The organism is Streptomyces sp. WZ.A104 (assembly GCF_002382885.1).
GTDB lineage: Bacteria > Actinomycetota > Actinomycetes > Streptomycetales > Streptomycetaceae > Streptomyces.
In genome coordinates, this window is sequence record NZ_NWVL01000058.1 from 1 (window position 1) to 52,538 (window position 52,538).

48 protein-coding genes are annotated in these 52,538 nt (G+C 72.5%); 22 read left to right on the top strand and 26 right to left on the bottom strand.

Translation table 11 applies throughout. The annotated features are described in order from the left end of the window. Positions 1-150: 150 nt before the first annotated feature. Entirely contained in the window at positions 151-1,029 is an 879-nt protein-coding gene (locus CIB93_RS26590) for an endo alpha-1,4 polygalactosaminidase (RefSeq protein ID WP_096630467.1), read from the top strand. A gap of 43 nt (positions 1,030-1,072) precedes the next feature. Here CIB93_RS26590 and CIB93_RS26595 read toward each other — a convergent pair whose 3' ends face one another. From CIB93_RS26595 to CIB93_RS37525, 3 genes are all read right to left on the bottom strand, one after another. Further along, the gene (locus tag CIB93_RS26595) at positions 1,073-1,885 is read right to left on the bottom strand and encodes a VOC family protein (RefSeq protein WP_096630469.1); all 813 of its coding nucleotides are present in this window, start codon (positions 1,883-1,885) and stop codon (positions 1,073-1,075) included. A 141-nt stretch (positions 1,886-2,026) separates the two neighbouring features. Beyond that, on the bottom strand, positions 2,027-2,701 hold the full coding sequence (locus CIB93_RS26600; protein WP_096630471.1) for a lysophospholipid acyltransferase family protein: 675 nt from the start codon (positions 2,699-2,701) through the stop codon (positions 2,027-2,029). Positions 2,702-2,841: 140 nt separating this feature from the next. Further along, positions 2,842-3,177 (bottom strand): hypothetical protein, encoded by a 336-nt coding sequence (locus CIB93_RS37525; RefSeq protein ID WP_143660091.1) that lies wholly within the window; start codon positions 3,175-3,177, stop codon positions 2,842-2,844. A gap of 113 nt (positions 3,178-3,290) precedes the next feature. Here CIB93_RS37525 and tsaD point away from each other — a divergent pair, with 113 nt between their 5' ends. After that, on the top strand, positions 3,291-4,361 hold the full coding sequence (gene tsaD, locus CIB93_RS26605) for a tRNA (adenosine(37)-N6)-threonylcarbamoyltransferase complex transferase subunit TsaD (protein ID WP_096630472.1): 1,071 nt from the start codon (positions 3,291-3,293) through the stop codon (positions 4,359-4,361). A 928-nt stretch (positions 4,362-5,289) separates the two neighbouring features. On the opposite strand, the gene CIB93_RS38135 is transcribed toward tsaD, so the two are convergent. Both CIB93_RS38135 and CIB93_RS26615 read right to left on the bottom strand, forming a co-directional pair. Then, positions 5,290-5,451 carry a hypothetical protein gene (locus CIB93_RS38135; RefSeq protein ID WP_179500259.1) on the bottom strand — a complete coding sequence of 54 codons (162 nt, stop codon included), beginning with the start codon at positions 5,449-5,451 and terminating at the stop codon, positions 5,290-5,292. A gap of 169 nt (positions 5,452-5,620) precedes the next feature. Further along, positions 5,621-5,836: a hypothetical protein gene (locus CIB93_RS26615; RefSeq protein ID WP_096630474.1), complete on the bottom strand. Its 216-nt coding sequence runs from the start codon at positions 5,834-5,836 to the stop codon at positions 5,621-5,623. A gap of 186 nt (positions 5,837-6,022) precedes the next feature. Between CIB93_RS26615 and CIB93_RS26620 the strand changes: the two genes are divergently transcribed. The 3 genes from CIB93_RS26620 (at position 6,023) to CIB93_RS26630 (ending at position 10,020) form a co-directional block, all read left to right on the top strand. Beyond that, positions 6,023-8,053, top strand: a complete 2,031-nt coding sequence (locus CIB93_RS26620; RefSeq protein ID WP_096630476.1) for an NB-ARC domain-containing protein — start codon at positions 6,023-6,025, stop codon at positions 8,051-8,053. Positions 8,054-8,133: 80 nt separating this feature from the next. After that, entirely contained in the window at positions 8,134-8,637 is a 504-nt protein-coding gene (locus CIB93_RS26625; RefSeq protein WP_096630478.1) for a GNAT family N-acetyltransferase, read from the top strand. A gap of 60 nt (positions 8,638-8,697) precedes the next feature. After that, complete coding sequence (locus CIB93_RS26630; RefSeq protein ID WP_096630480.1) at positions 8,698-10,020, top strand: serine hydrolase; 1,323 nt, start codon at positions 8,698-8,700, stop codon at positions 10,018-10,020. A 64-nt stretch (positions 10,021-10,084) separates the two neighbouring features. On the opposite strand, the gene CIB93_RS26635 is transcribed toward CIB93_RS26630, so the two are convergent. Further along, complete coding sequence (locus CIB93_RS26635; RefSeq protein ID WP_096630482.1) at positions 10,085-10,879, bottom strand: PepSY domain-containing protein; 795 nt, start codon at positions 10,877-10,879, stop codon at positions 10,085-10,087. Between the two features lie 181 nt (positions 10,880-11,060). Between CIB93_RS26635 and CIB93_RS26640 the strand changes: the two genes are divergently transcribed. From CIB93_RS26640 to CIB93_RS26660, 5 genes are all read left to right on the top strand, one after another. After that, entirely contained in the window at positions 11,061-11,309 is a 249-nt protein-coding gene (locus CIB93_RS26640) for a DUF6296 family protein (RefSeq protein ID WP_096630539.1), read from the top strand. 159 nt (positions 11,310-11,468) lie between these two features. Further along, the gene (locus tag CIB93_RS26645; RefSeq protein WP_096630484.1) at positions 11,469-12,230 is read left to right on the top strand and encodes a DeoR/GlpR family DNA-binding transcription regulator; all 762 of its coding nucleotides are present in this window, start codon (positions 11,469-11,471) and stop codon (positions 12,228-12,230) included. Further along, the gene (pfkB, locus tag CIB93_RS26650) at positions 12,227-13,174 is read left to right on the top strand and encodes a 1-phosphofructokinase (RefSeq protein ID WP_096630485.1); all 948 of its coding nucleotides are present in this window, start codon (positions 12,227-12,229) and stop codon (positions 13,172-13,174) included. Before CIB93_RS26645 ends, pfkB begins: the two co-directional genes overlap by 4 nt. A 123-nt stretch (positions 13,175-13,297) precedes the next feature. Then, on the top strand, positions 13,298-15,283 hold the full coding sequence (locus tag CIB93_RS26655; RefSeq protein WP_096630487.1) for a fructose-specific PTS transporter subunit EIIC: 1,986 nt from the start codon (positions 13,298-13,300) through the stop codon (positions 15,281-15,283). 63 nt (positions 15,284-15,346) lie between these two features. Next, complete coding sequence (locus tag CIB93_RS26660) at positions 15,347-15,781, top strand: protein-tyrosine phosphatase family protein (protein ID WP_096630540.1); 435 nt, start codon at positions 15,347-15,349, stop codon at positions 15,779-15,781. Positions 15,782-15,819: 38 nt separating this feature from the next. Here CIB93_RS26660 and CIB93_RS26665 read toward each other — a convergent pair whose 3' ends face one another. The 4 genes from CIB93_RS26665 to CIB93_RS26680 form a co-directional block, all read right to left on the bottom strand. Next, complete coding sequence (locus CIB93_RS26665) at positions 15,820-16,506, bottom strand: bifunctional 2-polyprenyl-6-hydroxyphenol methylase/3-demethylubiquinol 3-O-methyltransferase UbiG (RefSeq protein ID WP_096630489.1); 687 nt, start codon at positions 16,504-16,506, stop codon at positions 15,820-15,822. Positions 16,507-16,573: 67 nt separating this feature from the next. After that, the gene (gene lepB / locus CIB93_RS26670; RefSeq protein ID WP_096630490.1) at positions 16,574-17,374 is read right to left on the bottom strand and encodes a signal peptidase I; all 801 of its coding nucleotides are present in this window, start codon (positions 17,372-17,374) and stop codon (positions 16,574-16,576) included. 97 nt (positions 17,375-17,471) lie between these two features. After that, positions 17,472-17,786 (bottom strand): hypothetical protein, encoded by a 315-nt coding sequence (locus tag CIB93_RS26675; protein ID WP_096630492.1) that lies wholly within the window; start codon positions 17,784-17,786, stop codon positions 17,472-17,474. Between the two features lie 112 nt (positions 17,787-17,898). Further along, complete coding sequence (locus CIB93_RS26680; protein ID WP_096630494.1) at positions 17,899-18,408, bottom strand: DUF664 domain-containing protein; 510 nt, start codon at positions 18,406-18,408, stop codon at positions 17,899-17,901. Here CIB93_RS26680 and CIB93_RS39170 point away from each other — a divergent pair. Beyond that, entirely contained in the window at positions 18,392-18,682 is a 291-nt protein-coding gene (locus CIB93_RS39170; RefSeq protein WP_257002392.1) for a hypothetical protein, read from the top strand. The two genes, CIB93_RS26680 and CIB93_RS39170, sit on opposite strands and share 17 nt — an antisense overlap. A 21-nt stretch (positions 18,683-18,703) precedes the next feature. On the opposite strand, the gene CIB93_RS26690 is transcribed toward CIB93_RS39170, so the two are convergent. From CIB93_RS26690 to CIB93_RS26710, 5 genes are all read right to left on the bottom strand, one after another. Beyond that, the gene (locus CIB93_RS26690) at positions 18,704-19,732 is read right to left on the bottom strand and encodes an alpha/beta fold hydrolase (RefSeq protein WP_096630497.1); all 1,029 of its coding nucleotides are present in this window, start codon (positions 19,730-19,732) and stop codon (positions 18,704-18,706) included. Positions 19,733-19,881: 149 nt separating this feature from the next. Continuing rightward, entirely contained in the window at positions 19,882-20,115 is a 234-nt protein-coding gene (locus CIB93_RS26695; RefSeq protein ID WP_096630499.1) for a hypothetical protein, read from the bottom strand. Positions 20,116-20,118: 3 nt separating this feature from the next. Then, positions 20,119-20,793, bottom strand: coding sequence for a TNT domain-containing protein (locus tag CIB93_RS26700; protein ID WP_096630500.1), 675 nt, complete (start codon positions 20,791-20,793; stop codon positions 20,119-20,121). Between the two features lie 296 nt (positions 20,794-21,089). Further along, entirely contained in the window at positions 21,090-22,193 is a 1,104-nt protein-coding gene (locus CIB93_RS26705) for a winged helix DNA-binding domain-containing protein (protein ID WP_096630502.1), read from the bottom strand. An 18-nt stretch (positions 22,194-22,211) separates the two neighbouring features. Beyond that, entirely contained in the window at positions 22,212-22,790 is a 579-nt protein-coding gene (locus CIB93_RS26710) for a DinB family protein (protein WP_096630542.1), read from the bottom strand. Positions 22,791-22,892: 102 nt separating this feature from the next. On the opposite strand from CIB93_RS26710, the gene CIB93_RS26715 reads away from it, so the two are divergent. Continuing rightward, positions 22,893-23,909 (top strand): YafY family protein, encoded by a 1,017-nt coding sequence (locus CIB93_RS26715; RefSeq protein WP_096630504.1) that lies wholly within the window; start codon positions 22,893-22,895, stop codon positions 23,907-23,909. A gap of 32 nt (positions 23,910-23,941) precedes the next feature. On the opposite strand, the gene CIB93_RS26720 is transcribed toward CIB93_RS26715, so the two are convergent. Then, a complete protein-coding gene (locus CIB93_RS26720) occupies positions 23,942-24,733 on the bottom strand; it encodes a DUF4389 domain-containing protein (RefSeq protein WP_096630505.1) in 792 nt (263 codons plus the stop codon). A gap of 281 nt (positions 24,734-25,014) precedes the next feature. On the opposite strand from CIB93_RS26720, the gene CIB93_RS26725 reads away from it, so the two are divergent. Together CIB93_RS26725 and CIB93_RS26735 are read left to right on the top strand one after the other, a co-directional pair. Next, on the top strand, positions 25,015-25,515 hold the full coding sequence (locus CIB93_RS26725) for a tetratricopeptide repeat protein (RefSeq protein WP_096630507.1): 501 nt from the start codon (positions 25,015-25,017) through the stop codon (positions 25,513-25,515). Between the two features lie 713 nt (positions 25,516-26,228). Beyond that, positions 26,229-27,659, top strand: coding sequence for a PP2C family protein-serine/threonine phosphatase (locus tag CIB93_RS26735; protein ID WP_096630508.1), 1,431 nt, complete (start codon positions 26,229-26,231; stop codon positions 27,657-27,659). Positions 27,660-27,755: 96 nt separating this feature from the next. Here CIB93_RS26735 and CIB93_RS26740 read toward each other — a convergent pair whose 3' ends face one another. Then, positions 27,756-29,246 (bottom strand): hypothetical protein, encoded by a 1,491-nt coding sequence (locus CIB93_RS26740; RefSeq protein ID WP_096630510.1) that lies wholly within the window; start codon positions 29,244-29,246, stop codon positions 27,756-27,758. 231 nt (positions 29,247-29,477) lie between these two features. Here CIB93_RS26740 and CIB93_RS26745 point away from each other — a divergent pair, with 231 nt between their 5' ends. The 3 genes from CIB93_RS26745 (at position 29,478) to CIB93_RS26755 (ending at position 34,184) form a co-directional block, all read left to right on the top strand. Beyond that, positions 29,478-30,614: an aminoglycoside phosphotransferase family protein gene (locus CIB93_RS26745; RefSeq protein WP_096630511.1), complete on the top strand. Its 1,137-nt coding sequence runs from the start codon at positions 29,478-29,480 to the stop codon at positions 30,612-30,614. 530 nt (positions 30,615-31,144) lie between these two features. Then, entirely contained in the window at positions 31,145-31,819 is a 675-nt protein-coding gene (locus CIB93_RS26750; protein ID WP_096630513.1) for a transglycosylase SLT domain-containing protein, read from the top strand. Between the two features lie 151 nt (positions 31,820-31,970). After that, the gene (locus tag CIB93_RS26755) at positions 31,971-34,184 is read left to right on the top strand and encodes a Geosmin synthase (protein ID WP_096630515.1); all 2,214 of its coding nucleotides are present in this window, start codon (positions 31,971-31,973) and stop codon (positions 34,182-34,184) included. 119 nt (positions 34,185-34,303) lie between these two features. Here CIB93_RS26755 and CIB93_RS26760 read toward each other — a convergent pair whose 3' ends face one another. The 5 genes from CIB93_RS26760 to CIB93_RS26780 form a co-directional block, all read right to left on the bottom strand. Next, positions 34,304-34,804, bottom strand: a complete 501-nt coding sequence (locus CIB93_RS26760; RefSeq protein ID WP_096630517.1) for a hypothetical protein — start codon at positions 34,802-34,804, stop codon at positions 34,304-34,306. 133 nt (positions 34,805-34,937) lie between these two features. Further along, complete coding sequence (locus CIB93_RS26765) at positions 34,938-36,104, bottom strand: thiolase domain-containing protein (RefSeq protein ID WP_096630518.1); 1,167 nt, start codon at positions 36,102-36,104, stop codon at positions 34,938-34,940. After that, a complete protein-coding gene (locus tag CIB93_RS26770; protein ID WP_096630520.1) occupies positions 36,097-37,149 on the bottom strand; it encodes a thiolase domain-containing protein in 1,053 nt (350 codons plus the stop codon). Before CIB93_RS26770 ends, CIB93_RS26765 begins: the two co-directional genes overlap by 8 nt. Next, a complete protein-coding gene (locus CIB93_RS26775) occupies positions 37,150-38,106 on the bottom strand; it encodes a Zn-ribbon domain-containing OB-fold protein (RefSeq protein ID WP_096630522.1) in 957 nt (318 codons plus the stop codon). Positions 38,107-38,129: 23 nt separating this feature from the next. Then, the gene (locus CIB93_RS26780) at positions 38,130-38,930 is read right to left on the bottom strand and encodes a crotonase/enoyl-CoA hydratase family protein (protein WP_096630524.1); all 801 of its coding nucleotides are present in this window, start codon (positions 38,928-38,930) and stop codon (positions 38,130-38,132) included. Between the two features lie 167 nt (positions 38,931-39,097). On the opposite strand from CIB93_RS26780, the gene CIB93_RS26785 reads away from it, so the two are divergent. Then, on the top strand, positions 39,098-40,711 hold the full coding sequence (locus tag CIB93_RS26785) for an acyl-CoA synthetase (RefSeq protein WP_096630526.1): 1,614 nt from the start codon (positions 39,098-39,100) through the stop codon (positions 40,709-40,711). 62 nt (positions 40,712-40,773) lie between these two features. Here the strand turns inward: CIB93_RS26785 and CIB93_RS26790 are convergent, their stop codons facing one another. After that, positions 40,774-42,297, bottom strand: a complete 1,524-nt coding sequence (locus CIB93_RS26790; RefSeq protein WP_096630527.1) for an alpha/beta fold hydrolase — start codon at positions 42,295-42,297, stop codon at positions 40,774-40,776. A gap of 168 nt (positions 42,298-42,465) precedes the next feature. Here CIB93_RS26790 and paaK point away from each other — a divergent pair, with 168 nt between their 5' ends. Beyond that, on the top strand, positions 42,466-43,761 hold the full coding sequence (gene paaK, locus CIB93_RS26795; protein WP_096630529.1) for a phenylacetate--CoA ligase PaaK: 1,296 nt from the start codon (positions 42,466-42,468) through the stop codon (positions 43,759-43,761). Between the two features lie 130 nt (positions 43,762-43,891). On the opposite strand, the gene CIB93_RS26800 is transcribed toward paaK, so the two are convergent. Beyond that, positions 43,892-45,391 (bottom strand): acyl-CoA synthetase, encoded by a 1,500-nt coding sequence (locus CIB93_RS26800; RefSeq protein ID WP_096630531.1) that lies wholly within the window; start codon positions 45,389-45,391, stop codon positions 43,892-43,894. Between the two features lie 558 nt (positions 45,392-45,949). Between CIB93_RS26800 and CIB93_RS26805 the strand changes: the two genes are divergently transcribed. Together CIB93_RS26805 and CIB93_RS26810 are read left to right on the top strand one after the other, a co-directional pair. Then, complete coding sequence (locus CIB93_RS26805) at positions 45,950-46,333, top strand: tyrosinase cofactor (RefSeq protein WP_096630533.1); 384 nt, start codon at positions 45,950-45,952, stop codon at positions 46,331-46,333. 16 nt (positions 46,334-46,349) lie between these two features. Further along, the gene (locus tag CIB93_RS26810) at positions 46,350-47,177 is read left to right on the top strand and encodes a tyrosinase family protein (protein WP_096630534.1); all 828 of its coding nucleotides are present in this window, start codon (positions 46,350-46,352) and stop codon (positions 47,175-47,177) included. A 470-nt stretch (positions 47,178-47,647) separates the two neighbouring features. Here CIB93_RS26810 and CIB93_RS26815 read toward each other — a convergent pair whose 3' ends face one another. Then, positions 47,648-49,198: an acyl-CoA synthetase gene (locus CIB93_RS26815; protein WP_096630535.1), complete on the bottom strand. Its 1,551-nt coding sequence runs from the start codon at positions 49,196-49,198 to the stop codon at positions 47,648-47,650. After that, the gene (locus CIB93_RS26820; RefSeq protein WP_096630536.1) at positions 49,195-50,304 is read right to left on the bottom strand and encodes a nitronate monooxygenase family protein; all 1,110 of its coding nucleotides are present in this window, start codon (positions 50,302-50,304) and stop codon (positions 49,195-49,197) included. The genes CIB93_RS26815 and CIB93_RS26820 overlap by 4 nt, the downstream gene beginning before the upstream one ends. Before the next feature lie 229 nt (positions 50,305-50,533). Here CIB93_RS26820 and CIB93_RS26825 point away from each other — a divergent pair, with 229 nt between their 5' ends. Continuing rightward, positions 50,534-52,432 carry a serine hydrolase domain-containing protein gene (locus tag CIB93_RS26825; protein ID WP_096630538.1) on the top strand — a complete coding sequence of 633 codons (1,899 nt, stop codon included), beginning with the start codon at positions 50,534-50,536 and terminating at the stop codon, positions 52,430-52,432. Positions 52,433-52,538 lie beyond the last annotated feature (106 nt).

The window sequence follows — 52,538 nt, forward strand, 5'->3', positions numbered from 1 at the left end:
GGGCGGCCAGGTGAGGGGAACCATCGAGGGCAACCGCCTGAAAGCCATACCCGGTGTCTCTGGGCCTCTGGACCTTACGACGGCCCGTCCAACCCACGAACAACGTAGGACCGCCTGACGCCAATCGGGCGCCCACGCACCGGAGTACGCATGTCCCCGCAGGTCCCCGTCCCCCTTCTCCGCCGCAGGGGCAGGCTCTTCGCACTCGTCGGCGGTGCCGCGGTCGCGACGGGAGCGGGGCTGCTCCTGTCCGGCGTCCTCGCCACCGGCTCTCCCGCGCCTCCCACACCTCACGCGCCTCCCGCGCCGAAGGTCGTGCCGCCCACGGCGAACGCGACGTTCGACTACCAGATCGGCGGTGCGTACCCCCCGCCTGCCGGGGTGGAGGCGGTCGCCCGCGACCGTGGCGACCAGCCCGCCGAAGGGCTGTACAACGTCTGTTATGTCAACGCCTTCCAGGCCCAGCCGGACGCACTTGCCTGGTGGCGGAAGAACGACCCCGATCTGCTGCTGCGCGACAGCGACGGCGACCTGGTCAACGACGAGGCGTGGGGCGAGGCGCTGCTCGACACCTCGACCGCGGCCAAGCGCAGTCGGCTGGCGGTGATCGTGGGGGACTGGATCGACGGCTGCGCGAAGGCGGGGTTCCAGGCGGTGGAGCCGGACAACCTGGACTCGTACGAGCGCTCCGGCGGCCTGCTGACCCCGGCGCACAACGCCGCGTTCGCCGAGCTCCTGGCCACCCGGGCGCACGCGGCCGGGCTGGCGATCGGCCAGAAGAACAGCACCGATCTGCTGGAGCGGCGCGAGGCGATCGGGTTCGACTTCGCGGTCAGCGAGGAGTGCGGCCGGTACGACGAGTGCGCCGACTACGCCTCCGCGTACGACGACCGGGTCTTCGTCGTCGAGTACACCGCGCGCGACTTCGCCCGGGCCTGCTCGTCCGTGGGAGCGCGGCTGTCGGTGGTGCGCCGGGACCTGGACGTCAGGCCGGCCGGACGAGCGGGGTATGTGTTCCGTACCTGCTGACGCCTCAGGCCGAAGGAGCAGGCGTCCGGCCCTGCTGACGGACTCAGGCCGAAGGGCCGGGCGCGTCCGGCGCGGGGTGGGTGCAGACGGTGAAGATGCCGCCGTATGGGTCGCTGATCACCGACTCGGTTCCGTCGGCCGGGCGGTCCACGGGCGGCGAGACCGTGCCGCCCGCCCTGTGGGCCGCCTCGGTGACCGCTTCCAGATCCTCGACCAGGAAGCGGACGTGCCAGCGCGGGCGCAACCGGGGGTCGGGGGACGCGCCGTCCCCGCCGCCGCGCAGGGTGGCCACGGTCCGGCCGCCCTGGCGTACGACGACGGCGTCCTGCGCGTAGGCGTAACCGACCTCGCAGCCACCGGGCTCCTCGGAGGCCCAGCCGAAGATCTCGGCGTAGAAGATCGCGGCGTCGAAGGCGTGGCTGGTGCGCAGTTCGAGGGAGGCCGGTGCGTTGTCGCGGCCGAGCAACCACGGAGGGGTCCGGCCCTCCCAGAAGCCGAATCCGGCCCCCTCCCGGTCCGCGGCGACGGCTCCCCTGCCGGGGCCCAGCCGGATCGGGCCGACGGCGATCGTGCCACCGCGCTCCCGGACCCGGCCCGCGGCGGCGTCCACGTCGTCGACGGCGAAGTACGGGGTCCAGTTCACGGACGCGGGCAGGCCCGGGGCGATCTGTCCGATCCCGGCGACGGGCACGGTCCCGACGTGGGCGACGGAGAAGCCCTTGCCGAGGGTGCCGGAGCGGAAGGTCCAGCCGAGAACGGCCGTGTAGAAGTCCTCGGTGGCCCGCAGGTCCGGGGTCATGAGACTGACCCAGCACGGAACGCCGTGCACGGGAGTGGTCTGCTCTGCCGCCGTCATCGGGATCCGTCTCCTCGCCCCCGGTCCTGGGCCGCCGGCCGCTGACGCCGGTCCGACGGGTGAGTCTGTTGGTCATCGGCCGCTTCCAGGCCGATGCGCTCCGCGGCCTCACGCCTCCTCGGAGCAGCATGCCCTCCATACCTACGCCGCCCGCGTCGCCGCCGCCACCCGGGCCGCGGGTTCGCCCAGGTGTCCGGCCGCCGTGCGCCAGGCGGACGTGACGGCATCGCGGGCCCTGGCGGTGGCCGCCTCGACGTCCGGGGGAAGGTGCAGCGAGGCGCCGACGTGGAGGCGGGGGCGGCGGGCCGGAGCGGTGAGCAGCCCGGAGATCTGCTTGACGCACCGGCCTGAGGTCACGCGGCGGGCGCCCGCCTGGCCGAGCGGCACGACCGGAGCCCCGGACGCGTGGGCGAGGCGGGCGAGGCCGCTGCGGAAGCTCTCCGGCGGGGCCTCGGCGGCGTCGGTGCGGCCGGGCAGCCGACCCTCCCCGTAGATCAGGACATGCCGCCCGTCCCCGAGCGCGGCGGCCGCCTCGTCGAGGGCGTCGGCCGCCCGGTGGGTGTGGCGGTGCACGGGCACATGGCCGCCGTGCTCCAGCAGCCGGCCGAGGACCGGGATCCGCCAGAGCCCCGCGGTGGCGAGGACGACGGGTTCGACGCCGAGGCGGAGCAGAGCGGCGAGGACGATGCCCGGGTCGGCGAGGGATGTGTGGTTGGCGACGATGATGCTGCCCGCGGCCGGGGCTGAGGCGTGGTCGGACGTCACGGTGAGGCGTCCGAAGGAGGGGACGACGACGGCGGCGATGCGGCTGAGCACGGGTCTCGGTTCTCCAGTGGTCCGGTGGGCGGGGCGGCCTTCCGCGGTGCGACGCGGCCGGGCCGGGCCCGCCCGGCGCTCGCCCCGGCTGTCGTCCTCATCCTCGCGGCGGCCCGGGTGGTGGACCTGAGCGTTCGTACTCAGGCGTACCGGGTCAGGTGCTCGGCTCCGGTCTGCTCGGCGGCCCTGCCGTGCCGCGTCGACATGCGGTGCGGGCGCGCGCCGTGGCTGCGATCGGCCCACAGCCGCCGGCGGGCGACCCTGGTTCGAGCTGCCGCCCGCGCTGGGCATCCGCTGGGAGAGCGCGGTGAGGGGCGGGGTTGGGGGGCGGGGTGACGGATGCCGTGCTGTACCCGCTCGACCTGCTCACCGCGGCGCTGGGGCTGGGCCGTCGGCCGGACGCCGGGGCGGGTGCTGCGGAGCACGCTGCGGTACGCCGAGGTCTTGACCGCGCTCGAACCCGCGCGGGTCGTCATCGCGGCGACTCTGCTGGAGCACCGGGGCTCCCCCGCGCGGTGCGGGGCCCGCCCGCGGTGGACTACCTTATTGCACATTGGTTGCACTTACTTAATGTGGCAAGGAGGCTCCAGTGGGCTCTCCCGTGGTACTCGGGATCGAATCGTCCTGCGACGAGACCGGGGCGGGACTGGTGCGGGACGGGCGGCTGCTCGGGCATGCGCTGGCCTCCAGCATGGACGAGCACGCTCGTTTTGGTGGCGTCGTGCCGGAGATCGCGGCGCGGGCGCATGTGCACGCGCTCACCCCGGTGGTCCGGCAGGCGCTGGACAGCGCGGGGCTGAGCATGGGAGACATCGGCGCGGTCGCCGTCACCACGGGTCCCGGGCTCTCCGGGGCCCTCCAGGTGGGGCTGGCCGGGGCGAAGGGGCTGGCGTACGCGCTGGGCGTGCCGCTGTACGGCGTGCATCATCTGGCGGGCCATGTCGCCGCCGACACGCTGGAGCACGGTCCGCTGCCCGACCCCTGTGTGGTGCTGATCGTCTCCGGCGGCCACACCTCGCTGCTGCTCGTACGGGATCTGGCCCGCGATCCGATCGTGCACCTCGGGGACACCGTGGACGACGCGGCCGGGGAGTGCTTCGACAAGGTCGCCCGGGTGTTCGGGCTGCCCTATCCGGGCGGTCCGGCGATCGACCGGGCGGCACGGGAGGGCGACCGGCGCGCGACGGCGTTCCCGCGGCCGATGACCGGCGCGCGGGACGCCCCGTACTCCTTCTCCTTCTCCGGGCTCAAGACGGCGGCCGCTCGGTGGGCCGAGCAGCGACGCGTGGAGGGCGGCGGGCTGCCCGTGGCCGACGGGGCCGCGTCGCTCCAGGAAGCCGTGGCCGATGTGCTGACCCGTAAGGCGGTGGCTGCCTGCCGCGATCACGGGGTGTCCACGCTGGTCGTGGTCGGCGGGGTGGCCGCCAATTCACGGGTGCGGGAGCTGGCGGAGCGGCGGTGCCGGGCGGCCGGGATCACGCTGCGGGTGCCGCCGCTGAAGCTGTGCACGGACAACGGGGCGATGATCGCGGCGGTCGGCGATCTGCTGGTGCGGGCCGGGGCTGAACCCGCTCCGCCGGACGTGTCGATCGACCCGTCGGCCCCGCTGGAGTACGCGGCGCTGCACCCGGGTGTGCGGAGTGTGAGCCGGGACGCCTGAGGCCCCGGCCGTGTTCTCCCGGGTTCCGGACGCCGGGGGGCGTCCGGAACCCGGGCCCTTCGGCGGCCCTCGGCGTCCAGGGGGCCGCTGGTGAACAGGACCCCGGTGCGGGCCGGGACGGGTACGGGCTCCCCGGCGCGGTTGACCGCGCAGACCAAGTGGTCGCCGCACTCGAACGCGCAGACCACGTGGTCCGCGCGCGGACATCCAGAGGTCCGGCCCCTCGCTCAGTCGGCACAGCGGTTCGGTGTGCAGCGCGGCGAGGGAGCGCCTCTGCCGCAGGACCCCGCCGTACGCGGTACGGGGACAGCTTGGAGGCGGGGGCGTCGGCCTGGCGGTCGGCCGCGCGCAGCGGCCCGTCCCGGGGCAGCGGAAGCCAGGGTTCCACGGTGGTGCCGAGGCCCGCGTACGGTTCACCGGCCGCCCAGGGCAGCGGGGTGCGGCAGCCGTCGCGGCCGGGGCCCGGCGCTGGGAGCGGAAGCACATGGGGTCCTGGACGCGGGCCACCGGTACGTCGGCTTCCGGCAGGCCACAGCTCCTCGCCCCGGCGGGGGTGGACGGAGCCGGGCAGGGCGAGCGAGAGCAGGGCGGCGGCGCGGGCGCCGAGGTCCGGGTCGCTCGGGACGCCCGCTCGGGAGCGCTCTCCGCGCGTCGGCGCGGGCCGCTCACCGACGCGGGGCCGCCGGGGTGTCCGTGGCGGTCCGCCGGGGGGCCGCGGTGGCGCCGGGCCTGGATTCAGGACATCCGGCCTACCGCGGCCTCACCCGCTTCCGCTTGCGGCGGTTCTCCAGCGAACCATCGCGTCACGAACGCAAGAGCATGGCAATAGTTGCAGGACGTTCATCGTCCCGTGATGGCCAGGCCCGCAGGGGCGTGGCCGCCCTCGGCGGACGCGGGCCGGGTCTCGGCTCGTCCGCCCCTGGGGCTGCTAGCGGGCGGCGGCGGCCGTCCGGACGGTGCCGAAGTCGACCGCGCGATCGGCGTCGCGCAGGACCTCCTCGGCCACACGGCGCACTTCGGCGAGCACGTCGCCCTGTTCCTCCACGAGGCCGGCGTAGATCGGTGCTTCGGTGCTGTCTGCGGTACTCATACGGAATGTTTCCCCGTCGGTCTCGTGCGAAGAGCCCCTGCCGGTCGGCAAAGGCGGGGGCGAGTGTACGTGGTGGGCGGCGGCCGTCGCGATTCCGGTCCAGCACTGGGACAACCGTCACACCTGCTGGAACACCCGCACGGGCGGCACCGGCGGGCGGCCGGCCCGGTCAGCCGACGCGGGCCGCGGGCAGCGGGCGGTGGCCATCGGTCCACTGGTTGACCCAGCCACAGCCCGAGCAGGCGTAGCGGCCGTCGAGGCCCGCGATCTGGGTGCCGCACCGTGCGCATCCGATGTACGTGATCTCCGGGTGTTCGGTGGCCGCCTCGGCCGGGGGCCGCTCCTCCGGGCCGGTCGAGGGTGCCCCTCCTGCGAATCGCGTCATGCCAGCAACGTAACGCAGAGGTCTGACAGTGCTCCCGGGCCGCCCGCGCGCCGGTCGGCGCCGACCCGCATTGATCTTTCGGTTCCCGTCGCTTATCGAACGGACGGGATGCATTGTCGGCCGTTTCTGACTGCTTTTCGCTATGAACGGAGGCGGCGGGGCCCGGCGAGGCAGGATGTCCCCGTGATGGGCAACCTCCCCGTCGTGACGACCAGCTTCGTCGGCCGCGACAGCGAACTGGTCAGCATCGAACGGGCACTTCGAGATCATCGGCTGGTCACGCTCACGGGCAGCGGCGGGGTCGGCAAGAGCCGCCTGGCCCTGCGCACCGCCGAGCGGGTCCAGGGCCGCTACGCGGACGGTGTGTGGTGGGCCGATCTGTCCCATCTGCACGACGACCAGCTGCTCACGACGACGGTCTGCGACGGGGTCGGACTGCTCGACCACAGCCCCCGCCGCCCGGTGGCCGCACTCTGCGAATGGCTGGCCGACCGGCGGCTGCTCCTGGTCCTCGACTGCTGCGAGCGGGTCGTCGGCCCGTGCGGGCAGCTCGTCGCCGAGCTGCTCTCCGCGGCTCCGGGCCTGACGGTGCTGGCCACCAGCAGGGAGCCCTTCGGCGCACCGGACGAGCACGTCATAGAGGTGCCCCCGCTCTCCGCGGGAGCCGACGGGGACGACGCCGTGCGCCTCTTCCACGACCGTGCGGCCGCGATCGCTCCGGACCTCCGGCTCGACGCCCCGGACAGTGCGGCCGCCGTCGCCGACATCTGCCGCCGCCTCGACGGCATACCGCTCGCCGTCGAACTGGCCTGCGCCCAGCTCCGCGGGAGCAGCGCCCAGGAGATCACCGGACGGCTGGCCTCCCGGATGGACACCCTCAGCGACGACACGGTGTGGCCCCGCCGCCACCGCGCCCTGCGCACCACGATCGGCTGGAGCCACGAGCTCTGCGCTCCGCTGGAACGGCTGCTGTGGGCGCGGCTCTCCGTCTTCCGGGGCGTCGTCACGGCGGCGGACGCCGAGGCGGTGTGCGCGGGCGGGCCGCTCGGCGCCGACGCGATCGCCCCCGCGCTGGAGCGGCTGGCCGACCAGTCGGTGCTCCGGCGGACCGGGGACGGCTATCTGATGCTGGACACGCTGCGCGAGTACGGGGCGATGTGGCTCGCCGAGCTGGCGCAGGACGCCCTCCTGGCTGACCGGCACGCCCGGCACTTCGCCCAGGTCGCCGTCCAGGCGTACGCGGGCTGGCTGGGGCCCTCTCAGGTCGCGTGGTACCACCGGATCGCCGACACCCACGCGGATCTGTGCGCCGCCCTGGACCACCTGCTGGCCGAGGACCCGGAGAAGGCGATGGAGATGGCCGGGTGCGCCGGGCTGTTCTGGAGCTGCTGCGGCCATCTGCACCAGGCCCGTACGTATCTGGAACGGGTGCTGGCCCTGCCGCTCTCCGCCGGTCCGCACCGCACCCGCGCGCTCTGGGCCCTGGGCATCACGCTGACGCTCCAGGGCGACCACGAGGCAGCCCGTCGTACGGGCGAGGAGTGCCACTACGCGGCCCGCCGCGACGAGGACGCCGAGGCGGTGCTCCTCGCGGCGCACTCCATGAGCTTCACGTATCTGATGATGGGCAAGCCGCACACCGCGCACTCCATCAGCGACCACGCGCTGCGCCACCACGTGGGCGACCCCGCCGACGCGCCTTCGCAGCTTCGCTGCCGGGTGATACGCCTGTTCGCCCTGTCCGCGCTCGGCCGCCTGGACGAGGCGTACGAGGAGGCCACCCGGCTCCAGCGGATCAGCCTGCGCTTCGGCGAGCACTGGGCCCGGGCCTACGCCGATCACCAACTGGCTCTCATCCACCTGCTCCAGGGACGCCCCCGGCACGCCGAGAGCCATGCGCGGGCGATGCTCGCGAGCAAGCACGAGCTGCACGACAGCCTCGGTATCGCGCTCGGCCTCGATCTGCTCGCCGGAGCCATCGCCGTCCAGGGGAACGGGGTGGCCGCGGCCCGCGCCTCCGGGACGGGGCACACGTACTGGCGCATGATCGGCCACCCCCACCGGGGCACCCCGGAGCTCGGGGCGATCCGCGAGCAGTGGGAGCTCCGGGCCCGGCAGGCCGCGGGCGACTCGGCCTACGAGCGGGCCTACCTGCGTGCTTCGGCCGACGACGCGGAACGGGGCCTGGCCCACGCGCTGGAACGCCGGTTGCCCTGAGGGCTGTCCCGTGGCGAGAACCGGGGATGGCCCGGGAAACGCCCCCCGGGCCGGGGCCGGAAACCGCCTAGCATCCCGGTATGACGACCATCAGCCGCCTGCGTCCCGGCCATGCCGACGCCCTTCTCGCGTTCGAGCGGGAGAACCGCGCGTACTTCTCCGCCTCGGTGCCCGACCGGGGCGACGACTACTTCGCCGGTTTCGCCGAACGCCACCGTGAGCTGCTCGCCGAGCAGGACGCGGGCCTGCACCACTTCCATCTCATACAGGACGCCGACGGGACCGTCCTGGGCCGCATCAACCTCGTGCAGGTGGAGAACGGTTCGGCGGAGCTCGGGTACCGGATCGCCGAGAAGGCGGCCGGGCGCGGCCTTGCGACCCGGGCGGTTCAGCAGGTCTGCGTCCTGGCGGTGCGGGAGTACGGGCTGACCGAGCTGCGGGCGGAGACGACGCTGGACAACTCGGGCTCCCGTGCGGTGCTGGCCCGCACCGGGTTCGAGCCGGTGGAGGACGTCATGTTCGGCGACCGCCCGGGGCGGCGGTACGTCCTCGATCTGCGCCGGGGCGCTCCCTTGGCCCCGTGACGGAGCGCCAGTGATCGGCCGGATGGGCCACCTCGGGGGCATGGCCCGCCCGGCCGTCGGATGCTGGGGCTCGCGGGAGCGGACCGCCCCGCCCGCGCGGTCCGCGCGACGCCACCCTTCCAGGAGGTACCCCCGGTGCCGACACGCCACCTTCCCCCCGTCCCGCCGCACCCTGACCGCCCCCGGCGGCAACGGGCCGCCCGGCGAGGAGCCGTCGTCGCCGTGCTGGCGGCCGCCTCGCTCGCCGGGCTGCTGACCGGCCCGGCCCACGCGGGCGGTGACGGGGGCGACGGCCCGCACGGTCCATCCGACCGTGAGCTGCGGCGCGGGCTCCAGGCGCTCGTCGACACGCCCGGCGGTCCGCCCGGGGCCGTCGCGGTCCTCACGGCGGACGGGCACAGCGAGGTGTACCGGGCGGGCACCTCGCAGATCGGCACCGGGCGCCCGCCGCGGACCGGCGATCACATGCGGATCGCCAGCACGGCGAAGGCCTTCAGCGGTTCGGTCGCCCTGCATCTGGCGGACCGGGGCGCCCTCTCCCTCGACGACACCCTCGGGCGCCGACTGCCCCGGCTGCCCTCCGCCTGGCACCGGGTGACGCTCCGCCAGCTCCTGAACCACACCAGTGGGCTGCCCGACTACACCGAGGACCCCACGTTCATCGCCGAGCTGACCGCCGACCCGCGCAGGCGCTTCGACTCCCGGAAGCTGCTGGACTACGTCGCCGGGGACCCGCTGCGGTTCCGGCCGGGCTCCGCGTACCGCTACTCGAACTCCGACAACATCGCCGTCGCCCTCATGGCGGAGGCAGCGACGGGACAGCGTTACGAGAGGCTCCTCGCCGAACTCGTGTACCGGCCACTGGGTCTTCGTCGCACCACCCTCCCCCAGGGCTACCGGCTGCCGGAGCCCTATCTGCACGGCTACGCGACGGACGCCCCCAATGCGCCCGAGGACGTCAGCACGGTGCTCAGCGCCTCCGGAGTGTGGGCGTCGGGCGGCATCGTCTCGACGCCCCGGGACCTGGGGGCCTTCATCCGCGGCTACGCCGGGGGCCGGGGCCTGGGGCCGGCGGTCCGCCGCCAGCAGCTGACGTTCGTGGAGGGGAGCTCCGAACCTGCCGGTCCCGGCCGCAACGGGGCCGGACTCGCCCTCTTCTCCTATACGACGCGCTGCGGCACCGTGTACGGACACACCGGCAACTTCCCCGGCTACACGCAGCTCGCGGCGGGCACGAAGGACGGCAAGCGGTCCCTGACCGTCTCCCTCACCTCCCAGGTGAACAGCACCACGAATCCGCGGCTGCTGGCCACCCTCCGCGCGCTCCAGGAGGACTTCGTCTGCCGGCTGCTCGACCGCCGCGAGCCGGGCGGCAAGCGGTAGCGCACGCGCGAAGGGGTACGCCGGACCTCCGGCGTACCCCCTTTTCCTCGCAGGCTCTCAGCGGTCAGTAGTCGTCGTTCTCCTCGCGGACGATCGCGTCGGTCTTGGCGTCCACGTCGAAGGTCGTCCTCTTCCAGTCGGAGCCGACCACGTCGACGGCCCAGATGACGCCGTCGCCGTTGTTGTCCTCCAGGCTGACGGAGGTGACCGTCCCCTTCTTCTTCTCGGTGGCGACCTTCGCCGCCTGCTGGGGGGTCTGGGTGGCCTGTGAGAGCCACTCGACCGTCTGCTCCTTGTCCTCCGTTTCCTGATCGGCGTCGACCCGGGCCTCGGTGACCTTGCCGTCGACCGCGTTGATCCGCACGGTGTGGATCGTGCCGTCCCTCTCGGCGACCTCCGCGACCCAGACAGGGCCCTCGGCACCGGGGCTCGCGGTGGGACTGGACGTTCCGGTCGGGCTGGCCGTGCCCGTCGGGCTTCCGGTCGCGGTCGGACTGGGGCTCTCGTCGCGGTCGTCGTCGTCCACACCCTCCAGGTCGAGGTCGACCAGCTTGCCTCCGGCCACCTCGCCGACAGCGGTCGTGGCGGCGTCGTCGAAGGTGACCTTCGTGGCGTCGAGCACCTCCTTGCGTTCCTGCTGCTCCTCGGTCAGCTCAGCGGTGGCGGACGGGGTGGTCGTCTGCTGCTGCGGAAGGACCTTCGCGGCCTCGGACGTGGCCGCGGACGTCGCGTTGTCCGCGCTCTGGCCACAGCCCGTCAGCAGAACGGCCGCGGCCGCCGCCATACCGAGGGCGCCGACCATCGTGAGGTTGCGGGAACGGAGGGAAGCACTGTTCTTTCGTCGAGGCTCAAGTCTCATGCACGCATGCCTAGCCCTCCGCGCGGCCGCTCATGTTGTCCTACCGGGCGGAGTCACCCGATCGACCGGGCGGCTCCGCCCGTTGGCCGTCGCTCCCCGGGCAGGGGGTGTCCGGGTGCGAAACAATGGGTTACAGGACCGCATCCTTCCGCGGTCCGGCCGGGAGGCCGTCATGCACCACATGGTTCACACGGAGCGCTACGAACTCATCTTCCAGCTGTCCGGCGCCACGGACGACGTGGTCACCGTCCGACTGACGGACCGGATGGGGGCGGGCGGATTCCCGGTGTACGAGGACGAGACCGGGATCGTACGGGCCGAGATCAGCGACCGGGGCGAGGTCCGCATGCTCGCCAGCGGCGGACACCAGCTCCCGGGGGCGCCCCTGCTGGCCCGCCCCCTCCACGAGGACGCACCGCAAGCGCACTGACCAGTCCGGACAGCCCCACCGGCGGGGCGTACCCCTCACGGGTGCGCCCCGCCTTCTGTTCATGCCCACTCCTCGCCCGTTTGTGTTTACATTCCCACACCTCGGACGTAACCTGAGCGCGAAACCACAGACTCGGGCATGAAACGGAAACGAAACCACATGTACGCACCGGAGCGTCAGCAGGAGATCCTCCGCCTCGCCCAGGAGAGCGGCCGGGTCGACGTGCTGTCCCTGGCCGAGGAGTTCCAGGTGACCGCCGAGACGGTCCGGCGGGATCTCAAGGCGCTGGACCGGGCGGGGCTGCTGCGCCGGGTGCACGGCGGCGCGATTCCGGTCGGACGGCTGGACTTCGAGCCCGATCTCGCCCAGCGCGACGCCGTCGCCGCCGACGAGAAGGACCGCATCGCGCAGACCGCGCTCGCCGAGCTCCCCGCGGACGGCAGTGTGATCGTCGACGCCGGGACCACGACCGCCCGGCTCGCCGCGGCCCTGCCCGTCGAGGCGACGCTGACCGTGGTGACGCACGCGCTGCCGGTGGCCGCGCGGCTCGCCGATCACCCCGGCGTCGCGCTGCATCTGGTCGGCGGCCGGGTCCGCCACCGCACCCGGGCCGCGGTCGATGCCTGGGCGCTCGGTTCGTACGCCGAGATCAACGCCGACGTGGTCTTCCTCGCCACCAACGGCTTCTCCCCCAAAAGCGGTCTGACCACGCCCGACCTCGCCGAGGCCGCGGTGAAGCGGGCCGTGATCAGGGCGGCCCGCCGGGTCGTCCTGCTCGCCGACTCGGGCAAGTTCGGGCAGGAGCACTTCGCGCGCTTCGGCGATCTGACCGATGTGGACCTGCTCATCACCGACACGGGCCTCAGCCCCGACGACGCCCGCTCCATCGAGAGCCGGGGCACGGAAGTAGTACGCGCATGATCCTCACCGTCACCCCCAACCCCAGCCTGGACCGCACCTACGAGCTGCCCGGTCTGGTACGCGGCACCGTGCTGCGGGCCACCTCGGACCGCGTCGATCCCGGTGGCAAGGGCGTCAACGTCTCGCGCGCCGTCGCGGCAGCCGGACACCGGACGGTCGCCGTCGCCCCGATCGGCGGACCGGAGGGAGCGCTGCTCGCCCGCCTCCTCGGTGACCTGGGCATCGAGGCCGCCGGCGTGCCGATCGCCGGGAGCACCCGGATCAACGTCACGCTCGTCGAGCCCGACGGCACCCTCACCAAGGTCAACGCGGCGGGTCCCGAGCTGAGTCCGGCCGAGGCGGAGGACGTCCTGGAAGCGGTACGGGTCCGCTCGTCGGCCGCCGACTGGATCGCCTGCTGCGGAAGCCTGCCGCGCGGACTGCCGCCCCGGTGGTACGCGGAGCTGGTCGCGCGCAGCCACCGGGCCGGGGCGCGGATCGCCCTGGACACCTCGGGCGCGGCGCTGACCGCCGCGCTCGCCGAGCGGCCCGACGTGATCAAGCCCAACGCCCAGGAGCTGACCGAGGCCGTGGGCCGTCCGCTCGCCACGGTGGGCGACGCCCTCAAGGCCGCCGAGGAGCTGCGCGAGCGCGGCGCCCGGTCGGTGCTGGCGAGTCTGGGCGCGGACGGGCAGCTGCTGGCCGAGGCGTCGGGGGCGTATTTCGCCACCGCCCCGGTGACGGCCGTTCGCAGCAATGTCGGTGCCGGAGACGCCTCCCTGGCCGGTTTCCTGACGGCGGGCGGGCAGGGACCGAAGGCTCTCGCCTCGGCCGTCGCCCACGGTGCCGCGGCGGTGCAGCTGGCCGGAAGCATCATGCCCGCCCCGGCCGACCTCGATCTGCCGTCGGTCGTGACGACCTCCGACGTGCCGCTGGACCGCACGCTGACGGAGCCCGCCCCATGACCCCCGCGCCGCCCCCGAAACCGCCCCAACTCCCGCAACTCCCGTACGGACCCCACCCGTACGAGCCCGCCGCCCCGTCCCCCCGAGCCGCCGCAGGGCGGTCCCCGAGCAAGGAGCACCGCGATGAGTGAGCTGATCACCGCGGAACTGGTCGACCTCGATCTGTCCGCCGCAACGAAGGACGCCGCCGCGAGGTCGCTCGCCGAGCGGATGGTGGCCGCGCACCGCGTCACCGATCTCGACGGCTTCCTGGCCGACGTCGCCGCCCGTGAGGCACAGATGCCGACCGGTCTGGACGGCGGTATCGGCATCCCGCACTGCCGCAGCGCACATGTGAGTGCCCCGACGCTGGCCTTCGGGCGCAGCGCGGCGGGCATCGATTTCGGAGCGGCCGACGGTCCCGCGGACCTGATCTTCCTGATCGCCGCACCGGCCGGGGCCGACGACGACCACCTCACCATCCTGTCGGGCCTGGCCCGCAGGCTGATGGACCCGGAGTTCACGGCCGCGCTGCGCGCCGGTACGGACCCGGGGGCGGTGGCGGCGCTGATCCGGGGCGAGGAGCCTGCGCAGGAGGAGCCTGCGCAGGAGTCGGCCGCAGCCGTGGTGGAGCCCACCGAGGAGCCCGCCCCCTTCCGGATCGTCGCCGTCACCTCCTGCCCCACCGGCATCGCGCACACCTATATGGCCGCCGAGTCCCTGACCGCGGCAGGCCGCGCCGAGGGCGTCGAGGTGACCGTGGAGACCCAGGGCTCGGCCGGTTTCCGGAAGCTGGACCCGGCGGTGGTCTCGGCGGCCGACGCGGTCATCTGGGCCCACGACGTGGAGGTCCGGGAGAAGGCCCGGTTCCGGGGCAAGCCGCTGGTGGACGTCGGGGTGAAGGCGGGCATCAACCGGCCCGCCGAACTGATCGCGGAGGCCCGCCGCAAGGCGGAGCACGGAGAGATCGCCGTCGCCCCGGAAGACGAGGGCACCACGGACGACGGGAGCGGATCCGGCGCGGACCACGCGCACTTCGGCGTCCGGCTGCGGACGTATCTGATGTCCGGTGTGAGCTACATGGTGCCGTTCGTCGCGGCGGGCGGTCTGCTGATCGCCCTGTCGTTCGCCATCGGCGGCTACGAGATAGCGGACGCCAGGTCGGTGGCCGACCACTTCCTGTGGGGCGAGGCGGACAGCTGGGCCGCGCTGCTCAACCAGATCGGCTCGGCGGCCTTCGCCTTCCTGGTGCCGGTGCTGGCCGGATACATCGCGTACGGGATGGCGGACCGGCCCGCGCTGGTCCCCGGTTTCGTCGGCGGGGCCATCGCGCTGACCGTGAACGCCGGGTTCCTCGGCGGTCTGGCGGCCGGTCTGCTGGCCGGTGCGGTGGTGATGGCCATCCAGCGGGTGCCGGTCCATCCGACCCTGCGCGGCATCATGCCGGTGCTGGTGATCCCGTTGATCGCGTCGGCGGTCGTGGGATTCCTGATGTTCATCGTGGTCGGCAAGCCGATCGCCTCGTTGCAGAGCGCGCTGACGGACTGGCTGAACGGTCTGTCCGGCTCCAACGCGGTGATCCTCGGCGTCGTCCTCGGGCTGATGATGTGCTTCGACATGGGCGGCCCGCTGAACAAGGTGGCGTACGCCTTCGCGGTCGGCGGTCTCGCCGATCCCACCCCGGGCAGCCTCAAGGTGATGGCGGCGGTCATGGCCGCGGGCATGGTCCCGCCGCTGGCGATGGCGCTCGCCACCACCGTACGCAGGAAGCTGTTCACGAGGACCGAGCGGGAGAACGGCCGGGCGGCCTGGGTGCTGGGTGCCTCGTTCATCACCGAGGGCGCGATCCCGTTCGCGGCCGCCGACCCGCTGCGGGTCATCCCGTCGGTCATGGCGGGCGGCGCGGTGACCGGTGCGCTGTCGATGGCCTTCGGGGCGACCCTGCGCGCTCCGCACGGCGGGATCTTCGTGGTCCCGCTGATCGGTGAGCCGCTCCTGTACCTGCTGTCGGTCGCCACCGGCACGCTGGTCGCGACCGCTCTGGTCGTGCTGCTGAAGAGTGCGCGCCGGACGACGGCCCCGGTCGGCGACGCGGGGCCCGCGGACTCACCGGTCCCGGTCGCCGCCTGACCTCCCGGCGGACCGTATCCGGGGCGTACCGCCCCGGTGCACCAGGGTGGTTGGATGGCTCACGTGAGCGAGAAGTGGAACGCCGGCGATCCGGCCGTCCTGGCCCTTCCCTCCGGGCGGCTGGTCCGTGGCCGGGGGCTGCGCGAGCCGTTGCCCACCGGCCCCGAGCCGGAGTTCGGCGTCTATCTGCTGGGGCGCACACCGCCCCCGGTCGGGTGGGAGTCACGGTGGCTGCGGTGGCCGGACTTCCGGCTTCCGGCGGACCGGGAGGCGGCCCGGGCCCTCCTCGAAGAGGTGTGGAACCGGGCCGCCGGCGAAAGAGTCGAGGTGGCCTGCGGCGGCGGAATGGGCCGGACCGGGACGGCGCTGGCCTGTCTGGCCGTCCTGGACGGGGTCCCCGCGGCGGACGCGGTGGCGTTCGTCCGCCGGGGCTACCACCCACGGGCGGTGGAGACGCCCTGGCAGCGCCGTTACGTACGGAACTTCGCACGGCGCTAGAAGCGTGCGGGCCTTCGCCTTCCTCCTCGGCTGTGCGGTCAGTCGTGGCGTACGGCGCGGAGCACCGCGTCCCGGACGACGGTCTCGCGGCCTTCCGGGTCGGGGCCGACGCGTTCGGGTGCGGTCGCCTCGATGACCGCCCATTCGGCGGGGTCGAGGGCGGCCGCCATCTCCTCCCCCGTGGCGAAGAGGTCCGCGCTGCCGGGGCGTCCGACGGAGGGGTCGCGGTCGTCCGGGTGGTGGCTGACCACGAGGAGCGTGCCGCCGGGGCGGACGGCGGCGGCGAGCCTGCGGTGCAGGGCGTGGAGCTCGGCCCGGGGCAGGTGCATGAACTGGGCGGAGACCAGGTCGTAGCGTTCGGGGGCCGGGTCCCAGCCGCGGACGTCGGCCTGCCGCCAGGTGATCCGGTGCGCGATGTCCGCCCCGGCGGCGGCCGCCGTACGGGCGGAGGATTCCAGGCCGGTGGAGGACCAGTCGGCGCCGGTGACCCGCCAGCCGCAGGCGGCCAGCCAGATCGCGTCGGCGCCCTCGCCGCTGCCCACGTCCAGGGCCGTACCGGGGTCGAGGGGCGTCGCGTACTGGACGAGGACCGGGTTGGGGTCGCCGCTCCAGGCGTTGCCCGCCCGGTAGCGGTCCTCCCAGAACTCCTGGGTGAAGAACCGCCGGGCGTCATCGTCGTCGCGCCGGTGGCCGGGGGCGTGCTGATCCGTGTGGTGGTGGCTCATGGAGGCATGGTGCGGTCCGGTCCCCGGGGTGGGCCAACTTCCTTGCCGGATCGGCAAATCCCGCCGTTCAGCGCCTCGCCCGGCGGCGGCGCAGCACCACCAGGGGTACGGCGGCGGCGAGCGTGATGCCGCCCGGGTCGAGCACCGCTTCGGCGGCCGGGGCCGGGTGGTCGGCGCTGCCCTGGGCGTTGTCGAAGGTGTCCGGCACGGGCAGGGTGCTCCAGCGGCCGAGCGGCCAGGCGATGACGACGGCGCGGCCGACGACCTCGTCGACCGGGACCATGCCTTCGGTGCTGTCGTCCTGGTGGTAGCGGGAGTCCTCCGACGCCTGGCGGTGGTCGCCCATCACCCAGAGCTTGCCCTCGGGCACGGTGACCTTGAAGCGGCCGCCCTCGTCGTCGCTGCACGGGGTGTTCCCGGGAAAGACGTACGGCTCGTCCAGGGCGGTGCCGTTGACCTTGACCGGCCCGTCGCCGGTGCACTCCACGGTGTCACCGCCGACGCCGATGACCCGCTTGATGAGGTCCTTGTCCTCGACCGAGGGCATCAAGCCGATGAAACCGAGCACCTTCTGCACGGTGTTGGGCTCATCGACGGGCACATCGTCGAGCCAGTCCGCCGGGTCGTGGAAGACGATCACTTCGCCGCGTTCCGGTTCCGCTCCGAACCAGGGGGTGAGCTTGTCGACGAGGACCCGGTCGCCCGTCTGCAGGGTGTCCTGCATGGAGTTCGAGGGGATGGAGAAGGCCTGCAGAAGGAAGGTTTTGATCAGCAGGGCCAGGACCAGGGCCATGCCGATGAGGAGCGGGAGCTCCACCCAGAACGGCCGGTTCTTCCTCGTCCTCGCTCGTGCGCCCGCACGCCTCATCGCCCCGCTCCTCGCCCCGTGTGTCCCGCCCGTCCGTTCCTGGCCGAACGGATCCCGTGCGGATCACTCTATGGGGTGCCGGTGACGGCGAAGGACTCTACGGGGCGGGTGAGGGCGGTCCGGCGGGCTGCCCGGCGCTGACCGGCGGGACCGTGGCGCCCGCGCCCTCCCGCACGGCCTCGACCACGCTCTGGTGGAAGGCGCGGCTCTCCTCCTCGGAGGGGCACGGCACGGGGCTGCCCGCGAGGGTGAACCAGTCCGATGATCCGCTGTACTGCACGGCCACCGACGCCTGTCCGTCGGACCAGGTCGTATGCACCGTGAGATCACCGGTGAGGATTCCTGCTTCCACGGTGCGTACTCCGCCGGTTCCCGCGAAGACACCGCTGGTCGTCCACGATGCCCAGCTCATGACGCGTCGCCTTTCGGACAAGAACAAGCCTGTCTAGCGGACTGCTTCCGAGTATGGCACCGCTGGTGGGAGTGTGCACGGGTGTGCGAGGGCCGGTCGCGGCCGCCGGTGCTCAGGCCCGTTCCAGCACCCCGCGGACGAAGGCGGCCTGGCCCGCGTGCTGGAGGTCCTCGGCGACGACGCTGATCAGCCGGACGCCCAGGGTCACCGGGGGTGACCAGGTCTCGTCGACGATCCGGTCGAGGGCGTGGCCGTTCAGCCCTGCGACGAAGTCCAGGGTCCGTTCGTGCACGGCGTCGTAGTAGCCGAGGAGGGGTGCGGCGGAGTCGACGCGGACGGCGGCGACCTCGTCACCGCTGTGCCCGTAGCCGGTGGCCGTCTCGTCGAACGGCAGATCGAACCGGTCGGCCCAGCCCTCGGTGAGCCAGACCTGTTCGGTTCCGGCCGCGTCGGCGATGTGGTCGTCCTGGATGCGGGTGAGGTGCCAGATCAGCCAGGCGATCGAGTTCGCCTCCTCGTCGAGGCGGGCGTTGAGGTCGTCGGGCGGGAGTCCTTCTGCCGCCGCGTGGACCACTTCCCTGACGCGGCCGAACGCCTCGGCCAGCATGCCTGCGCTGTTCATCCGTTCACCTTCGCCCCCGGGGCGGGCGGGAGCGGGGCGCGACACACCCCCGGCCGGGGCTCGCGGCCCTACGATCGGGTCATGGTCCGCAGCAGGGCGCACGACGTCGATCTATCTGCTGCGCACCGGTGTCCGTGACGCGTTCACGGACCGGCTCGCCTCCCACGACATGGGCAAGGGATGCCTGCGCTTCCGCGCCCCGGCCAGGATCGGCTTCACGCTCGTACGCGATCTGCACCGGGCGACCGCGGCGACGCGCGGCACGCCCTGCTGACGGGCGCGTTCCAGCCGCGTTTCAGCGCAGGTCGTGCAGCCAGTCGGTCAGCAGGGTGTTGACCTCGGCGGGGCGTTCCTGCTGGATCCAGTGGCCGCAGCCTTCGAGGAGGTGGGCGGCGGACAGGCCGGGAAGGGTCCTCGGGTAGGCGTCGATGGCGTCGGACATCCAGGTGGTGGAGGCGTCGAGGGTGCCGCCGATGAAGAGGGAGGGCTGCGTGACGGGGGCCCCGTGCCAGGCGGTGAGGTCCTCCCAGTCCCGGTCGACGTTGCGGTAGCGGTTGAGCGCGCCCGTCAGGCCGGTGCGTTCGAACTCCGCGCTGTAGACGTCCAGGTCCCGCTCCTCCAGCCATCCCGGCAGTCGGCCTGTGGGGAACCGGTCGGCCATGCGCGCGCCCTTCGGGACGAAGAAGAGGCCGCTGTGATCCGCGGGGGCGAGGGTGTCGCCGGAGAGGCCTGTGTAGAGGCCGGTGAGCCAGCCGCGTACGTCGGGCTCGATCTCCGCCTCGGCTCGGCCGGGGGTCTGGAAATAGCTGACGTAGAACTCCTCGTCGCCACCGATCCGGGTGAAGGCGTCGGTGGGACGAGGGCCTCCGGGAGGTGCGTAGGGGACGCTGAGCAGGGCGGCGGCGGTGAAGACGTCGGGGCGGAGCAGGGCGCTGTGGGCGGCGATGGGCGATCCCCAGTCGTGTCCGACGACGATGGCGGTGTCCGCGCCGAGGGCCCTCACGACGGCGGTGTTGTCGGCGACGTGGGCGAGCATGCGGTAGGCGTCGACGGCGACGGGCTTGGAGGAGCGTCCGTAGCCGCGTACGTCGATGGCGACGGCCCGGTATCCGGCGGCGGCCAGCGCGGGGAGCTGGTGGCGCCAGGAGTACCAGGACTCGGGGAAGCCGTGGACGAGCAGAACGAGAGGACCGGTGCCTTGTTCGACGCAGTGGATGCGGCCGCCGGGGACTTCGACCAGGCGGTGCACCGCGCCGGGGAGGAGCGTGGAGGGGCGGGCCGCGCGGTCCGCCGACGGTGTGGGTACGGGGGTGTGCTCCGGCATGGTTCCTCCTCGGGCGCCCGGCGATGGGGCGGTCGTGACGGGGCTGCGGGCGGCCGGCTCGGAAGCCCGGCCGCCCGGTCACGATCATTCGGCCGGGGCAGCCGCTCGTACAAGCTTTCTTGCTGTTCCGGCAAACCTGGCCCGGGCGGTCAGACGAGGAGGCTCAGCAGGTGCGCGCAGGCGGCGGCCTCGTCCGGGTGGCGGGCGACGACTTCGTACGTGCCGCGCTCGAAGGCCCCGGTCTCCCACCGGCCGTCGGCCGCCCGCCGGACGAAGAGGAAGTCCGGCGGGGTGGGAGCGGGCTCGTGGACACCCTCGATCCGGTAGTAGCCGCCAGGGATCCGGGCCTCGACGAGTGCGGCGTGCAGCGCCCGGCGGTCCATGGGTTACGCGCCCGCGGGGGTCAGGTAGGCGTTGTCGAGCAGCCACTTCACGTTCAGCCGCTGCCCCTCGCCCGGGTCCAGGAACACCGCGTCGAGCTTGATCTGCTGACCGCCGCCGGGCTGCTCGAACCACGGGGCGATGCTGCCCTGCCAGACCCAGAAGGGCTTGGCCACCTTGTAGACGCGGTAGTCGCAAGGGGTGGCCGCTTCCCTGGTGTTGAGGTTCTGCGGGGGCAGGGCGCGCTCGGCGTAGGCGTCGCCCGCGGGGGCCAGATAGCCGCCGTACTCGGAGCCGAAGCGGTCCAGGCGCTGGCCGGTGCGGAGCTTGACGGGCTCCTTGTCGATCTCGCCGTTCACCTCGGCGAAGCCGTCGTTGGGCGGGTACTTCCAGCTTCCCGTGTCCGCGGGCCCCTCCCAGTACTTCTTGAGGAAGTCCCTGGGCGCGAGGTCACCGGTGCGCTGGTAGCCGTTCAGCAGCGGGCCGACCGGGGCGAGCCGCTTGCCGGGCAGCCACTTCGGACCGAGGCGGGCGTCGCCGCGGAACTCCCCGGTGCAGGGTGCGTGGCGCTCGGCGGCGGGCGCGGTGCCGACCGGCTGCGGGGCGGCACTCGCGGCGGGGGCGGTGATCAGTCCGGCGGTGATGCCGAGCGCGGCAAGTACGGTACGCATGCGGTTCATTCAGGGGTCCCCTCGATCGCGAATGACAGGCGCTGATGACGGCGCTGATGGTCAATCAGGACAGCTGACGTAGGGTAACCGCTCGACTACTGGGGACTGCCGCGCCATGCCGTTTCCGGCCACCGGGAACAGCGCCGCACCCCGTGGCGGTGAGCCGGTCCGGGGCGCGGAGCACGCAGGGCGCCGATGGCGCGTGCGGACTTCCTTTCGCGCACGCCCCTTGCCGGACAAGCTTGTTGAAGGATGTCCAAAAAGCCTTGCGCTCGGCCTGGACCATACAGATGGACGCGCTCACATCAAGAACGGCGTGAGGCCGCCACGCGGACACGGTCGCTCGCGCCGTCGGAGAGGAACAACGCCAGTTCCCGCCCCTCGTCGGCCACGGCACTGCGGTCGGCCCGGGAGAACGGCCGCAGCGGGTCCACCGTGACGGTGCCCTCGGTGACGGTCCAGGTGGCGGCGGTGCGGCCGTCGACCAGCACGACGCGTTCACCGGCGACCGAGAGGCCGCGGTGGGCGTCGTCGATGATCCGGCTGCGATCCTGGTAGCCGAGGATCGCGTTGTCGAAGGCGGGCAGGAACCGTACCGGTGCGGGGGTGCCGGGGTCCGGGCGCGGCGCGTCCGGAAGGTCGAGCAGCTCCCGGCCCCGCTCGTCGCGGAAGCTGACCAGTTCGCCGCGGAGGGCCGCCACCGCACCGGGCAGCCCGGCCAGGCCTGACCAGGCGCGCAGGTCGGCGGTGGCGGCGGGGCCGTGGGCGGCCAGATACCGGCGGACCAGCGCCTGGCCTACCGGGTCCGTGCCGTCCGGGGCGGGCGGGTCGACCGGGCGGCCCAGCCAGGAGGCGAGCGCGACGTTGCGCACCCCGCCCTTCGTGCGCCAGAGCCCCCGGGGCGGCGCCTGGGCCATCGGCACGAGGGCGGCGACGACCACCTCGCCCAGGGGGCGCGGCCCCGGCCCCGGCCAGCGAGGGGCGAGCTCACGTACGATCTCGGCTGCCGTACGGGGTTCCCCGTCAGCCATCAACTCCCTCCCCTCCGCAGCGAGTTTATCGAGGTCGACCCCTTTCAGCTCGTCCCGGTAGACCCCGAGCACGCGTTGCCGCAGCATCGCCTCGTGGCGGGACCGCCAGGCGAGGACGTCGTCGGCGCTGACGAGGTGGACCGTGCGGCGCATCAGGTGGGTGCGCACCACGGTCCGCCGCGTCAGCAGGTCCGAGAGGACCGCCGGATCGAAGGCGGCGAGCCGCGACCAGAGCCCGACGAAGGGTTCCTGCGGCTCCTGCGCCTGGAGACCGCAGAGGTGCGCCACCGCGTCGGCGGCCGGCAGGTCGGCGCGGTCGAGCAGCAGCTGCCGGGCGAGCGTGGCGCGGTTCAGTGCCCGGTTGTCGAGGACGGTCATCGGGCCCTCCCCGGGGGGTCAGGTCGCCTGCCGTCCGTCGATGCTCTCGCGCAGGATGTCCGCGTGCCCGGCGTGCTGGGCGGTCTCGGCGATGACGTGAGCCAGGACCCGCCGGACGCTCCACACCGCACCGGGCTCGTTCCAGGGCGCGTCGGGGAGCGGGTGGGTCGCGGACAGGTCGGGGACGGTGGTGACGATCTTCTCGGTGCGGGCGGCGACCTGCTCATAGTCGCGCAGAATCCCGGCCACTGTCTCTCCGGGCAGCATCCGGAACTCCCTCTCCCGGTCGATCGCCCACTGCGGCAGCTCACGGGCCGTGCCGGCCATCAGGTCGTCCCAGGTGACCCCGTCGGGCAGCGCGAAGGACATCGCCGAGGGGCCCTCGGTGACGAAGCGCAGCCAGCCGCTCTCGGTGGCCGTGACGTGTTTGATCAGGCCGCCCAGGCACAGGGCGCTGACCGTGGGGCGCAGACCGGCCTGTTCGTCGTCGAGGCCGCGCACGGTGGCCGTCAGCGTGGATCGCGCTTCGGCCAGAGCGGCGAGCAGGTCGGCCCGCTCGCCGTCGAGGGAGGAAAGGGTGGTGGTCGTGGAGGTCACGGCGATGGAGTCCTTCCGGTGGTTCACGTCGTCCGGTACGAGATCCACTCTCCCAGGAGAAGAGGACAGGGTATGGCCTCTGTTCCAACCGATACTGGCGTCATGCCGAAAACATCAGCGCGTCTGCTGTCGCTGCTCTCCCTGCTCCAGGCCCGCCGGGACTGGCCGGGGCAGGCTCTGGCCGAGCGGCTGGAGGTCAGCCCCCGCACGGTGCGCCGGGATGTCGACCGGCTGCGCGAGCTGGGCTATCCGATCGTGGCCTTCAAGGGGCCCGACGGCGGCTACCGGCTCGACGCGGGCGCGCGGTTGCCGCCGCTGCTGTTCGACGACGACCAGGCGGTCGCCCTCGCCGTCGCCCTGCGCACCGCTGCCGCCACCGGGGCCGGGATCGGGGAGGCCGCGGCCCGTGCGCTGACCACGGTCCGGCAGGTCATGCCCGACCGGCTGCGCCACCGCCTCGACGCCCTGCGCATCACCGCCGTCGAACGTACGCCGGGCCCGCCCGGCCCGCAGGCCGACCCACGCGTACTGATGGCGCTCAGCGCGGCCGTGCACGCGGGCGAGGTGCTGCGCTTCGACCACTCCCCCGCGCACGCGCCGCGCACGGACGAGACCGGGGGCTCCGCCGCCCGGCCGCGCCGGGTGGAGCCGCACCACCTCGTCACGTGGGGCGGGCGCTGGTATCTCGTGGGGTGGGACCTCGACCGCGCGGACTGGCGCACCTTCCGCGTGGACCGGATCGCCCCGCGCACCCCCACGGGGCCCCGGTTCACCCCGCGCGAGGTGCCCGGAGGGGATGTGGCCGCCTTCGTCGCAGCCCGGTTCCGGGGCTCCGACGGCCCCGACGGCTGGCCCTGCCGCGGCGAGGTGATCCTCGGCCTGCCCGCGTCCGAGGTGTCCGGGTACCTGCGCGACGGCGTCGTCGAAGAACTCGGCCCGGACCGCTGTCGCCTGGTCCTGGGCACCTGGTCGTGGGCGGGGGTGGCCGCCGCTGTCGCCAGGTTCGACGCCGACTTCGAGATCGTCGGGCCGGACGAATTCAGGGACGCGGTCGCGGATCTGGCACGGCGCTGCGCCCGGGCGGCGGAGCAGTCCGGCGACACCCCACAGGGTGGCTGAGGGCTGTCCCGTAGCCCCCGCCTGGTCGGCCCTCAGGGGCCCACCAGGCGGGTGTCGTCCGTCGGCTCGTCGGTCCACGTGGCGGTCACGGAGGAGGTGACATGGCCCGCCAGGCCGAGCACCAGGAACAGCACCACGAGCCACTTCGCCGCGCTGCTCATGACCAGCGGACGGGTCGAGGAGCGCCGCGCCCCCTGCGCCACGGTGAAGTCGTCGTCCCCGAAGAGGCCCTTGGGGTAGGCCGGGGTGAGCATCATGGAGTACGCGGAGAACCGCATCCGGTAGCGCAGGGTGGCCGCCGTCGCCTCGAACAGCGGCCTCGGCATACGGCCCAGGACCAGCGTGATCAGCCACCAGACGAAGCACAGTGCCCACCAGCCGTACACCGCGAGGCTCTGCACGATCGCCGCCGGGATCATCAGGAAGATGCGGAACAGGACCGCGAGCCGGTTGAGCGGGGTGGGCCGCACCTCGATCTGTACCGGGTAGTCGGGGGGCGGGGTCAGTGCGAACGGCGGGTAGCGGTCCACCAGCAGCATGTCGCTCGCGGAGACGCGCATGTCGTATCCGAGGACCGCACTGAGGAACCGGAACACGGGGTCGGGCAGCCGTCCCAGCACGAGGGCCGCGAACCATCCGAGGATGACCGTGAAGAACGCCGCGATTTGCAGGAAGAACAGCACGATGAAGTGCGGGATCAGCAGCAGGAGTCGCAGCAGAACGGTCAGCCGTCGCTGGCCCGGGGGTTCGACGATGTCCAGGACGGGCCGGAACTCGTTCGCGTCCGCCTCCGTGCGGCCCGGGCTCCACTGGCCTTCGGCCATGTCGCTCCTCCTCGGCTGGAAATCCGTGCGGCATCCGCGCGCAGGACGTGTCCCCACCGTGCGTCCGGCCCGGGGCGCCCGCAAACGGCCCGGCCCGAACGGGTGCCCGGGCCTCGGCTGCGGGCGCGCGGATCAGCGCCTGCGCAGCCGGCCGACGAACGAGCGGCCGACGGCCTTCTTGGAGCGGGATCGCGGCCCGGGCTGCGGGTCGGCGCTCGGCGGGGCCGACCCGGGCGCGGAATCTCACTCGGCTGTCCACGGCCGCCTGCGACGATGAGCCCATGAGTGCACAGAAGAAGAAGGATCTGCTGGACGAGGCCGAGCGGCTGCGCGCGGAGGGCCGCCCCGAGGAGGCACGGGAACGGCTCCTCGCGCTGACCGCCGAGTACCCCCACGACGCGGAGGTGGCCTACCGGACGGCGTGGATCCATGACGTTCTCGGCCTGGAGGCGGAGGCGGTGACGTACTACGAACGCTGCCTGGCGAAGCCGGAGCTCAGCACGGAGGACCGGCGCGGCGCGCTGCTGGGGCTGGGCAGTACGTACCGGATCCTGGGCCGGTACGGGCAGGCGGTGGAGATCCTGCGCCGGGGCGTCGAGGAGTTCCCGGAGGACGGGGCGCTGCGGACGTTCCTGTCGATGGCCCTGTTCAACACCGGTGAGCATCACGAGGCGATGCGGCTGCTGCTGGAGCTGACAGCCGCTACCAGCGACGACCCGCACGTACAGGGGTACCGGCGGGCCATCGAGCACTACGCGAAGGATCTCCACGAGACGGTCTGACGGCCCGTGCCCCGGTCGGGCTCCCCCGTCTCACCTTCTCTTCACTTCTTCACTCTGTGTGGGGCAGGACTTCTCCGGGGTGATGACCGGGAATCCGGTGCTGCTCGGTGGGGCGGCCGTGCTCTGGGCTCGGCCGGGTCGGGTCCTACGGCGGCAGGCTCGGGCTGCCGGCCCTGGTGGCGGCGGCCGGGCGCTGATCGTCGAAGCGGCACCGCGTCCGGGCGACGGACCGCGGCCGGGGAGGGGGAAGCCCCGGCCGGATCGGGGGAATCCAGCCGGGGCAGCTTGAGTGCGTGCGTGAGGGGGTGGTCGCCTCTCGGCGGCGAACGCCAGGGGATTCGGCTGCGCGATCTTCCCCATGAGCCGGAGACGAGGCCCGGAGGCAAGGCCCCCTCACACCACGTATAGGTGAACGATAAACCATCCAGGGCCGCCCCCAGGCACCCGCCCCCCGCGATGTGATCCACGGCACGAGGGGCGGGACTCCGGGCCGTCGGCTCCCCCGGTCGCGAAACCCCCGCACGGACCAGCCAACTCCCCCCAAGCGCAAGCCTGTTCGGATGACCACCACCCCGGCCAGCCGCTGGCATATGCCAGAAGCAACAACGCATCGAGTGTCGCCAAATCCCTTACGGGTCGCCGCGGCCTGTGCCACAGTCGGTAGCGGTCCACCCATCAGAACCGGCTACGCCGCGCCTGCATCGGAGTACGAGATGCCGTCCCCCCACTTCGCGGACCGCCCCGCACCACAGCCCCCCGCGCACGATGCCGTCGACGCCCTGATCGACCGGACGCGCCGGCTGCGCGGAGACGTGGACGCCGTGCGGCGGGACGCCGTCGTGATCGACGAGGACGACCCCCAGCTGCGCTGGCAGCGCGCCCTGTGCGAGCTGGCCGTCCACCACCTGGACAATCTCGACGAGCATCTGGGACAGCTCAAGGCGGGTCTGCCGACACGCCGGGCCGAGCACGGCGCCCCGGAGACCGCGGGAACACCGGAGGACCCCCGGTCCGGCTCCCTGCTCAACCGGGTGGGCAGCGCCGAGTGGAATCTCCTCACCGACGAGGTCAGCTGGTCCGACGAGCTGTACGGGATCTTCGGCAGGCCGCACGGGTCCCCGCCCCTCTCCCTGGACGACATGCCGTCCGTGCTCCTGGCCGACGATCAGCCACTGCTGACCGCCATGGTCACGGGCTGCCTCGTCGACGGGCGTCCGATGGACGGGGAGTTCCGCATCGTCCGCCCCGACGGCCGGACGCGCACCCTCCATATGACGGGCGAGCCGGTCCTCGACGCGCAGGGCTGCACCGCCTCGATGTGGGCAGTCCTGCGGGACGTCAGCGAACTGCGGCGCAGCGAGCAGGCGGTCAGCAGCAGCCGCGCCTCGGTGCGGCGCGAGGAGCACATCGAGCGGGCCGAGCACCGGATGGCGGTCGAACTCCAGGAGACCGTCCTGCCGCCGTGGCGCGGATCGCTGCGCCTCCCGCAGCAGGGGCCCGGGGCTCTGGACATCGCCGCGCACTACCTCCCCTCCACGTCGAGCGGACTCATCGGCGGCGACTGGTACGACGCGATGGAGCTCCCCGACGGACGGACACTGCTTACCGTCGGCGATCTCACCGGGCATGGCATCCCCGCCACCTCGGCGATGGCGATGATGCTGGGCGCGCTGCGCGGCATGGCGGTCGCCGGCATCGAGCCGGGCGCGCTGATGGGACACCTCAACCAGCTGCTCGAATCGTCGATGCAGCCCGCGCTGGGCAGCGCCCTGTGCTGCCGTTTCGACCCCGACGGCTCGATCCTGTCCTGGGCGCAGGCCGGACACCCCGCTCCGCTGCTCTTCCGCGAGGGATCGGGACGGCCGCTGCCCCCGCCGGACGGGGTGCTGCTCGGCGCCTCCTCCAAGGTCGCCTTCGAACAGGACGAGGTACGCCTGTTCCCCGGCGACGTGCTCGTTCTGCACACCGACGGTCTGACGCGCCGCAGCGACCGGGGTGCGGGCCCGGAGGCACTGCTCGCCCTCGCTCCCCGGTTCGCCCGGGCCCGTACGGCCCAGGAGTGCGTGCGGAGCGTCGTCGAGGAGTTCGGCGGGGCCGAGCGCATGGACGATGCGTGTGTACTGGTCGCCCGGATCGGGGCGTGAGGGAGCGCCCTACGACGGCGTTACGGTTTCCGGTCTGTTCGGTTCTCCTGCCCCGGGCGGTCCGTCCGGTTCAGGACCGGTGCGACCGCGCCCGCTTCAGATCTGTGTGCCCTCGGCCTTCTTCCTGCTCGGCGGCATCGACAGCTCGATCTCCTCGCGCAGGTCCTGGATCCCGGCGTACCCCGAGAACTGACCGGTGAGCCGGTACATCTCGCGGAGCCGGTCCCAGGTGCGGTGCGAGGAGGTCTCCCCCATCGACACCAGCGCGAGCCGGGCGTAACGGTCGGCCTGTTCGGGGTCGTTGGCGATGAAGCACGCCGAGGCCAGCGAGATGTAGTCGAAGATCTTGGACCGCTGGCGCCCGTTGATCCGCAGCTCCAGCGCCTGCTTGGCATGGCGCTGGGCGATGATCGCGGCCCCCGGGTCGTGCTCGGCCAGGGTGCGGAAGGCGAGTGCCTGCATGCCGTGCATATCGGCCTCGTCGAACATCTGCATCCAACTGGGCGACGGCACATCGCCCTTGTCCGAGACGAAGAGCTCCTCGGCCTCGCCGAGGGTGCGCCGCATCGCCTGGCCACGGCCCATCGATGCCTGTGCCCAGGCTTCGATGGTGTGCAGCATCGCCCGGGTACGCGGCAGGGTCTCGTCGCCGGAGCCGGACTTGGCGAGCTTCATCAGGTCGAGCGCGTCGTCCGGGCGGCCCAGGTGCACCATCTGGCGGGCCGCCCGGGAGAGCGCCTCACCGGCGCGCGGCCGGTCGCCGCCCTCACGGGCCGCGTGGGCGGCGATGACGAAGTACTTCTGGGCGGTGGGTTCGAGGCCCACGTCGTGGGACATCCAGCCCGCCAGGACGGCGAGGTTGGCGGCGACGCCCCACAACCGCCGCTGGAGGTGGTCGGGGTGACGGTAGGCGAGCATGCCGCCCACCTCGTTGAGCTGGCCCACGACGGCCTTGCGCTGGAGTCCGCCGCCTCGGGAGGCGTCCCAGGCGCGGAACACCTCGACCGAGTGCTCCAGTGCCTCGATCTCGTCCGAGCCGACGGGTGCGGCCTCGTACCGGTCGAATCCGGCAGGGTCGGCATGCAGGGGGTCGTTGGTGCGTGGCGCGTCGGCCGCCAGAGCGGGGTCGCTGTGCAGCCAGTCGTACATGGGCCTTGCGATGGTTGAGCCGGCGGCGAGCGCGGCGCCCGCACCCACCAGGCCGCGACGGTTGAGCATGAGGTCCATTCCCGTGAATTCGGTGAGGACCGCTGCCGTCCGTTCGGGCGCCCACGGCAGTTGATCGGGATTGTGTTCCGTCCCGGAGTCACGCCGTTTCCCCACACGCCCGCGTCGGCCGAACCCGAGGTCCTCGATGGTCACGACACGGCCGAGCCGCTCGGTGAACAGGGCCGCCAGCACTTCGGGCACGGGATCACGGGGGGACTCCCCCATATCGATCCAGCGCCTGACACGCGAGGTGTCGGTGGCCAGCTGCGGGTGGCCCATGGCCGCCGCCTGCCGGTTCACCATTCTCGCGAGTTCGCCCTTGGACCAGCCGGCCAGGCCGAACAGGTCAGAAAGGCGGGTGTTGGGTTCTCCGGTCACGTCAAGCCCCCAGGTTCTCGGCTGACTTGACACTAACCCCCGGTCAGATGCGCTGTGACTATTCGCCAGGGTTCGCCAGGGTCCGCCAGATGGTCTGCCACCCGTGACTCGTTGTCAGGTAGGAAAGCGCCACCCCGCCCGGCAGCCCTAGGTACTCCCCAGGGTGCCGAACGGCCGTCGGCCGGGTTGGCGCGCGTACCTTGTCGGCGCACGAAGGGATCTGTCTCGCCCATGTACACAGCATCGTCCTCCGTGTCCGCCCCGCCCCGCCCGCTCCGCCCGATGGGAGCGGGCGGCGGGCCCTATCTCGCCCCTCCCACCGGTGCACCGGTGCAGGGTCTGGGCCGGCCCCGACGGGCCTCGGGACCGGGCACCGGACCGCTCAGCGGGAGAATCGACCTGTCCGGGCCGCAGGGCGCGCAGGTGCGGATGGCGATCGCCTCCGTGCAGCGCATCTGCCCCGAGTTCAACCCGGTCCAGGTGCTCCGCCGCAGCGGCCGCTCGGTCCTGATCGTAGGAACGACCGGGCGGGCCACCGCCGTGGCGAAGTGTTTACTGGACCACTCCCCCGCGTGGACTGAGCGGTTCCGGCACGAAATAGCGGCATACCGCGCGTTCGTCCGGCACCGTCCCCCGGTACGGGTGCCCCGGCTGATCGCGGCGGATCCGGAGAACTGCACGCTGGTGATCGAGCGCATGCCCGGCCGGGTCGCCGCCCTGACCCGGCACCCCGCCGAGGCGCCGCCGCGGGCGGACATCCGCGCCGCGCTGGGCGCGATCAGCCGGGTGAACGCCTGGCGGCCGCCGCCCGGTGTTTTCGAGGCGCCGCTCGACTACGCCTCGCGGATCGCGCGCTACCACGAGCTCGGTCTGTTCACCGACCGCGACCTCGGCGATCTGCAGAAGCTGCTGCACGGTCTGGCGCACGCGAGCGGCAGGCAGGGGATGGGGCAGTTCTGTCACGGTGACGCGCTGCTCTCCAACATCCTGCTGTCGCCGACCGGGCCGGTGCTGGTCGATTGGGAGCACGCGGGCTGGTATCTCCCGGGGTACGACCTGGCGACCCTGTGGGCGGTACTGGGCGACGCCCCGGTGGCGCGGCGCCAGATCAGCCAGCTGGCGCAGGCCAGGGGCCCGGCCGCGCGAGACGCGTTCCTGGTGAACCTGATGCTGGTGCTGACCCGCGAGATCCGCAATTACGAGACCGCGGTGCAGCGGACCATGCGCGAGGCGCCCCCGGTGGGTGCGGGGCAGGACCGCCCCGGCGCCCTCTCCTGCGGTGAGGAGCAGCGGCTGCTGCTGCGCAGGCTGCACGACGACTGCGCGATGGCGCGGCGGGCCGTACGGGCGGCGGTCGGCACGCGCTGACTCCCGGCGCGACAGCCGCCGCCCCGCGCCGTCCCCTCGGTGCGGGGCGGCCGCGCGGGGCCGTACGACAACAAGGGCGGGCGGGTGTTCGCCCGGCGAAGACCACGGTGCTCAAGCCACTGTGAAGGGGAAGCGCGCTGCGGGACCGGTGCCGACACACCGGTCCCGCAGCGCGCTGTTCTGTGTGCCGATCCGGCGTGACCGCGTGCTGACGTAGAGCTGTCCCGGGGGCCTCCACGGGTGAGGCCCGCCACGAGACCCACGTCACCTACGACCTCCGTTAGTGGACGCCGTCGATCCCGTACGGCGTAACGAACAGCCCAAATGGCTCATAAATTGGTGTTCCACGACGAAGAGTAGTAATGGCGGTCATTGCATCTCGTATCGGGCACCGCTAACCATGGATTCCGGCAAGCACCGAGTACGAGCCAGCGAGGAGCGCCCACCGGCGGCCGCGGCCGAACAGCTCGGACCCTGCCGACGCGGCGCGAAGGCCGCGAAGCCCGTCCCCCATCAGGAAGAGCTCACGCATGCCCCGCATCTCCACCCTGCGCATCACCCGTACGCACAAGCTCGCCACCGCCGCGCTCGTCGCGGCCGGTTCCGTCTCCGCCATAGCCGCCACGAGCGCCCAGGGCGACACGCCGCCCGCCGCGGCCCGCTCCTCCGTCGCCGTCGAGCCGGTCGCCGCCGCGGGCATCCCCACGGCGAAGGACGCCGCGGAGAAGAAGGCCGCTCAGGACACCGCCGAGAAGGAAGCCGCCGCCAAGAAGGCCGTGGCCGACCGAAAGGCCGCCGCGGAGAAGGCCGCCGCGAAGGAGCGCTCCGAGAAGCAGGCCGCCAACCGCTCCACCGAGCGCAAGGCCGTCACGCCGAAGAAGTACGCGAACAACCTCGACGGCTGGATCCGCGAGTCGCTCGACATCATGAAGAAGAAGAACATCCCCGGCTCCTACGAGGGGCTGCACCGCAACATCATGCGCGAGTCCAGCGGCAACCCGAACGCCGTCAACGACTGGGACATCAACGCGCGCAACGGCATTCCCTCCAAGGGCCTGCTCCAGGTGATCCAGCCCACCTTCGACGCCTACCACGTCAAGGGCACCCCGAAGAAGCTCACCGACCCGGTCGCCAACATCACCGCCGCCGCGAACTACGCCGCGGACCGTTACGGCTCGATCGACAACGTCGACTCCGCCTACTGAGCGACCGACTTCCGAGCACGCACAGGCCAAGCCGCGATTATGTGACTAATCGCCGTCGTGCGTGCTCCGTATGGCCGAAGGGTAGTGCTGCGCGGACACCACCGGTCCGCGCGTGTCCGCGCGCGGAGGCTTCTGGAAAGGCCTGACGCACATGGCACAGCCCTTCTCACTGCCGGACTTCTATGTTCCGTATCCGGCACGGCTCAACCCTCATGTGGAGGCGGCACGCACGCACACCCGCGAGTGGGCCCGTTCCATGGGGATGCTGGAGGGGTCCGGCATCTGGGAGGAGAAGGACCTGGAGGCGCACGACTACGCCCTCCTGTGCGCCTACACCCACCCCGACTGCTCGGCCGAGGCCCTGTCCCTGGTCACCGACTGGTACGTGTGGGTCTTCTTCTTCGACGACCACTTCCTGGAGCTGTTCAAGCGCACGCCCGACCGAGAGGGCGGCAAGCGGCATCTGGACCGGCTGCCCGCCTTCATGCCGATGGAGCGGGGCGCGGCGACGCCGGAGCCTACGAGCCCCGTCGAGGCGGGGCTCGCGGATCTGTGGGCCCGGACGGTCCCGGCAATGTCGGACGCCTGGCGGGCCCGGTTCGCGGAGGCGACGGAGTACCTGCTCAACGAGTCCCTGTGGGAACTCGCCAACATCCACGAGGGCCGCATCGCGAACCCCGTCGAGTACATCGAGATGCGCCGCAAGGTGGGCGGCGCGCCCTGGTCCGCCGGCCTGGTGGAGTACGCGGCGAACGCCGAGGTGCCCGCGTCGGTCGCCGACGCCCGCCCGCTGCGGGTGCTGCGGGACGCCTTCTCCGACGGGGTGCACCTGCGCAACGACCTCTTCTCCTACCAGCGCGAGGTGGAGGACGAGGGGGAGAACAGCAACGGCGTGCTGGTGCTGGAGAAGTTCCTCGGCTGCTCGACGCAGGAGGCCGCCGAGGCCGTCAACGACCTGCTGACCTCGCGGCTCCAGCAGTTCGAGAACACCGCGCTGACCGAGCTCGGCCCGCTCTGCGCCGAGAAGGGCCTGGACCCGGCGCAGACCGCCGCCGTGCTGGCGTACGTCAAGGGGCTCCAGGACTGGCAGTCCGGCGGCCACGAATGGCACATGCGCTCCAGCCGCTACATGAACGGCGGCGGTGCGGGTGAGGCCGTGGCCGGCTTCGGCATGTCCGCCGCCTCCATCCGGTTCACACTCCGCTCGGAGACCGCCCGGGCCCGCAGTCACAGCCATGTGCCGTACCAGCACGTGGGCCCCTCGCTGCTGCCTGACTTCGACCTGCCGTTCGGGACGACGCTGAGCCCGCATCTGGAGGGGGCCCGGGTCCGGGTCGTCGACTGGGCGCGGCGGATGGGCATCCTGGAGGCCCAGCCGGGCGTGCCGGGTTCGCACATCTGGGACGAGCGGCGGATCATCGCGATCGACCTGCCGCTGTGCGCGGCGGGCCTGCATCCGGACGCGACCCCGGACGAGCTGGACCTGTCCTCGGCGTGGCTGGCCTGGGGGACGTACGGGGACGACTGGTTCCCGGTCGTGCACGGGCGGGCCCGGGACCTGGCGGGCGCGCGCCTGGCCAACGAACGGCTGTCGCTGTTCATGCCACTGGACGGCGAGGGGACGCCGGAGCCGGTGAACGCCCTGGAGCGGAGCCTGGGCGATCTGTGGCGCAGGACGGCCGCCCCGATGGACGCGGGCGGGCGGCGCAGTTTCCGGACCGCGATCGAGTCGATGACCGAGAGCTGGCTGTGGGAGCTGGCGAACCAGGCGCAGAACCGTGTCCCCGATCCGGTGGACTACGTGGAGATGCGGCGGGCGACCTTCGGTTCGGACCTGACGATGAGCCTGTGCCGTCTCGGGCACGGCAGGAAGGTCCCGGACGAGGTCTACCGCAGCGGTCCGATGCGCTCCCTGGAGAACGCGGCGGCGGACTACGCGTGTCTGATGAACGACCTGTTCTCGTACCAGAAGGAGATCGAGTACGAGGGAGAGGTGCACAACGGCGTCCTGGTCGTGCAGAACTTCTTCGGCGTCGACTATCCGACGGGCGTGGCGATCGTGCACGACCTGATGAACTCGCGGCTGCGGCAGTTCCTGCATGTCGCCGAGGTCGAACTGCCGGTGCTGTACGACGACTTCGGCCTGGACGCCGAGGCGCGAGAGATCCTGGCGGGCTATGTGCAGGAACTCAAGCACTGGATCGCGGGAATCCTGATCTGGCACCGGGGCTGCCGCCGCTACCGCGAGGAGGACCTGCGGCAGGGCCACGCCACCCCCTGGCATCTGAGCGGCCCCACGGGGCTCGGTACGTCGGCGGCGCAGGTGACCCGGATGATGGCCCAACTGGCTGGCAGCCCGGCGTAGTTCACGGTCCGTGGCTCGCCGCGCGAGAAGCGCGGCGAGCCACGGCGGCGCACGGGGCACGGGGCACGGGGCACGGAAAAGGCCGCCCGGCATATGCGGGCGGCCTATGGAGATACGTTTCAGCCTTGCTGGAACAGCTCCGCGGGCAGGGGCTTGAGCAGGGTGTAGAGGTCGTCGGTGATCGGCCGGTCCCAGCTGGCGATGGTCACGAGGACACCGTCGCTCCGGTCGAACTGGACGCAGGCGATCCGGCTCTCGGAGAGCTTGATGCGGCGGACGATCAGCAGGTTGTCCCCCTGCATCACCGGAACGTCCTCGGAGCTGACGACCTCGATCGGCTCGTCGTTCTCCAGGGCGAGCAGCAGCTGCGCCACCTCGAAGGGGACCTGCCCCTCCTCGGTCTCCCGGGCGGGCGAACCAGCCGGGAGGTTGCCGATGATCATGGCCGGGCCGCGGCCGCCGTACAGGTCGTACCGGAGGAAGACGCCCTGGCAGCTGCCGTCGGGGGCGGGGAGCAGACCGGCGCCGAGGTTGCCGGGCCAGTCCCCCGGGTCCATGGCCAGGACGTCGAAGTCCGGGCCCGCGGGTGTTGCGGCGCTACGGCGGCGGAGGAAGGACATGCTGCCATGTTACGTGGCCCGGCTCACGTCGCGGAGCCGGGCCCGGGCGGATCGCGCCCGGCTCGGCGGTGCCGGGAGCCGACGGGGTTCCGGTGCCCTCCGGTGCGGCGCGCGCCCTGGGCGCCGCCCTTGTTCAGCCTGCGGGCGGCTCGGCTCCCACCAGCCACATGGCGAAGAACTGAGCCCCTCCGCCGTAGGCGTGGCCGAGAGCCCTGGCGGCCCCGTCGACCTGGTGGTCCCCGGCCGCGCCCCGGACCTGGAGGGCCGCCTCGGCGAAGCGGATCATGCCGGACGCGCCGATGGGGTTGGTGGAGAGCACCCCGCCCGAGGGATTCACCGGGAGGTCGCCGTCGATCTCGGTGACGCCCGCCTCGGTGAGCTTCCAGCCCTCGCCCTCGTCGGCGAAGCCGAGGTTCTCCAGCCACATCGGCTCGTACCAGGAGAACGGCACGTACATCTCGACGGCGTCGATCTCCCGGCGCGGGTCGGTGATCCCGGCCTGCCGGTAGACGTCGGCGGCGCAGTCCTTGCCCGCCTGCGGGGAGACGAAGTCCTTGCCCGCGAACAGGGTGGGTTCGCTGCGCATCGCGCCGCCGTGCACCCAGGCGGGCGGATGCGGGGAGCGGGCCGCGCCGTCGCGGTCGGTGAGGATCATCGCGCACGCCCCGTCGGAGGAGGGGCAGGTCTCGGAGTACCGGACCGGATCCCAGAGCATGGGCGAGGACTGGACCTTCTCCAGGGTGATGTCGTGGTCGTGGATGTGCGCGTAAGGGTTCTTGAGGGCGTTGCGGCGGTCCTTGTACGCGACGAGGGAGCCGACGGCGTCGGGGGCGCCGGTGCGGCGCATGTACGCGCGCACGTGCGGGGCGAAGAAGCCGCCCGCCCCGGCCAGCAGCGGCTGCTGGAAGGGGACGGGCAGGGAGAGGCCCCACATGGCGTTGGACTCGGACTGTTTCTCGAAGGCGAGGGTGAGCACGGTGCGGTGGACGCGGGCGGCGATGAGACCCGCGGCGACCAGGGCGGTGGAGCCGCCGACCGAGCCCGCGGTGTGGACCCGCAGCATGGGTTTGCCGACCGCTCCGAGCGCGTCGGCGAGGTAGAGCTCCGGCATCATGACGCCCTCGAAGAAGTCGGGGGCCTTGCCGATCACGACGGCGTCGATGTCGCTCCAGGTCAGCCCGGCGTCCTCCAGGGCCCGGACGGCGGCCTCGCGGACGAGTCCGGCGATGGAGACGTCGTGCCGGGCGGCGACGTGTTTGGTCTGGCCGATGCCGACGACGGCCACGGGCTCCTTAGGCATGAGCGCTCTCCCCTTCCAGGACGGCGACCAGGTTCTGTTGCAGGCAGGGTCCTGAGGTGGCGTGGGCGAGCGCCCGGTCGGACTGGCCCCGGTGGATGCGGGCGGCGGCCTCGCCGAGCCGGATGAGGCCCGCGGCCATGATCGGGTTGGCGGCGAGCGCACCGCCGGACGGGTTGACGGCGACGTCGTCGCCGAGCCCGAGGACGCCTCGCAGGACGACCTCCTGCGAGGTGAACGGGGCGTGCACCTCGGCCGTGTCGACGGGCCGCTCGAAGGCTCCGGCGTGCTGGGCGGCGAGCCGCGTGGAGGGGCTGTCGGTCAGGTCGCGGACGCCGAGGCCGTGGGCCTCGATGCGGTGGTCGATGCCCCGGATCCAGGCGGGCCGTTCGCACAGGGCGCGAGCGGTGTCTCCGGCGGCGAGGATCACGGCGGCCGCGCCGTCGCCGATGGGCGGGCAGTCGCCGGTACGCAGGGGCCGCACCAGGTGGCCGCCCGCGGGGACGTCGCCGGTGAGCTGGGCGTACGGGTTGTCGGCGGCGGCGGAGCGGTTGCGGGCGGCGACCTCGGCGAGGGCGGGTTCGTCGGTGGCTCCGGCGTCGATGAGGGCCTGCGCCTGGAGGGCGGCGAGCGCGACGGAGTCCGGCCAGAGCGGGGCCACGTAGTACGGGTCGAGCTGGCGGGTGAGGACGTCGCGGACCTGGCCGGGCGAGGACTTGCCGTAGGCGTAGACGAGGGCCGTGTCCGCCTCGCCGGTCATGATCTTCACCCAGGCCTCGTACAGCGCCCAGGCCCCGTCCATCTCGACATGGGACTCGGAGATGGGCGGGTGGGCGCCGACGCCGTCGAGCGCCATGGTGAAGGAGAAGGCCCGCCCCGCGAGGTAGTCGGCCGAGCCGGAGCAGGTGAACCCGATCTCGTTGGCCTTGAGGTCGGTCGCGCCCAGCACCTCGTGGAGGACGGGCATCAGCAGGTCGACCTCGGAGAGCTCGTCGGTGCGCCGCCGGTGCGCGCTCTGGGCGAAGGCGACGATCGCCACGTCTCGCATCTACACCAGCTCCTTGTACGTGTCGTAGTCGGCGTCGGGCTCGCCGGTGGGCCGGTAGTGGTCGGGGTGGGGGGACCCCTCACCAGCACCGCTCCAGACGGGCTCGACGCGCAGCCCCATGCGCACCTGGTCGTAGGGGATTCCGGCGATGCGTCCGTGCAGGGCGAGGTCGGCGCCGTCGAGGGCGATGTGGGCGTAGACGTAGGGGACTTCGATGTCCAGGTTCTTCGCTTTGATGTTGACGATGCAGAAGGTGGTGACGGTCCCGCGCGGGCCGACCTCGACCTGCTCGGCGGTGGCGACCCCGCAGGTGGGGCAGGCGCCGCGCGGCGGGACGTAGACCTTGCGGCAGGCGGGGCAGCGTTCGCCGACGGTGCGGTGCCCTTCGAGGGCCTTCAGGTAGGCGCTCTGGGCGCGGCCGGGGGTGTGGACGTAGTCGAGGCGGGCAGGGGCGACGATGCGGGTGACGGGGTCGGTGAACTCCCCGGTGTGCGAAGTGGGTTCGGCCGGGCCGGGCTCGCCGTCGTACGGTTCGAAGCAGGCGATGTCGGTGATGGCGCCGGTACGCGTCTCGGCCCAGCGGATACGGACGCGCATGCCGGTGTGCACGGCGTCCGGTCCGGGCGCGTCGAGGGCGTGCAGGAGTGCGGTGCCGGCCCCGTCGAGGCGGACGAGCACCCAGGCGAACGGGGTGTCCAGCGGCTGGCAGCGGCGCGGGGACGGGTTCCAGGCCCAGGTGGTGACGGTGCCGGTGGGGGCGACCTCGACGAGCTCACGCAGTTCGCCCGCGGTGACCGGGTCGTACTCGACGGGCGGGACGAGGACTGTGCCGTCCTCCGTGCGGACGCCGAGGACGGTGCGTTCGCGCAGTCCGGTCAGGAAGGCGCTCTGGACGGGGCCGAGGGAGCGGGTGAAGGGGAATTCGACCACCAGCGGGGCGCTGAGGACATCGGTCATGGCTCTCTCCGTAGGCTGGGGGGTCAGGCGCGCCGGTAGACGGGCGGGCGCTTCTCCGCGAAGGCCCGGGCGCCCTCCTTGGCGTCCTCGGTGGCGAACACGGGCCAGCCGCGCTTGAGTTCGGCGGCCAGAGCCTCGCTCTCGGTCAGCTCGGCGCCCTCGTGGACGGAGGCCTTGACGGCCTCGACGGCGAGCGGCCCGCAGGCGTTGACCCGCTCGGCGACGGCGAGGGCCTCGTCCAGGGCGGCGCCCTCGGGGACGACCCTGCCTATGAGCCCGATGGCGGCGGCCTCCTCGGCGGTGTACGAGCGGCCGGTGAGGAGCATTTCGAGGGCGTGGGTGCGGGGGATCTGGCGGGGCAGCCGGACGGTGGAGCCGCCGATGGGAAAGAGGCCGCGGCGGACCTCGAAGAGCCCGAAGGTGGCGCCCGCTCCGGCGATGCGGATGTCGGTGCCCTGCAGGATCTCCGTGCCGCCCGCGACACAGGGCCCCTCGACGGCGGCGATCACCGGTTTGCGGGGGCGGTGGTGGCGCAGCATCGCCTTCCAGTGGAGGTCCGGGTCGGCGGTCATCCGCTCCCGGTACTCCTCGCCCTCCATCCCGCCGCCCGCGAGCGCCTTGAGGTCCATGCCCGCGCAGAACGCGCCGCCCGCGCCGGTGAGGACGACGGAGCGGACGGTGTCGTCCTCGTCGGCCTCGATCCAGCCGTCGTACAGACCGACGAGCATCGGCAGCGAGAGAGCGTTCCTGGCCTGTGGTCTGTTCAAGGTGAGCACCAGCGTGGCGCCTTCGCGCCGCACGGTGAGGTGTTCCGTACCGCCCATGACCGACTCCTGTTCTCCAGACCTGGAACAGGTTGCAGTAGCCGGGGACGCAGTTCAATAGTTTTCTGACAGGCAGTCAGATTCTTTCGACGCCACCCCTTCCCACTTGTGCCGTCCGGCGCTCTAATGACGGCCGAGTCGCCAGTCATCCGGGGTCAGGAGGAACGGTGGAGTTCAACCTTGCCGACCTGTTCGAGTCGGTCGTGGACGCGGTCCCCGACCGCGAGGCGCTCCTGTACGTCGACCATCCCGGTACGGGCGCCGAGCGGCGGCTGACCTACGCGGAACTGGACGCCGCCGCCAACCGGATCGCCCACCACCTCATCGACGCGGGAATCCGCCCGGGCGAGCACCTGGGGCTGCACCTCTACAACGGGGTGGAGTACCTCCAGACGGTCCTGGGAGCGCTGAAGGCCCGGATCGTGCCGGTGAACGTCAACTACCGCTACGTGGAAGAGGAACTGGCCTACCTCTACCGGGACGCGGATCTCGCGGCGCTCGTCTTCGACGGCGAATTCGACGAGCGGGTCGCGGCGGCCGCCCCGCAGGCCCCGGCGCTGCGCCGGCTGGTCCGGGTGGGGCCCGCCGCCGCGCCCGAAGGCCTCGCCACCGTCCCCTTCACTGAGGCCGAGGCCTCCGGATCGCCCCTGCGGGGCTTCGCACCGCGCTCCGCGGACGACCAGTTCATCATCTACACCGGCGGCACGACGGGCATGCCCAAGGGTGTGATGTGGCGTCAGGAGGACTTGTTCTTCTCGGGACTCGGCGGTGGCGCGCCGACCGGTGACCCGGTGAAGAGTCCGCAGGAACTGGCCGAGCGGGTCGCGGCGGGCGGCGACGGCATCACCTTCTTCCCCACCCCGCCGCTGATGCACGGCACCTCCACCCTGACCGCGTTCATCGGCTTCAACTTCGGCCAACGGGTCGTCATCCACCGCAAGTTCGTCCCCGAAGAGGTGCTGCGGACGATCGAGAAGGAGAAGGTCACCAGTGTGTCGCTGGTCGGCGACGCGATGCTGCGCCCGCTGATCGACTGCCTGAACGGGCCGCTCGCCGGGACGGACTGCTCCTCGCTGTTCTCCGTCTCCAGCTCCGGGGCGATCATGTCGGACTCGGTGCGGGCGGAGTTCCAGGCGCTCGTGCCGACGGTGATGCTGCTGAACAACTTCGGCTCCTCCGAGTCCGGCTTCAACGGCACGGCGACCGCCGACTCGGGCCCCGAGAAGGGCTTCCGGGTCCAGGTCAACGCCCGTACGGCCGTGGTCGATCCGGTGACGTACGAGCCGGTGGCGCCCGGCGAGCCGGGCCGTATCGCCCAGCGGGGCCACGTCCCGCTCGGCTACTACAACGACGCGGCCAAGACCGCCGACACCTTCTTCCGCAAGGGTGAGGAGCGGTGGGTGCTGCTCGGCGACATGGCGACCGTGGACGCGGACGGCATCGTCACCGTGCTCGGCCGGGGCTCGCAGTGCATCAACACCGGCGGGGAGAAGGTCTATCCGGAGGAGGTCGAGCAGGCGCTCAAGTCACATCCGGACGTGTACGACGCGCTGGTCGCGGGCGTCCCCGACGAGCGCTGGGGCAACCGGGTCGCAGCCGTGGTCCAACTGCGCCAGGAGGCCGAGGCGCTGGACCTCGGCGCGCTCCAGGCGCACTGCCGGTCCCGGCTCGCCGGATACAAGATCCCGCGCGCGCTGGTCCTCACCGACGAGATCCGGCGCTCCCCCAGCGGCAAGGCGGACTACCGGTGGGCGAAGGCGGTGGCGGCGGCCGGGGGCTGAGCCGGGTGCGCCGCCGTCGCGACGCGTACCGCCCGGCGCCGGTGGCACCGGAGCGCTGACCCTCACGCCAGGCCGAACGACCTGATCACCGCGAGGAAGGCGTCCGGCCGGGTCATGTGGATCAGGTGGCCCGCCTCGATGGTGACGAACGCGGCGCCGGGGATGGCGTCGGCCGTCCGGGCGAGCTGGTCCTGGTCGATGTGGCTGGTGGGGCCGCCGCCGATGACGAGGGTGCGCGCGGTGATCTCCCCGAGCCGTTCGCGGGCCTCGGGGTCGGGGGCGTTCAGCTGGGCGTCGGTGTCCGGGACGACGGGCCAGTCGAAGTCGAGCTCGCCCGCCGGGCGGACGGACGGAGGCCGGGGCGGGTCGAGCGGGAGGAGGGGCGGGGCGTCCTCGATGACCAGCCGCCCGACCAGGGCCGGTTCCCGCTGGGCCAGGAGGCAGGCGGCCACCCCGCCCATGGAGTGCCCGACGACGGTCGCACCCGCCAGGTTGCGTGCCTCCAGGAACGCGTGGAGGTCGTCGCGGAACAGCTCGAACGCATAGCGGCCTGGCCAGTCGCTGAGCCCGTGGCCCCGGAAGTCGGGGGCGTACACCCGGTGGTCGGCGGCCAGGTCCTCCGCGATCCGGGTCCAGGTCCCGCTGTTCCCGCCCCGGCCGTGAAGCAGGACGACCGGCGGGGCCCCGGGGTCACCCCACACCCGGTACGCGAGCCGGGTCCCGCCCGCCTGGACGCTGTGGACGTCCGGGTCGAGGAAGGCCTCGACCGTACGGGCGAAGCCACCCGGATCGTCCAGCCAGGGGAAGTGGCCCGCGCCGCGCTGGACGACGAACTCGGCGTGCGGGAAGAGCGCGGCGAGCTCCGTAGCCCGGTCCGGGCTCGGGTGACCGTCCAGCTCTCCGGCCAGGACCAGCACCGGCACAGCCAGTTCGCGCAGGGCGGCGGCCGTGCGGGCCGGGTCGAAGGCGCCCGTGCCCGCGTAGCGGTCACGGGCCTCGGGGTTGGTCTGTCCGGCGGAGGCGGCGGCGTGTGCTCGGGCCGCCTCGTCCCAGCGGCCATAGGTGAGCGGCCGGACCGCGGGCCACAGCTCGGCGAACGGCCCGCCGGCGAGCAGCGCCTCCTGAGCGGCCCGCGCCTGCGGGTACCAGGGCTCGTCGCGGCGCAGTTCGGCGGCCTCGCGCAGATCCTGGTCGCTCACCTCGATGCCCACGGCCCGGGTACTGGGCGCGACGAGGGTCAGGGAGCGCAGGCGGTTCGGGTGGCGGGCGGCGTACAGCAGGGCCAGGTCGGCGCCCGCGGAGTGCGTCAGCACGTCGATCCGGTCGAGGCCCAGGTGGTCGCGCAGCGCCTCCACGTCGTCGACGAGACGGTCGCAGCGGTACGTCGAGGGGTCCCCGGGCACGGCGGAGTCACCGGTGCCGCGCAGATCCAGCAGGACGAGCTGTCGCCGGTCCGCGAGCCCCCCGAGGTCCCCGAGGTACGCGCTCGCCCGCATCGGCCCGCCGGGCAGGCAGATCAGCGGCTCCCCCTCCCCCACCAGGTGATAGGCGAGCCGGGTCGTGTCGTACGCGGTGAAGATCGGCATACCCGCCATCCAAACAGGAACCCGTGCACCGCCGCACCGTACTTCGCGGCGGGCTGATTCGCGGGAGCTCCGCGCACCTCTTGCCAGCGCACCCGGCCTCCTGAATTACTGCTCCCAGGAAGATCGACCGAATGATCGGTCACCCGCTTCGGGAGAGGAAGGGCCCTGATGACGGCCATGCTGGACGCGGCGGAACGGCTCGGCCGGGACGAGCTGGAGGCCCTGCAACTGGAGCGGCTGAGGACCACGCTGCACCACGCGTACACCAACGTCCCCTTCTACCGCGAGGCGTTCGACCGTGCCGGACTGCGGCCCGAGGACTGCCGTACGCTCGCCGACCTCGCGCGCTTCCCGTTCACCGCTAAGGCCGACCTGCGGGACAACTACCCCTTCGGGATGTTCGCCGTGCCGGAGCGCGATGTCCGCCGCATCCACGCCTCCAGCGGCACGACCGGACGCCCGACCGTCGTCGGGTACACCGAACGGGACCTGGACACCTGGGCCGACGTGGTGGCCCGCTCGATCCGGGCGGCGGGCGGACGCCCCGGCCACAAGGTCCATGTGGCGTACGGATACGGGCTGTTCACCGGCGGGCTCGGCGCGCACTACGGGGCGGAGCGGCTCGGCTGCACGGTGATCCCGGCCTCCGGCGGCATGACCTCGCGTCAGGTGCGGCTGATCCAGGACTTCCGGCCCGAGATCGTCATGATCACGCCGTCCTACATGCTGACGCTGCTGGACGAGTTCGAGCGGCAGGGCGTCGACCCGCGGACGACCTCCCTCAAGGTCGGGATCTTCGGTGCGGAGCCGTGGACGGAGGCGATGCGACGGGAGATCGAGGAGCGGTTCGCCATCGACGCGGTCGACATATACGGGCTCTCGGAGGTGATCGGCCCGGGTGTGGCTCAGGAGTGCGTGGAGACGAAGGACGGCCTGCACATCTGGGAGGACCACTTCTACCCGGAGGTCGTGGACCCGTTCACCGGGGATGTGCTGCCGGACGGCGAGGAGGGCGAGTTGGTGTTCACCTCCCTGACCAAGGAGGCGATGCCGATGATCCGCTACCGCACCCGGGACCTGACGCGGCTGCTGCCGGGGACGGCCCGGACCTTCCGCCGGATGGAGAAGGTGACCGGCCGCAGCGACGACATGGTGATCCTGCGCGGGGTGAACCTGTTCCCCACCCAGATCGAGGAGATCGTGCTGCGTACGCCTGCCGTCGCCCCGCACTTCCAGCTCCGGCTGACCCGGCAGGGGCGGCTCGACGCGCTGACCGTGCGGGCCGAGGCGCGGGGCGAGGCGACGGCGGCCGAGCGGGAAACGGCGGCCCTGGCGATCGCGGCGGCGGTGAAGGACGGGATCGGGGTGTCGGTCGGCGTCGAGATCGTGGACCCGGAGTCGCTGGAGCGCTCGGTGGGCAAGATCCGGCGGATCGTGGACCTGCGGGAGTCCGGCACACGGTGAGCACGGCCCCCGGGCAGGTCGGGGCCGCGCTCCGGTCCCACTCGTCGTGAGGGGATGGTAGCGGGCATCGTGAGTGTGCCGCTCGGCGTGGCCCTGCACGGCTGGGTCATGCCCGCGATGGGCGGCCGGTTCAGGCCAGCTCGTCCCGCAGTTGCCGCTTGAGGATCTTTCCGCTGGCGTTGCGCGGGAGTGCGTCCACGAACACGACCCGCTTGGGCGCCTTGAAGGCGGTGAGCCTCTCGCGGGCGTGGGCGATGAGTTCGGCCTCGTCCGCCTCGCCTCGCAGGACGACGACGGCGGTGACGGCCTCGATCCAGCGGTCGTCCGGCAGGCCGATGACGGCGGTCTCGGCGACGGCGGGGTGGGTGTAGAGGGCGTCCTCGACCTGCCGGGAGGCGACGAGAACGCCGCCGGAGTTGATGACGTCCTTGACCCGGTCGACGACGGTGAGGAAACCCTCGGCGTCGCGGACGGCGAGGTCGCCGGAGTGGAACCAGCCGTCGCGGAAGGCTGCCGCCGTCTCCTCTGGCTTGTCCCAGTAGCCGGAGCACAGTTGGGGCGAGCGGTAGACGACCTCGCCAGGGGTGCCGTCCGGGACGTCCTCGCCCTTCTCGTCGACGACCCGGGCTTCGACGAAGAGGACGGGCCTGCCGCAGGACTCCATCCGCCCCTCGTGCTCGTCGGGGCCGAGGACCGTGGCCAGCGGCCCGATCTCGCTCTGGCCGAAGCAGTTGTGGAAGGCCAGGCGCGGCAGGTGTTCGCGCAGCCGCTCCAGGACGGGTACGGGCATGATCGAGGCCCCGTAGAACGCCTTGCGGAGACCGGTGAGGTCACGGGCGGTGAACTCCGGGTGGTTGGCGAGGCCGATCCAGACGGTGGGCGGGGCGAACAGGCTGTCGGCCAGGCCCGCTTCGACGAGGTCGAAGATCCGGGTGGCGTCCGGCGCGTCGAGGATGGTGTTCTCCGCGCCCACCGCCAGATACGGCAGCAGGAACACATGCATCTGGGCGGAGTGGTAGAGCGGCAGGGAGTGCAGGGGCCGGTCGGTGGCGGTTAGGCCGAGGGCGGTGATGGCACTGACGTACTCGTGGACCAGGGCTCCGTGTGTCATCATCGCGCCCTTGGGCAGGGCGGTGGTGCCGGAGGTGTACAGCAGCTGCACCAGGTCGTCGGAGGCGGGGGCGTGCTCCGGGGTGAAGGGCCGCTCGGTGGCCAGGGCCTCCAGCAGCGAGCCGGGCGCGTCGCGCAGGGTACGTACGGGGTGGCCCGCGGGAACGCGTTCCGCGAGATCCGGGTCGGTGAGGACGAGCGCGGATCCTGACTGGTCCAGGAGGTAGGCCAGGTCGTCGCCGGTGAGGTTCTGGTTGACCGGGACGTGCACCAGCCCGGCCCGGGAGCAGGCGAGGAAGGCGATCAGATAGGCGTCGGAGTTGTGGGCGTAGGCGGCCACCCGGTCGCCGGGGGCGAGTGCGTGCTCGTCGGTGAGGACGGCGGCGGCCGTGGAGACCGCGGCGTCCAGGGAGCGGTAGGTCCAGGCCCGGTCGGCGTACCGCACGGCGCTGCGTGCGGGGGTGCGCCGGGCACTGCGGGTGAGGACGCCGTCGACTGTGCTGCTGCGTACACCGGTCATGGCGCGATCCTGGGCGGCCGGGGACCGGGGGTCAAGAGGCTGGATACCGACCAGACGGTCGACAGTCGCCGGGCCCCCGGGCCGAGTGGCGCTCGACTGTCCGGACGGTCCGTCAACCGCCCGCGCCACCGGCACCGTTGGGAGGAAGCCCTTGACTTCGCGCAACCGTCTGAGGCTGCTCGGGGTTGCCGGTCTCGCCCTGTTCACCGTGTCGGCGACATTCCAGCCCGTACCGACATGACGAAGCCCCTCGGCGAGACCGAGCGCGCGCATATGTTCCGGACATGTTTCACATGTGAGGACGCGCACAACTCTCCACCCTTCACAGGAAATTATTCAGACGATGGGCGCATCAGGTGCAAGATTTGCGCCGAACGCCCCGCACGCCACGCTGCGCCGCAAGATCAACTTTGTTCAACTCTCCACTACGTGTGCCGACATGTCCGCATCGCGGCCAACCACTTCTTGCCAACGCACCACTACCTGTAGGCATGGCCGCAGCGGTCCGCCCGACCTTCGGACCGTTCATCGAACACCGCCACACCTGGGGGAACACCCATGTCCAGAATCACCCGCCGACGCGCACTGGGCGCCTCCGCCGGAGCCCTCGCCGGACTCGCCGTCGCCGGCGTGGCCCGCGCCGCCGGCCCTTCCGCCACCCCCGCACCTCGGGCTACAGCCGCGGAACGAGCCTCCTTCGACGAGGTCTACCAGGGCCGCCGCATACAGGGAGCACCCTCCCACCACGGCGGACACCACGACCACGGCAGCGGCTACCAGGTGCACATCGACGGCAAGGAGCTGCATGTGATGCGCAACGCCGATGGCACCTGGATCAGCGTTGTCAACCACTACGAGACCTTCGCCACCCCGCTCGCCGTGGCCCGCGCCGCCGTCGCCGAGCTTCAGGGCGCCGCACTCGTCCCTCTCGCCCTCGCCTGAACCCGGAGCACCAGCCATGACCGTACGCAAGAACCAGGCGAACCTCACCGCCACCGAGAAGAAGCGCTTCGTCGACGCCCTGTTGGAGCTCAAGCGCAGCGGCCGCTACGACACGTTCGTCACCACGCACAACGCCTTCATCATGAGCGACACGGACAACGGTGAGCGGGTCGGCCACCGTTCGCCGTCGTTCCTTCCGTGGCACCGCAGATTCCTCATACAGTTCGAGCAGGCACTCCAGTCCGTGGACGCGTCCGTGGCGCTGCCGTACTGGGACTGGGCCGCCGACCGCACCGCCGCGTCCTCGCTCTGGGCGGACGACTTCCTCGGCGGTACCGGGCGGAGCAGAGACGGCCGGGTGATGACCGGACCCTTCGCGTCGGACGCGGGCAGATGGCCCATCACCGTACGCGTGGACGGGCGCAGCTACCTCCGCCGCGACCTCGGAGCGGGCGGCCGGCAGCTGCCGACCCGGGCCGAGGTCGACTCGGTGCTCGCCATGAGCACATACGACACCGCGCCGTGGAACAGCGCGTCGGACGGCTTCCGCAACCATCTGGAGGGCTGGCGCGGCGTCAATCTGCACAACCGGGTCCATGTGTGGGTCGGCGGCCAGATGGCCACCGGAGTCTCGCCCAACGACCCGGTGTTCTGGCTGCACCACGCGTACATCGACAAGCTGTGGACCGACTGGCAGGCGCGCCACCCGAACTCGCCCTACCTCCCGGCCGCGGGCACCGCCGACGTGGTGGATCTGCATGACACCATGCGCCCGTGGAACGACGTGACACCGGCCGACATGCTCGACCACATCCCGCACTACACCTACGACACGGCGGCCTGAGCACGCAGGCCGGCGCGGAACCAGGAGCACCGGTCGGGCATCGAGCGGCCATGGCGCATCGAGCGGGACAGGCCCTCTGAGCCCGCGTGTCGGCCACGGCGGAGCTCAGCGGACGCCGCCTCCCCGCCGACGCCGGCGGGGAGGCGGGCCCATGCGCCACGGTGCACCCGCCCCGGTGGCAACGGGTCGGGGCGGGGAACGAAGCCCGGCGAGGTGACCGCACGTCGCCCGGCCGAGTACGAGGAGCACATGGAGGCCCTCCGAACCGCGGAGCCGGGGGCGCTGCGGTCGGGGGGCGACTCCTGCTTGGAGGCGATACCGCCGTCCCCGCGTCGGTCGCCGACGACAGCGTTCCGCTGGGGCAGCTCCTGCCCGTCGGAACCGGCTCCGCGGTCGCCGTGGTGGCGGACAACGCGGGTCCGGGAGGGGCGCGGTCTGCCCCTCCCGGACCCGGTCGCCCCGGTCGTGGGCTACAACGGGCGCTCGAAGCCCTCCCAGTACGGTTCGCGCAGTCGCCGTTTGTAGAGCTTGCCGTTGGGGTCGCGGGGCATGGCGGCGATGAAGTCGACGCTCCGGGGGCGCTTGTAACCGGCGAGCCGCTCCTCGCAGTGGGCGAGGATCTCGGCGGCGAGCGCCTCGCCCGGCTCGTGGCCCTCCGCCGGTTCTATGACGGCCTTGACCTCCTCGCCCCGGTCGGCGTGCGGGATGCCGAAGGCGGCGGCGTCCGCGACGGCGGGGTGGGTGAGCAGGGCGGACTCGATCTCGGCGGGGTAGATGTTGACGCCACCGGCGATGATCATGTCGATCTTCCGGTCGCGGAGGAAGAGATAGCCCTCCGCGTCCAGCACGCCGAGGTCGCCGACGGTGAAGAAGTCGCCGATGCGGCTTCCGCGGGTCTTGGTCTCGTCCTTGTGGTAGCTGAAGCCGCCGGTGCTCATCTTCATGTAGACGGTGCCCAGTTCGCCCGGCGGCAGGCGGTTGCCGTCGTCGTCGAAGACGGCCAGCTCGCTGATCGGCCAGGCCCTGCCGACGGTGCCGGGCTTCTTCAGCCAGTCCTCGGCGGTGGCGAACGCCCCGCCGCCCTCGCTCGCCGCGTAGTACTCCTCGACGCAGCTCCCCCACCACTCGATCATGGCCCGCTTCACATGGTCGGGGCACGGGGCCGCCCCGTGGATCGCGTGCCGCATGGAGGAGACGTCGTAGCGGGCCTTCACCTCGTCGGGCAGCGCGAGCAGCCGGTGGAACTGGGTCGGGACCATATGGGTGTGGGTGCAGCGGTGCGCGTGGATGAGGCGGAGCATCTCCTCGGGCGCCCAGCCGTCCATCAGGACGAGCGGGTGGCCGATGTGGAGTGCGGCGCCCGCGAACTGGAGTACGGCGGTGTGGTAGAGCGGCGAGCAGACCAGGTGGACGTTGTCGTCGAAGGGCCGGATGCCGAAGATGCCGAGGAACCCGCCGAGATAGGTCTCCTCGGGCCGCTTGCCCGGCAGCGGTCGGCGGATGCCGCGCGGACGGCCGGTGGTGCCGGAGGTGTAGTTCATGACCCAGCCGAGGGTGCGCCCCTCGGGCGGGCTCGCGGGGTGTCCTTCGAGGAGCTCGGCGTACGGGCGGCTGCCGGGTACCGCGCCGACGCCGTAGCGGTGACCGGCCGGCAGCTCCGCCTCGTCGGCGGCGGCGGTCGCGGCGGCCGCGAAGCGTTCGTGGGCGATCAGGACACGGGCGCCCGAGTCGGCGACGATCCAGGCGATCTCGGGGCCGACGAGGTGGTGGTTGACGGGGACGAGGTAGAAGCCCGCCTGGGATGCGGCGAGGTAGGCGGTGAGGAGTTCGACGCCGTTGGGCAGCACGACGGCGAACGCGTCGCCCTCGCGCAGTCCCGCCGCGCGCAGTCCGTGGACCATGCGGTTGACGTCGGCGTGCAGCCGGCCCGCGCTCCACTCCTCGCCGCCGGGGGCGATCAGGACCGTGCGGTCGGGGTCGGCGGCGGCCTGGGCCCAGAAGCCGTTGGGGGGCTGGCTCACGTGGCGCTCCTTCCGGCGATGCGGTTGATGCGGGTGACAGCCCGTTCGAAGCCGCGGGTCAGGTCGTCGACGACGGCCCGCACGCTGCGTTCGCTGGTCATCCGGCCGACGATCTGCCCGACGGGGGTGCCGAGCAGCTCCCCCACCTCGTACTTCTGGATCCGGGACACGGCCTCGGCGACCAGCAGGCCCTGGAGCGGCATGGGCAGGGTGCCCGGCCCGGCCGTGTCGTCCCAGGCGTCGGTCCATGCGGTACGGAGCTGGCGGGCGGGCTTGCCGGTGAGGGCGCGGGAGCGGACGGTGTCGCCGGAGCCCGCGGCCAGGAGCTTGGCGGTGAGGGCCTCCGAGTGCAGGTCGGCCTCCTCGGTGGTGAGCCAGAGGGAGCCGAGCCAGACTCCCTGGGCGCCGAGGGCGAGCCCGGCGGCGACCTGTTCGCCGCTGCCGATTCCTCCGGCGGCGAGCACGGGCAGCGGGGCGACGGCCTCGACGACTTCGGGGACCAGCACCATGGAGCCGATCTCCCCGGTGTGGCCGCCCGCCTCGTACCCCTGGGCGACGACGACGTCGATGCCCGCCTCCGCGTGCCGCCGGGCGTGCCGGGCGCTTCCGGCCAGGGCGGCGACGAGGACCCCGTGGTCGTGGGCCCGTTGGATCACGTCGGCGGGCGGGGAGCCGAGGGCGTTGGCGAGGAGCTTGATCGGGTAGTCGAAGGCCACGTCGAGCTGGCCCCGGGCGACCTCCTCCATCCAGCCGGTGATGCGCCAGCCGGACGCCTCTCCCTCGGCGAGTTCGGGCACGCCGTAGCGGGTGAGTAGCTCCCGCACGAAGCCGCGGTGCCCCTCGGGGATCATCGCCTCGACGTCGGCCTCGGTGACGCCTTCGACCTTCTTGGCGGGCATGACGACATCGAGGCCGTAGGGCTTGCCGTCGGCGTGCTCGTGCAGCCGGTCGAGGTCGCGCGCGAGGTCGTCGGGCGCGGTGTAGCGGACGGCCCCGAGCACGCCGAAGCCACCCGCTCTGGTGATGGCCGCGGCCACCTCGGGGAACGGCGTGAAGCCGAAGATCGCGTGCTCGATTCCCAGTTGCTGGCTCAGCTCCGTCTCCATGGGCGGCAGGATGCCGCAGCGGCGCGGCCGAGGGAAGAGATTTTCTGATGGAACGTCAGATTCTTTGCGGGTCGGGAGACGTACGGGAGGGCGGGGGTGACAGTAACCTCTGCGACGGCAGGAACTTTCACTGCTCGGCGGGATTGCGGAAGTTACTTTCGAGCGGGTGGGGCACGCGGGCGCGAGCGCGGCCCGGTGGCCGGGCACCCGGCGCGGAAAGGGATCGCGGATGACCGGGGAAGCGAAGGGCGACGGGCGGGCGGCGGCCGAGAGGCGCGTACCCGGTGGCGGCATCGGCCGACGCAGGCTGGGCGGCGGGATACTGGCCCTGGGCGGGGCGCTCGCGCTGACGCCGGTTCCGCTCGCGGGAGCGGCCGTCCGGAGGAGGCCGGACGGGGCCCCGGTGGCGGGCGGCACCACCAACGGAGCAGTGGGAGCGGACATGGACGCAGGGGCACACCGGCCCACGCTGCGCCGGGGCAGCGCCGCACACGCCGGGCTGCTCCAGGAGCCGCTGGACCAGCTCGTACGGGACGCCGAGGCGTACCTCGCCGACTCCCCCGAGCACCCCTGGTACGCGGGTGCGGTGCTGCTCGCCGGGCGGGGCGGCACGGTGGCGCTGCACCGGCCGATCGGCAAGGCGGTGCGCTATGCCGCGTACGACGAGAAGACCGGGACCGGGGTGGAGTTCCCGGCGGACCGGCAGATCCCGATGGCCGAGGACACCGTCTTCGACCTGGCATCGGTCTCCAAGCTGTTCACCTCGATCCTGGCGGTCCAGCAGATCGAGCGCGGCACGCTGGAGCTGGAGGCCGCCGTGGCCTCGTACCTCCCCGACTTCGCGGGCGGCGGCAAGCAGGACGTCACGGTCCGTCAGCTGCTGACGCACACCTCGGGTTTCCGGTCCTGGATTCCGCTCTACGAGGAGCCGACCCGGGAGGGAAAGCTCCGGATGCTGTGGAACGAGGTCCCGGCGAGCGCCCCTGGCAGCGCCTACCTCTACTCCGACCTCAACCTCATCTCGCTGCAACTGATCCTGGAAGAGATCACCGGCCACCCCTTGGACGCCCTGCTCCACGACGAGATCACCGCCCCGCTCGGAATGCACCGCACGCGCTACAACCCGCCCGCCTCCTGGAAGCCGAAGATCGCGGCGACCGAGGACGCCCGGCGGCCGTGGTCGGGCCTGGAGCGCGGGCTGGTCTGGGGCGAGGTGCACGACGAGAACGCGTTCAGCCTGGACGGAGTGGCGGGCCACGCCGGGGTGTTCTCCTGCGCCTGGGACCTGGCCGTCCTCGCCCGGACCCTCCTCAACGGCGGGACCTACGGCCGCTCCCGCATCCTGTCCGAGGACTCGGCCGACCTCCTCTTCACCGACTTCAACACCGCGTTCCCGGGCGACGAGCACGGGCTCGGCTTCGAGCTCTACCAGCACTGGTACATGGGTGCGATGGCCACCCCCCGCAGCGCGGGCCACACCGGGTTCACCGGTACCAGTCTGGTCCTCGACCCGTCGACCGACACCTTCCTCATCGTGCTGGGCAACTCCGTTCACCCGGTACGGAGCTGGCGCTCGGGCAGCGCGCCCCGGGTGGCGGCCGCGAACCGGCTGGCGCGGGCCGTCCCGGTCCGGCCCGAGCGGGGGCGTACGGGCTGGTTCTCGGGGATGGCGAGCGCGTCCACCGCCACGCTGACCCTGCCCGCCCTGCGTCTGGGCTCGGCCCGGGCCCGGCTGGACTGCGCGCTGTGGTGGGACACCGAACCGTCCGCCGACCACCTCGTCCTGGAAGCGTCGGAGGCGTCAGCGGGGCAGGACTGGCAGCCCGTGCCGTTCACCACCGTGCGTCCGGGCCCCGGCCACCGCCCGGACCCGCAGCCGCACCCGGCGGGCTCGGTGTCCGGCTGGTCGGGTCGCGTCTGGCACCGGCTGGAGGCGGACCTGTCGGCGTGGCGCGGGAAGCGTGTCCGGCTGCGGTGGCGCTACACGACGGACCAGCTGTACGTGGGGCGCGGCGCGTACGTGGACGGCCTGCGGGTCCGCGACGGAGCCCGTACGGTCTTCGACTCCGACCGGCCCCGGGACGCGGGGCGGATCGGGGCGACGGGCTGGGTGCCGTCGGCGGACTGAGCGACCCGCACCACGCGGCGGGCCGGGCCACCGGCCGGCCACCGCCCGTTCGCGCCCCCCGGGCCGCCCCCGCTCACCGCCCCAGCGCGGCCATCGCCGCGTTGTG

Bases quoted from the DNA above. Each gene is read 5' to 3' on its own strand.
- CIB93_RS26590 (WP_096630467.1), top strand. From the start codon at position 151: ATGTCCCCGCAGGTCCCCGTCCCCCTTCTCCGCCGCAGGGGCAGGCTC.
- CIB93_RS26595 (WP_096630469.1), bottom strand. From the start codon at position 1,885: ATGACGGCGGCAGAGCAGACCACTCCCGTGCACGGCGTTCCGTGCTGG.
- CIB93_RS37525 (WP_143660091.1), bottom strand. From the start codon at position 3,177: ATGACGACCCGCGCGGGTTCGAGCGCGGTCAAGACCTCGGCGTACCGC.
- CIB93_RS38135 (WP_179500259.1), bottom strand. From the start codon at position 5,451: ATGAGTACCGCAGACAGCACCGAAGCACCGATCTACGCCGGCCTCGTG.
- CIB93_RS26615 (WP_096630474.1), bottom strand. From the start codon at position 5,836: ATGACGCGATTCGCAGGAGGGGCACCCTCGACCGGCCCGGAGGAGCGG.
- CIB93_RS26620 (WP_096630476.1), top strand. From the start codon at position 6,023: ATGGGCAACCTCCCCGTCGTGACGACCAGCTTCGTCGGCCGCGACAGC.
- CIB93_RS26625 (WP_096630478.1), top strand. From the start codon at position 8,134: ATGACGACCATCAGCCGCCTGCGTCCCGGCCATGCCGACGCCCTTCTC.
- CIB93_RS26630 (WP_096630480.1), top strand. From the start codon at position 8,698: ATGCTGGGGCTCGCGGGAGCGGACCGCCCCGCCCGCGCGGTCCGCGCG.
- CIB93_RS26635 (WP_096630482.1), bottom strand. From the start codon at position 10,879: ATGAGACTTGAGCCTCGACGAAAGAACAGTGCTTCCCTCCGTTCCCGC.
- CIB93_RS26640 (WP_096630539.1), top strand. From the start codon at position 11,061: ATGGTTCACACGGAGCGCTACGAACTCATCTTCCAGCTGTCCGGCGCC.
- CIB93_RS26645 (WP_096630484.1), top strand. From the start codon at position 11,469: ATGTACGCACCGGAGCGTCAGCAGGAGATCCTCCGCCTCGCCCAGGAG.
- pfkB (WP_096630485.1), top strand. From the start codon at position 12,227: ATGATCCTCACCGTCACCCCCAACCCCAGCCTGGACCGCACCTACGAG.
- CIB93_RS26655 (WP_096630487.1), top strand. From the start codon at position 13,298: ATGAGTGAGCTGATCACCGCGGAACTGGTCGACCTCGATCTGTCCGCC.
- CIB93_RS26665 (WP_096630489.1), bottom strand. From the start codon at position 16,506: ATGAGCCACCACCACACGGATCAGCACGCCCCCGGCCACCGGCGCGAC.
- lepB (WP_096630490.1), bottom strand. From the start codon at position 17,374: ATGAGGCGTGCGGGCGCACGAGCGAGGACGAGGAAGAACCGGCCGTTC.
- CIB93_RS26675 (WP_096630492.1), bottom strand. From the start codon at position 17,786: ATGAGCTGGGCATCGTGGACGACCAGCGGTGTCTTCGCGGGAACCGGC.
- CIB93_RS39170 (WP_257002392.1), top strand. From the start codon at position 18,392: ATGCCTGCGCTGTTCATCCGTTCACCTTCGCCCCCGGGGCGGGCGGGA.
- CIB93_RS26680 (WP_096630494.1), bottom strand. From the start codon at position 18,408: ATGAACAGCGCAGGCATGCTGGCCGAGGCGTTCGGCCGCGTCAGGGAA.
- CIB93_RS26690 (WP_096630497.1), bottom strand. From the start codon at position 19,732: ATGCCGGAGCACACCCCCGTACCCACACCGTCGGCGGACCGCGCGGCC.
- CIB93_RS26695 (WP_096630499.1), bottom strand. From the start codon at position 20,115: ATGGACCGCCGGGCGCTGCACGCCGCACTCGTCGAGGCCCGGATCCCT.
- CIB93_RS26700 (WP_096630500.1), bottom strand. From the start codon at position 20,793: ATGAACCGCATGCGTACCGTACTTGCCGCGCTCGGCATCACCGCCGGA.
- CIB93_RS26705 (WP_096630502.1), bottom strand. From the start codon at position 22,193: ATGACCGTCCTCGACAACCGGGCACTGAACCGCGCCACGCTCGCCCGG.
- CIB93_RS26715 (WP_096630504.1), top strand. From the start codon at position 22,893: ATGCCGAAAACATCAGCGCGTCTGCTGTCGCTGCTCTCCCTGCTCCAG.
- CIB93_RS26720 (WP_096630505.1), bottom strand. From the start codon at position 24,733: ATGGCCGAAGGCCAGTGGAGCCCGGGCCGCACGGAGGCGGACGCGAAC.
- CIB93_RS26725 (WP_096630507.1), top strand. From the start codon at position 25,015: ATGAGTGCACAGAAGAAGAAGGATCTGCTGGACGAGGCCGAGCGGCTG.
- CIB93_RS26735 (WP_096630508.1), top strand. From the start codon at position 26,229: ATGCCGTCCCCCCACTTCGCGGACCGCCCCGCACCACAGCCCCCCGCG.
- CIB93_RS26745 (WP_096630511.1), top strand. From the start codon at position 29,478: ATGTACACAGCATCGTCCTCCGTGTCCGCCCCGCCCCGCCCGCTCCGC.
- CIB93_RS26750 (WP_096630513.1), top strand. From the start codon at position 31,145: ATGCCCCGCATCTCCACCCTGCGCATCACCCGTACGCACAAGCTCGCC.
- CIB93_RS26755 (WP_096630515.1), top strand. From the start codon at position 31,971: ATGGCACAGCCCTTCTCACTGCCGGACTTCTATGTTCCGTATCCGGCA.
- CIB93_RS26760 (WP_096630517.1), bottom strand. From the start codon at position 34,804: ATGTCCTTCCTCCGCCGCCGTAGCGCCGCAACACCCGCGGGCCCGGAC.
- CIB93_RS26765 (WP_096630518.1), bottom strand. From the start codon at position 36,104: ATGCCTAAGGAGCCCGTGGCCGTCGTCGGCATCGGCCAGACCAAACAC.
- CIB93_RS26770 (WP_096630520.1), bottom strand. From the start codon at position 37,149: ATGCGAGACGTGGCGATCGTCGCCTTCGCCCAGAGCGCGCACCGGCGG.
- CIB93_RS26775 (WP_096630522.1), bottom strand. From the start codon at position 38,106: ATGACCGATGTCCTCAGCGCCCCGCTGGTGGTCGAATTCCCCTTCACC.
- CIB93_RS26780 (WP_096630524.1), bottom strand. From the start codon at position 38,930: ATGGGCGGTACGGAACACCTCACCGTGCGGCGCGAAGGCGCCACGCTG.
- CIB93_RS26790 (WP_096630527.1), bottom strand. From the start codon at position 42,297: ATGCCGATCTTCACCGCGTACGACACGACCCGGCTCGCCTATCACCTG.
- paaK (WP_096630529.1), top strand. From the start codon at position 42,466: ATGACGGCCATGCTGGACGCGGCGGAACGGCTCGGCCGGGACGAGCTG.
- CIB93_RS26800 (WP_096630531.1), bottom strand. From the start codon at position 45,391: ATGACCGGTGTACGCAGCAGCACAGTCGACGGCGTCCTCACCCGCAGT.
- CIB93_RS26805 (WP_096630533.1), top strand. From the start codon at position 45,950: ATGTCCAGAATCACCCGCCGACGCGCACTGGGCGCCTCCGCCGGAGCC.
- CIB93_RS26810 (WP_096630534.1), top strand. From the start codon at position 46,350: ATGACCGTACGCAAGAACCAGGCGAACCTCACCGCCACCGAGAAGAAG.
- CIB93_RS26820 (WP_096630536.1), bottom strand. From the start codon at position 50,304: ATGGAGACGGAGCTGAGCCAGCAACTGGGAATCGAGCACGCGATCTTC.
- CIB93_RS26825 (WP_096630538.1), top strand. From the start codon at position 50,534: ATGACCGGGGAAGCGAAGGGCGACGGGCGGGCGGCGGCCGAGAGGCGC.